Genomic DNA, 57,671 nt, shown 5'->3' on the forward strand with positions numbered 1-57,671 from the left:
GTCGTTGCTCGTCCCCTCCGGGGCCGGGGTTTTTGCTTGGTGCTTCGCATCCGTTGTTGCCCGTCCACTACGTGGCCGTTACTGCCCTGGACGGCATCCCCCGACTCGCGGTCGGGAGCCGTTGTCCCGGCGGCGGCCCCCGGCGACCGGTGGCCATGGCGCGTTTCGCAGCCCATCCCGGCTCCCGCTCTCTCCTCGGGCCCGAAAACGGATCCCGACGAGACTCCCAAGGCTTGAGACGAAGCCTGACCTGCGGTTTTACCCGGCGCTCGGGTCTGCGCGGGCCGGCGAGTGCGGGTTTCGTGCTTCCCGGGCCGAAACCGAGGCACGACAAGGCAGAAAACGCCGCGCACCCCGCTGGAAACCGAGCACCGGACACACACCCCGCCCAAGACCCCGAGCCTGCGGTCGACATGTACACCGCAACACCCGCCGCCCAACCTCAGCGACCCCGGAACGCCTGCGCAGCGGCCGAACCAACCCCCCGACGCCCAATGCACAACGGCCCCCGACCGCGAGTCGGGGGATGCCGACCAGGGTGGTAACGGCCACGTAGTGGACGGGCAACAACGGATGCGGAGCACCAAGCAAAGACCCCGGCCCCGGAGGGGACGTGCAACGACGAGGCGGTGGCAGCCGTCACGACCCGGCCCCGCCGAACGGACCCGGGACCAACCGCACACCAGCCCAACACCACGACGCCAAGCGGCCAACCGCCCCCCAACCACGAGCCAGCCAAGCCGACCCGGGCAGCAATGGCCACGCACCGGATCGACAGCACGGATGCGGAGGAGGACCGGGGGTTGGGTTCGGGGCCGGATTGCGGTGGGGCTGTTGTGGGTTGTGGTCGGGTGTGACCTGGGGTTATGCCCGATGCTTGATGCCCGGGGCGGCTGGAGCGGGTTCGGTGCTTGAGGCGGATGCGGGGACGGGCGGGCGGGGGCGTTGGTGGTGGCGGCGGGTGGAGGTTGACGCTTTATTGGACTGTTGATTACAAAACCTGTTAGCCTGCTCGGCATGGCTCGACCGCGGAAGTTTGATGAGGAGCAGGCGGTGCAGGCGGCGCTGGAGGCGTTCTGGGCTGCCGGCTATGAGGCCACCTCGACGCAGGATTTGTGTGATGCGACCGGGCTTGGTCGTAGCAGTATCTACAACACCTTCAGTAGCAAGCATGATCTGTTCCTGCGTGCGTTGCGTCGCTATATCGAGCACATGACGGGCATTCAGGTTGCGAATCTGGAGAGTGATCGGCCGGTTCGGGAGAAGATTCGCGAGCTGTTGTGGGTGATCGTGGCCGATGAGGCCGGCGAGACCGAGGGGCCTCGTGGGTGCCTCGTGGTGAATACGGCGATCGAACTCGCGGGGCGGGATGCGGAAGTGGCCGAACTGCTCAGGCGGGACTACGTGCGCCGGCATGCCGCGATCAAGGCCGCGATCGACGCGGGCCGTATGGATGGCGACATCGACCGGGACAAGGATGCGGCGGCGCTTGCGCATGCCGTCATCGGGTCGGTGTCCGCCATCCGCCTTGCCTCGCGCAGTGGGGTCGACCGTGCCGGGTTGGAAGCGATCGCCAATACGACGTTGGCGGCGTTGTAACGCGCGAGCGTACGTAGGCTCGCGGGCTCGCGGGCTCGTAGGCCGTAGGCCCGTACGTCCGACGGCCCGACCGCCCGACGCCGCGACCGTCCAACCGCCCGAAGCGGCAAAGCCCACCCGGCCCACCCGGCCCCGATGACGCATGTCCTCATTCTGAACTGAACATTACAAAACGTTGGAGTACCACCATGCCCCTGGCCGTCTACATTCTCGGACTCGGCATATTTGCCCAAGGCACCTCGGAGTTCATGCTCTCCGGGCTGCTCGAGACGATGGCCGCCGATCTCGGCGTGTCCATCCCCGATGCCGGGCTGATGATCTCGGCCTTCGCCGTCGGCATGGTCGTCGGTGCGCCGTTGCTCGCCGTGGCGACGTTGCAATGGCCTCGGCGTACCGCGCTGGTCGCGTTCCAGGCCGTGTTCATCCTCGGCCACGTGGTCGGCGCGCTCGCGCCCGGCTACTGGGTCGTCCTGGCCACCCGCTTCGTCAGCGCCGTCGCCTACGCCGGCTTCTGGGCCGTCGCCGCCGTCACCGCGCTCAGCCTGGTCGCGCCGAATGCCAAGGCCAAGGCGATGGCCGTGGTCGCCGGCGGGCTGTCCCTGGCCACCGTCGTCGGCCTCCCGCTGGGCACCATGATCGGCAACTGGGCCGGTTGGCGGGCCGCGTTCTGGGCGGTCGCGCTGCTCACCGCGCTGAGCACCGTCGCGGTGTACGCGGTCCTGCCCGGCGGCCACGCCACCCACGAGGCGCCGCGTTCGGTCCGCTCCGAGCTGCGTTCGATGCGCCGGCCCCGGCTGTGGGTCGCCTACGCCACCACCGCGTGCAGCTTCGGCGCCGTGGTCGCGGTGTTCAGCTACCTCGGCACGATGTTGACCAACACCACCGGCATCGGCGAGGCATGGGTGCCGCTGGTGCTGGCCTGGTACGGGGTGGGCGCGGTGCTCGGCATCACCCTCGGCGGCCGGGTCGCCGACGAGCACCCGTTCGGCACGCTGTACGCGAGCGTCGGCACCATCGTCGGCGTCTGCGTCCTGCTCGCGCTCACCGCCGAGAACGTTCCGGTCACCCTCGCCCTGATCTTCCTCCTCGGCGCGGCCGGCTTCGCGGCCAACCCGGCGGTGAACGCCCGGGTGTTCGCCATCGCCGGCGATGCGCCCACCCTCGCGGGGGCGACCAATACGGCGTCGTTCAACATCGGCATCACCATCGGCCCGCTGCTCGGCGGCCGGGTGATCGCGGCCGGCTTCGACTACGCGGCGGTGGCCTGGGTCGGCGCGGGGTTGGGGCTGGCGGGGTTGGCGAGCGCGTGGGTCGACTCGCGGATGCGCAGCTCCGCCGACGTCGAGACCGGCGCTCCGAGCGTTGCCGCCGAGCCGGTGAAGGTGGCTGCCTGACATCGGCCGGAACGACGCGGCGCGGCCGGAACGACCCGCCCCACGTCGCGACGTAACCGCCCCGTCGCATCCCGCGACGGGGCGGTTCCGGTGTGCCTGACGGTCCCTCAGGTTCCTTGATTCTCCGGGCTCGTGGGGCTGCCGGTCGGGTTGTCGCCAGGGCTAATCTGATGGCCTGCTCCCGAGGGTCCCTTTTCGGTCGAACGGGTAGAAAACACCCGTCTAGGACAGGACGGTTCGTCATGGCCACGATCGACCCCGCAAGACCCGCCTCGCCCGAACCGCCGCTGCGTCGCGCAGCCGGCGAGAAGGGCCTCAAGACCGGCGCGCTCGGGCTGGCCTCCAGCGTCGTGATCGGCCTCGCCTCCACCGCACCCGCGTACAGCCTTGCCGCCACGCTCGGGATCATCGTGGCGGGCGTCGGCCTGCAATCGCCGATCGTGATGGTCCTGGCCTTCATCCCGATGTTCCTGATCGCGTACGGCTACAAGGAACTCAACGAGGACAACCCGGACTGCGGCACCACGTTCACGTGGGGCACACGGACGTTCGGCCCGATGACCGGCTGGATGGGCGGCTGGGCGATCATCGTGGCGGACGTCATCGTGATGGCCAACCTCGCGCAGATCGCCGGCCAGTACGGCTTCCAGTTGATCGGCGCGTACGGCCTGGCCGAGGACACGTTCTGGACCACGTTCGCCGGTGTCGTGTGGATCGTCCTGATGACCTGGATCTGCTACGTCGGCATCGAACTGTCCGCCAACCTGCAGAAGGTACTGCTCACCATCGAGGTCGTGGTCCTGGTCGCGCTCGGCCTGACCGCGCTGTGGAAGGTCTACCTCGGCAGTGCCCCGGACGGCTCGGCACATGTCGCCTGGTCGTGGTTCAACCCGTTCGAGATCGGCTCGGTCGACGCGCTGACCAAGGGCGTCCTGGCCGCGGTGTTCATCTACTGGGGGTGGGATACGGCGGTCGCGATCAACGAGGAGACGGCGGACGCGGAACACACCCCCGGGCGGGCCGCGGTGATTTCCACCGTGTTGTTGTTGGTGATCTACGTATTGATCGGCACCTCGGCGTTGTCCTTCGCCGGGGCCGGGGACACGGGTGGTGGGCTGGCCAATTCGGACCACTCCGGGGATGTGCTGTCCGGGCTCGGCGACACCGTCTTCGGTACCGCCGGATTCGGTTGGTTCATGGCCAAGTTGCTGGTGTTCATGGTGCTCACCTCCTCGGCCGCGTCCACGCAGACGACGATCCTGCCGACCGCGCGTACCGCGCTGTCGATGGCCGCGCACCGGGCCATCCCGGAGAAGTTCGCCCGCGTACACAGCCGCAACCTGGTGCCGACCTGGGCCACGGTCGGGATGGGCATCGCGTCGGTGGTGTTCTACGTGGTGATCACCCGGGTCAGCAAGAACGTGTTGAGCGACTCGATCGGCTCGATCGGCTTGGCCATCGCGTTCTATTACGGCATCACCGGGTTCGCCTGTGTCTGGTACTACCGGCGGGTGCTGACGCGTAGTCGGCGTGACCTGATCACCAAGGGCATCATGCCGGGCCTGGGTGGGGTGTTGCTGACGTACTTCTTCTTCGAGGCGTGCAAGGTCTATGCCGCCAAGGACTACGGGAGCACCTACTGGACCGTGCCGTTCCCGCCGCATTGGGAGCTGGGTGGGGTGTTCCTGACCGGGATCGGCGCGTTGTTGGCCGGTGCGGTGTTGATGCTCGGGTATCGGGTCGCGCGGCCGAGCTTCTTCCGGGGCGAGACGTTGCCGCGTGCGGTGGCCGCGCGGGAGCCGGAGCCGGCGCCGACGGAGGTTTGACCCGACGGAGATTCGATCCGACGGAGATTCGACCCGGTGGGGAGGGGTGGGTGGGCCTGCGGGAAGCGGGCCCACCCTCGGGGCGGGGTCAGCGTTCGCGGAACTGCTCCAGTACGCGCCGGTCGCGCTTGGTCGGGCGGCCCGTGCCGCGGTCGCGTCGGGCGACCACCACGACCTCCTCGCGCGGGGGCGGCGGGGGGCTGTTGTCGATCAGGCATTCGGCGGCGACCGGTGGGCCGACTCGTTTGCGGACGATCCGTTTGACCACGACGATCCGCTCGTGGCCGTCCTGGCGCAGCCGTACCTCGTCGCCGACCTTGATCGACTGGGCCGGTTTGACCTTGTCCCCGTTCACCCGCACGTGTCCGGCCTTGCATGCTGCGGCGGCCAGCGAGCGGGTCTTGGTCAGCCGTACGGACCAGATCCAGCTGTCGACCCGGACCGTCGTCCCCTCGTCTGTGGTTGCCATGCACCGACTCTAGAACGGGAGCAGGGCTCTCAGGCGAGAGCAGCGCTCTGGGAGGGGAGCGGGACTCCGGGGCGAGAGCAGTGCTCCGAGGCGAGAGCGGGACTTCGGGAGGAGAGCGGGACTTCGGGAGGAGAGCGGGACTTCGGGAGGAGAGCGGGACTTCGGGACGAGAGCGGGACTCCGGGAGGAGAGCGGGACTCCGAGACGAGAGCGGGACTCCGAGACGAGAGCAGTGCTCCGAGACGAGACCGGGGGACGCTAGAACGAGAGTTCGGCGTCGAGGGACTTCGGGTTTGTGGCCGCGGCCAGTAGGCGGGTTCGGATTGCGGTGGTGGCGCGGGTGTAGGCGCTTTGGTCGTCGTGCAGCATGCTGATGCCGTTGGCGGTTTCCAGGAACGCGATCAGTTCGAAGACCAGTTGGGCCGCGTCCAAGTCCTCGATCGCCTCGCCGGCGGCCTTCGCGGCTTCGGCTTCGGTGACCAGGAGTGCGCGCCAGTCCTGCCACGCGCGGGCCAAGGCGTCGCGGATGCGGCCCGGGCGGGCGTCGAATTCGGCGGCGGCGTTGAAGAAGAAGCAGCCGCCGGGGAAGACCCGGTCGCGGGAGTACTCGAGCCAGCCCTCGGTCAGCCGCCACAGCCGGACCAGTCCCGTCGGCGCGGTCCGCGCGGGTGTCACCACGCGCTCGACGTAGATGTCGATCGCCGCGCCGACCGCGGCGAGTTGGAGTTCCTCCTTCGAGCCGAAGTGGGCGAACACCCCGCTCTTGCTGATCTCCAGGTCGCCGGCCAGGCGGCCGATGGACAGTCCTTCGAGGCCCTCCACCGAGGCGATGTCGGCGGCTCGGCGGACGATCGCCTGCCGGGTTCGATCGCCCTTGCGGACCCGGCCGTCCGTCGGGGACGCGCTCACGGCCATTGCTACCTCCGCCGACTCGGTGCATCGGCCGGTCGGCCGATGGTGGTCGATTATCTCCCGGCCTTGACAGCCCCTTCGTGCCGGATAAATAGTACGACCGGTCGTGCAGTTTATCCAGACTTCGACGAGGAGTGCCGGCAGATGACGTGTGGGATGGGACGGGCGGCATGAGGGCCGGGGCGGCCGGGGCGGCCGGGGAGGCATCCGCGCGGGTGGTGTTGCGGGCGACCGCGGCGGTGTCGCCGCGGGTCGCGGGGGCGCTCGCCTATCGGCTGTTTCGGCGTCCGTTCGGGCGTGGTCGGGTGCGGAGTGGGGAACGTTCGGCACATCTGGCCGCGAGTACGGACACGTTGGAGGTGGCCGGCAAGCGGGTGGTCGTCTATCGGTGGGGTGATGGTGCCGAACCGGTGTTGTTGGCGCATGGCTGGCAGTCTCGGGCGTCGCGATTCGCGCCGTTCGTGGCGGGGTTGCGGGCTCGCGGCATGACGCCGATCGGGTTCGACGCGCCGGGGCACGGGGATTCGGGCGGGACCGGTACGACGGTGTTGGAGTATGCCGAGATCGCCCGGCAACTCCAGGACAGGCATGGGGACTTCCGGGCGGTGCTGGCCCATTCCTTCGGTGTCCTCGGCGCGTTCCAGGCGCTGCGGTCGGGGGTACGGGCGGACCGGGTCGTGGCGGTCGGCGGGGTGTGCGACGTCGAGTATCTGCTGGACCGGTTCAGTGCCGTACTCGGTCTCGACGACCGGGTCAAGGCGCTGCTCCGGGCACGGGCGGACGCGCGGTTGTTGGCACCGGAGACGGACATCTGGCGGCGGTTCTCGGCGTCGTACGACGCCGAGCGGCTGCGGGTGCCGATCCTGGTCGTGCACGACGAGGACGACGACACGGTGGCGATCGAGCAGGGGCGTCGGCTCGCGGCGGCCCATCCGGGCCGGGCCGAGCTGTTCGCCACCCGGGGGCTCGGGCACCACCGGGTACTCGGTGACGCCGCCGTGGTCGCGGAGGTGCTGCGCTTCCTGGATGCGGCGGCGCCCGTCGTACCGATCCCGACCGTACCGATCCCGACCGTGCGGCCGTGACGCCCTCCGCTACCACGACATCGGCGCACGCCACGGATAGCCGACCGGCGTCCGGGTCGACGCCGAGTCGTCGACGATGTGGTTGTAGCGCAGTGCGACGTAGTTCGCGGTCGGGAGGCCGGCGAGCAGGGGGCTGTCGAAGCTGGCGGTGCCCTTGGCCATGTCGGCACGTGGGTTGGCCAGTTGGATGTACGTGAAGGTGCCCGCGCCCTTGACCACCCAGCCGGTGAAGATCACCACGTGGCCGTCGTCGGTGTTGTCCAGGGCATCGCCGGGGAGCAGGTCGTCGCGGTCGATTTGGCTGGTGACCGAACGCTGGTCCAGCGAACCGGTGTTGTAGTCGGTGCTCGGGAGATGCCAGGCCATCGCGACCAGTCCGGAGCAGTCGGTGCGGTAGTCGTGCGCGCCATCGACGTCGGACGCCTCGGCCTGTTGGTCGTATTGCACGCCGCGGTCGTACCAGTTCTGGGCCCGGGCCAGTACCTCCGTGCGGGTGATGTCGCCACCCTGACCGGAGGCGGCCTCGGCGGCTGGGGCGGCGAGGGAGAGGAAGGCGAAGGCGAAGGTGATGGTGATGGTGATGGCGGCGGTGGTATGCAGGTGCCATTTTTTGTGAAGCGTGTTCGTTTGGTTCATTCATCCAGGTTTGGTCATTTCGGTGTTCTTGCCGAGGATGACGGTGTTCCTGGCGTGTCGGCCGTGCGGCGGGGCGCCCGGGCCCGGGCACCCCGCCTTCGCCGGCCGCGCTGCGCTGCGCTGCGACCATGGCCGGCTACGGCCGGGCGAATGTGTACGCGCGGGTGATCGTCTGGGTCAGCCCGTTGCCTGCCGCGTCCCGGACCACCGTACGAAGTGCCACCGCGCCGTCGCCGGTGCCGGGGACGTTCGGCGGGACCAGTGCGACGTAGCGGCCCTTGCCGACGGGCAGAGCAGGCACGATGTGCCAGGTCGTACCGCCGTCGAAGGACGCCTCGGCCCCGAACGTACGCACGTCGACCGCCGCCGACCCGGTGCCCTCGACGTTGATCCGCAGTACGAACGGCCGTCCCGCCGACGCGTGTCCGTCCTGGTCGAAGTCGCCGGTGATCCGCGTCGCGAGCAGCCCGTCGGCCGATCGCGCGCAGCCGGGCGCGGCGGTCGGCCGACTCGACGTGAACGTCCACTCGGCACGTACCTCGGTCGAGACTTCGCCGGCCGGGCGGGACGCGGTCAGGCGTACCGCGTACTGCGCCGGGTCGGCGGACATCCCGGGTAGTTGCGGGTAGGTGAGCTCGGTCGTCTCGGACAACTGCCGATCACCGTTGAACAGGGCCAGCCGGCCGGTCCAGTCACCCTCGCGGGCGGACCCCCGGTGCCCGAAGCCGGACGCCGAGAACGGGCGGAACTCGCCCCCGAGGGTGTCCGCGCAGCGGGCCATCTCGGCGAACGGGGCGAGTACCGCGCCGTTCCAGCTCTCGGGGGCGTTGCGGCCGGGGGTGTACGCGGTGGTGGGTTGGGTTTCCAGCGCGGTGCCGTCGTCGGACTGGAGCAGGCCGTCCCAGGCGATTCCCGGGTCGGCGGAGAAGTATTCGGTGCCGGTCTGCGGGAACCGCACCGCGTGGAACCAGCCGGAGAAGTGCCTGCTTCCGTCCAGGGCCGAGAGTCGCGACAGGGCGCCGGTCCCGGTGCGGCCCTGGTGGTGGATGTCCACCCGTACGGCGGCCAGGTCGCCGGCGCGGACCCGGTACGACGGCTCCTGCGGGATGCCCCCCTCGGTGGGCAGCGTCAGGTTGTAGTAGGCCTGATCGGCGCCCAGGAACGCGCGCAGCACCAGCCCGTAGGGCTGCTTCGTCGGCGCCGTCGGCAGTGCGAACAGCGGCGCGTCGGGATCGTAGACCGTGACGTCGGAGTCGACCGGCTGCCCCAGGATCGTCTGGTGCACGGCGAGGTTACGCATCTCGACCCGGGCGGTGGGGTCGTCCACGGCGACCGTCACGGGCTTGGCCTCGCGGGCGTCCAGGGTCAGCGCGGTGTCGGCGGTCACGTCCAGTTCGGGGCGGCCGGCGACTGTCCAGTTCCCCGTCCGCGAACCGGTCGGGGTGTAGATCATCGCGGTCAGCGAGTAGTGGCCCCTGGGCAGGCGGATCGTCCGGACGTCGCCGTGTCGGGTGGGCTGGTACGACTTGCCGGTGGCCGGGTCGATGAGCGCGACTCCGCCGCCGGCGAGTGGATCGCCGTTGCGGTCGCGGAGGTTCAGGGTCAGGTCGTACATCTCGGGTTCGGCGTAGGTGCCGACCGGGACGCGGATCGGGGAGGCGGTCGGATCGGTGGAGCCGGTCGCGACCAGGACGCCGCCCCGGATGCCCGTGGTGCCGGCCGGGGCCGGGAAGGACAGCGTGGTGGTTGCGCTGCCGTGCGCCGGGATGGTGAGCCGATCGGTGTCGAGGGCGGCCACGCCGGCCACATCGCCGGTCAGGCGCAGGTCGAGGGTGATCGGGTCGGCGCCGTCGTTGCGGTAGGTCACGGCCTTGGTCACCGGTTGGGTGTGTCCCCAGCGTGCGTACAGGTTGACCGTGGCCTCGGACGCGAACACCGTGCGGGTGATCGCCCGGGCCACGTCCACCCGGCCGGCGCCCTGGGCGAAGACGTTCGGGTCGGCGGTCGGCGCGGCCGATTGCACCAGTGCGGCCCGGAGTCGGTCCGCGCGCCAGTCCGGGTGTTGCTGGGCGAGCAGCGCGGCGGCGCCGGCGACATGCGGGGTGGCCATCGAGGTGCCGCTCTTGGCCAGGTACCGCTGGTCGGCGGGCAGTTCGGGCGCGGTGCCGGCGGCGCGGGCGGCGGTGATCGCCACGCCCGGGGCGGTCAGTTCCGGCTTGACCGCGTTGTCTCCGAGGCGCGGGCCCTGGCTGGAGAAGTCGGCGAGCTTGTCGTCGTGGTCCACCGCGCCGACCGTGAGCGCGGCGTCGGCGGCTCCCGGGTTGCTCACCTTTGCGCCCCGCCGGCCGTCGTTGCCCGCGGCGACCACGAACAGCGCGCCGGTGGAGGCGGTGAGGTTGTTCAGCGCGAGTGAGGTCGGGTCGAGGCCGTCGCCGGGGCCGCTGCTCAGGCTCATGCCGACCACCCGGGCGCCGTGTTCGGTCGCCCATTGCATGCCGGCGATGACGGTCGACTCACTGCCGTGGCCGGTGTCGTCGAGCACCTTGCCGACCAGGAGCCGGGTATCGGGGGCGACGCCCTTGAAGCGGCCCCCGGACGCGCTGCCGTTGCCGGTGACGATCGAGGCGACGTGTGTGCCGTGGCCGCTGCCGTCCGTGGCCCCGGCGGGGTTGCCGGTGAAGTCGGCGGCCAACTCGACGGCGACGGTCAGGTCCGGGTGGGTCGCGTCGATGCCCGTGTCCAGGACGGCGGTTCGCACGCCCTGGCCGGTGTAGCCCGCCTGCCACGCGGCGGGCGCACCGATCTGCGGGACGCTCCGGTCAAGGGTTGCCTCGACCTGCCCGTCCAGCCAGATCCGGGTGACCCCGGGCGCGAGCGAACGGGACTGCCGGGCGCCGGAGGTGACGGTCTGCCAGAACTCCCCGGCGCCGGCCTTGGGCGCGCCGACCGCCCGGGCCCCGATGCTGGACAGGGCAACTCCGGGCGATGCGGCCAGGGTTGCCGGCCCGCCCGAGGACTGGACGATCAGCGGCAGGGTCGGGCGGGAACGGTCGTCGTAGTGCGCCGCGATCAGGCCGGTGACGTCGAACAGGCGGCGATCCAGGAGCCCTTGGTCGAGTAACGCGAGGGCGTCGGCGGGGACCACGGTGATGGTGCCGTTCGGCCGCGAGCGGGCGAAGGACATACGTTCGCGGCCCGGGCCGGGCTTGACGGAGACCGCCTCGCCGCCGCCGGGGAGGCGGTCCACTCGGACCTGATCGCCGGTCAGCAGGGTGACGGTGTCCGCCGATTCCCCCGCGGTACCGGCGGGAGCGGCGGCGCAGGTGGGTGGCTCGGTGGGGGGTTGGTTCGGGGGTTGGCCGGCTGCCGCGGCGGTGCTGCCGGTCATGGCCAAGGCGAGTCCGAGGGCGAGGGTGAGGGACCCGAATCGAGCCCCCGACCCTCGTCGTCGAGGTCGGCTGTACTGGGACATGGTGTCCTTCCCGGCCGCCGGCGGGCAAGGCGAATCGCCCGCCGGCGGACCGATGGTGGAGTGAGGTGAAGCGGGGGATCCCGGACGGCTGCCGCCGGGCGCGGCGGGCTACTTGCTGCCGCCGCCGATTCCGACGTTGTGGAGGACATCGGTTTCCCGGCCCTGCGCGTCGTAGAAGCTCAGGGTGCCGCCGCCGCCGTAACCGGCGCCGCTCGGGACCGGGACGACGTAGAACGACCTGCCGTTCGGGCCGGCGTTCTCGACGGGTGTCACCGAGATATCCGGCTTGTCGGTGTCGAACTGCGCGACCACCTTCTTGATCTCGGGGGGCACCTCCCCGAAGCTGAGCGTGCCCAAGTGCCCGACGTCGGGCTGATACAGCGCAGTGTCGCCGACGGCGGCCGAGCTGAATCGGGGACCCTGCTCACGCGGCGGATCACACCACTGGCCGGCCCGGTTGTCGAGGTGCCCATCGAGCAGCACCTCGATTGCCTCGCATCCCGAGGGCCGCATGGTCGCCGCCACGGAGGCCGGGATGCGCTCCGGCACGTGCACCAATTCCCAGCGATGCCCGCTGAGCTCCCCCGAGACGATCTGACCCGACTTGGCCGACTTGGCTGGGGTGGGCGGGGAAGTGGGAGGGGAGGACGGGGTGGAGATGGGAGTTGTGGACGTGGTCGACGGCAACACCGGCGTTCGGTTCGCCGGCCCGCTCGCCCGGTTGCTCGATCCGGACAGGGACGTTGCGGTCAGTGCCGACACCACGATCACGGCGGCCACCGATGCGCCGATCAGGGCCGTGCGCCGGCGGCGGGCCCGCCGCCCGTGCTCCTCGATTCGTTCGATGGGGGCGATGGTCGAGGGCAACTCCTCGACCATGGCGGCCAGTTCGGCTTTCAGGCCGGCCACCTGGTCAGGCCCGGTCATCTGCGTACTCCTCGTCGCGAAGGTGGATCCCGGCCAGTCCCGGATGCGCTCGTAGTCTCTTCAGGCCCTTGGCGGCCTGGCTCTTGACGGTGCCGAGCGAGCAGCCGAGTGTCCGGGCCACCTCGAGTTCGGACAGATCGTCCCAATAGCGCAGCACGACGACCGCGCGCTGCCGGGCGGGCAGGTCGGCGAGGGCGGTCCGCAACATCTGCCGCTCGTCGACCCGGAGATAGGGATCCAGGTCCGGGTGCTGCGGTGGCTCGGCGCCCAGTTGTTCGGCGACCAGATGCTCGGCCACTCGGCGTTTGCGAAAGCGTTCGGTGTTGGTGTTCACCAACACGCGGCGCACGTAGGCGTCCGGGTTGTCGGCGCGTTGTACGCGCCGCCAATTCACGTACGCCTTGGTCAACGTGCTCTGCGCGACGTCCTCCGCGATGCCGTGATCACCGGTCAGCAAATAGGCGGTTCGGACCAGTCCCGACCATCGGGACTCGACGAACGTCCGGAAATCAGCGACCTCTTCGGGTTTCACTTCGGCACCTCCGAACACACAGACAGCAGGATTCACGGTGGAAGTTGCCTGCGGTTCGGGTCTTTTTTCGGCCGGGTGCCTACGTGCGCGGTGCGCTCGGTCGCGTGGCGCCGCGCGGGTGGCGGCCAGGGGCGGCCGTCGACCGCCGTGCGCCGGATCCGCCCGGTCGCCGGGTGTCGGCGCACGGGTCGATCAGGCCGGTCGGGTCGATCAGGCCGGTCGGGTCGATCAGGCGGGGAAGTCGAACGTGTAGCCCTGCTGCACCAGCCACGGCAACAACTGCTTGAGCGCGGCCAGGGTTTGCGCGCGGTCGCCGCCGGCGTCGTGCATCAGGATCACCCCGCCGGGCTTGAGCTCCTTCTCGGCGGTGGCCAGGATCTTGTCCGCGCCGGGCCGCTGCCAGTCGCGGGTGTCGTCGGACCAGTCGAGCGACTTCATCCCGTAGCCGGCCGCCATCGCGCGCACCTGCGGGGACCAGTCGCCGCCGGGCGCGCGGAACCACTCGACTTTGGTGCCGGGGCCGGCCGCCGCGACGATCTGCTCATGGGCGGTGGTGATCTCGTACTTGATCCGGGACAGCGGGCGCTTGGCGATGCCCTCGTCGTGGGTGACCGTGTGGTCGCACAGCCGGTGGCCGTCCGCGACCACTTCCTTGACCAGCTTCGGATTGGCCTTCGCGTTCGGGCCGATCATGCAGAATGTGGCCTTCGCGTGATACTGCTTCAGCAGCGCGAGCACCTGCGGCGTCCACTGCGCACTCGGTCCGTCGTCGAAGGTCAGCGCGACCGTACGACCACCGGTGGCGGTCCTGCGCACGAGTGCGTCCGGGACCTGCGCCGGCGGCACGGAAGCCTTCGGATCGGCCGCCGTCGGCACGTCGGAGGGTGTCGGGCCGACCTCCGCGCTGCCCTCGCGGCCACCCGGTTTCGCCTGGTCTCCCGAGTCCGACGAGCACGCGGCGCTGCCCAGGGCAAGTACGCCGGCCACGGCGAGAACGGTCAGGCTACGCAGGTTGCGGCGGGTTGCGGGGCTCGTCACCGATGGACTCCAAGCACTGTTCGAGAGCGAAGACACACTCCCGAACACGTCGCAGAGCGACCGAGGGGTTCCCGCCACCGGCCCACTTTGCGCCGTCTTTGTGCGTTGCGGACCCGCCGTAGACACGCAATCTTCCGCCGCCGGGTAGTGCGGGCCGCGCGCACACCGACCGGGGTGACGGTGTGCGTGCGGTGCTCGCCAGTGCGCGGCACTGGGTCTTGAGCGGGCGCCGGCGGGCCCGATCGGCGGGTCAGGCCCGGTCGAGCGCGCTGAGCGTGTCGGCCAGGTCCGGCGTGCCGCCGGCCGGGCGGTTGTACGGGAGCTTGGCCAGGACGGCGGCCATCCCGCACGTGTTGCTGACCGCGGAGTAGATCAGCCCTGAGCCGATCGCCACGGAGAGCAGCCGGGCCTTGGGCGCGCGGCGGCCGAGGGCCAGGCCGAGCACCACCAGCGACCCGGCGGCGAGCCGGACCTGACGTTCCATCGGCCACACGTTGCGGGCGCCGGCCGGGCCGTCGAGCTCGTGGCCCTCGGCGACCCACGCGGAGGTCCCGCCGCTCAGGTGCGCGGCCTCGATGCCGGCCGCGGTCAGCTCGGCCCGGGCCCGCTCGGAGCGGGCGCCGGACGCGCAGACGATCAGCAGCTCGGGACGACTCTCCCGCTTGAGCGTGGGCACCGCCTCGTGCAGCCGGTCCAGCGGGACGTTGTACGCGCCGGGGATGTGGCCGGTCGCGTACTCGGCGGGCGTACGCACGTCGAGCACCAGGAAGTCGGTCAGCCGGGCGCGGACCTGCGCGGGAGCCAGGGCGGTCATGGTGGTGAGGCCTTTCGGCGGGCCCGGTGTCGAGCTCGGGGAGCGGTGCCGGTTCGCGGCGATGCTCCCCGGTCACGGCGCCGGGCGGGGCGATGAGGAGGACTACCTACCGGTAACGGTGGGATCGGGCACCGTGTTCCGGGTGCGATCGAGCAGTTCGGCGAGCAATGGGGCCACCTGATCCAGTTCGATCAGGAACCCGTCGTGCCCGTACGGCGATTCCACCACACGCAGCGGACCCGCCCCCGGTATCCCGTCGGCCAGGGTCTGCTGCTGGCTCGGCGGGTAGAGCCGGTCGCTGTCCACGGCCGCGACCACGGTCGGCGCGGTGATCCGGGCCAGCGCGGCGGCCACCCCGCCTCGGCCGCGGCCCACGTCGTGCGTGTTCATCGCCTCGGTCAGGGCCACGTAGCTGCCCGCGTCGAAGCGCGCGGCCAGTTTGGCGGCGTGGTGGTCCAGGTAGGACTCGACCGCGAACCGCCCGTCCGGGCCCTCGCCCGGCTGCCGGTCCCGGCCGAAGCGGGTGGCCAGTTCGTTCTCGCTGCGGTACGTCACGTGCGCGATCCGCCGGGCCAGGCCGAGCCCGCGCCAGGGCCCGGCCTCGGCCGGTCGCTCGTGGTAGTCGCCGCCGGCCCAGCCCGGATCGACCCGGATCGCGTGCAACTGGGCCGAGCACCACGCGATCTGCTCGGCACTCGCCGCCGCCGTGGTGGCGATCAGGAACAACGCGCCGACCCGGTCGGGATGCGCCACCGCCCACTCCACGGCCCGCATCCCGCCCATCGACCCGCCCACCACCGCCGCCCAGCGCCCGATCCCGAGCGCGTCCGCGGCGGCCACCTCGGCGGCCACCTGATCGCGAATCGTCAACCGGGGAAAGCGACTTCCCCACGCCCGACCGCCGGGCCCGGGCGAGCCGGGACCGGTGGTGCCCCGGCAACCGCCGAGCGCGTTCGGGGCGACCACGAACCAGCGGTCGGTGTCCAGCGTGCGACCCGGCCCGATCAGGCCGTCCCACCAGCCCGCGGTGGGAAACCCGGGACCGGCCGGACCGGCGACGTGGCTGTCCCCGGTCAGCGCGTGCAGGACCAGGACCGCGTTGGAGCGGTCCGGCGCGAGCCGACCCCACGTCTCGTAGCCGACCCGGACCTCGGGCAGCAACTCCCCGGACTCGGTCCACAGCGGTTCGGGCAGGGTCAACGAGCGGGGTCCCGCCGGGGCGGGGGAGTCGGATGGGGAGCCGGGTGGGGAGTCGGCTGGGGTGGAGGTGGCGGGAGTGAGATACGTGTCGTGCGACATGGCGAGCGTTCCGTCCGAAGTTGCGGTTGTCCGTTGTGCCGGGCGCGGCGCTAGCCGGCGCGGGCGGCGCGGAAGCCGGCCGTCAGGTCGGCCCGCAGGTCGGCCAGGCCCTCGATGCCGACGGAGAGCCGGACCAGGCCCGGGGTGACCCCGGTGGCCAGCCGCTCCGCGTCGGAGAGCTGGGCATGCGTGGTACTGGCCGGGTGGATCACCAGGCTGCGCACGTCGCCGATGTTGGCCAGGTGGCTGAACAGGGTCAGCCCGTCGACGAAGCGCCGACCCGCCTCGATCCCGCCCTTCAGCTCGAAGGCCACGATCGCCCCGGCGCCACGCGGCAGGTAGTGCTTGGCCGTGTCGTACCAGCGACTGTCCGGGAGACCCGCGTAGTGCACGGTCTCCACCTCGTCCCGGCCCTGCAACCACGTGGCCAGGGCGCTCGCGTTGGCCACGTGCCGCTCGACGCGCAGGGACAACGTCTCCAGGCCCTGGAGGATCAGGAAACTGGTCAGCGGCGCGATCGAGGCGCCCACGTCGCGCAGGAGTTGTACGCGCAGCTTCGCGGCGTACGCGCCCGGGCCCAGATCCGGCCAGTAGCGCAGGCCGTGGTAGCTCGCGTCCGGCTCGCTGAAGCCGGGGAACCGCTCGGCGTGCGCGCCGAAGTCGAAGGTGCCGCCGTCCACCACGATCCCGCCGATCGCGGTGCCGTGGCCGCCGAGGAACTTGGTCGCCGAGTGCACCACGACATCCGCGCCGTGCTCCAACGGGCGCAGCAGATAGGGCGTCGGCACGGTGTTGTCCACGACCAGCGGCACACCCGCGCCGTGCGCGAGGTCGGCCACCGCCGCCACGTCCAGCACATTGCCGCGCGGGTTGCCCAGGGTCTCGGCGAACAGCAGCTTCGTCTGCGGGCGGATCGCCGCGCGCCACGCGTCCGGGTCGTCCGGGTCGTCCACGAAGGTGACCTCGATGCCGAGCTTGGGCAGCGTCCAGTGGAACAGGTTGTAGGTGCCGCCGTAGAGCGACGAACTCGACACGATGTGGTCGCCGGCCCCCGCGAGATTGAGCACCGCCAGGGTGGTCGCGGCCTGCCCGGACGCGGTCGCCACCGCCGCCACGCCGCCTTCGAGCGCGGCCACGCGCTGCTCCAGGGCGTCCGTGGTGGGGTTGTGGATCCGGGTGTAGATGTGGCCTTCCTCGGACAGGTCGAACAGCCCGGCGGCGTGGTCGGTGTCCCGGAAGACGAACGACGTGGTCTGGTAGATCGGCACCGCCCGGGCCCCGGTGGTCGGGTCGGGCGCGGCGCCGGCGTGGATCTGCCGGGTCTCGAACGACCACGCGGCCGGGTCGTCGGCCGGCCCGGCGTCGATCGTGGACGGTGCGTCGATTGCGTCGGTCGCGTCGATTGCGTCGAGCGTCATCGGGAAACTCCTTGCGGGGTAAGGGAGTCGAGGAAGCAGGGGAGGAGCGGGCGGGTCGGCCGGCTGGGCGGGGCCGGTGTGGGAAGGCACGCCGAACCGACCGCGCGGGATCAACCGACGGACGACCCGAACCGGTCCGGGACGGCACGAACCGATGCCGGGCAGGCGGGGGAAGCGGAAGCAGGTCGCGGGGAGTCGGCGGGCCGAGGCCCGGACTCACACTCCGCGAGAACCGAGGGGACCGGCGGACCGGTCGCGGCGGTTCAGTAGGTCATTCGACACGCCATGCTGGTCACGCGCACGAGATCCACGTGGCGACGACTGACGAGCATGGGGCAGGGCATGCGAGGGAGTCTAGGCGCCTCGTCCGAGTTCGCGCCACGGGGTAGGGGCCAGGGCCAGGGGCTGGTGCCGCGCCGGGCACCGGTGGGCGGCGGCGGAGCCGGCGGGCGACCGCTTCCGGTGTGAACCACCCGAACCGACCCGGCACGCACCGTTCGCCGGATGTCACCCAAAGTCCGCTGGACCGATACGGCTTCCTCGTGCTTTCATCACCGCCATGACTTCGCGTCAGGTCGCTTCTGTGCTGCTCGACCCCTTCTGGGTGGGTCGACGAGCCGACCACTTCGACCAGATCTGTCGCTGAACCCTGCCCTCGTCCGGCCGCCCGTTCGGCCGACGAGTCGAGTGTGTCCCCGCCCCGCGTGACCTCCGAAGGTCCGCCGCGCGCCCGCTCGATCCCCCGCGTCTCCCGTATGCGATCTCGCCCCACCCGCCGTAGGACCGCTCCGCCCGCTCACCCGGCGCGGCGCGGCCGAGGCTGTACCGAGGACCCAGTCATGGCCATCACCGCACCGCCCACCACCCTCCCCGTGATCGACATCTCCCGATTCCGCGATCCCGCCGCGGACCGGGCCGGCTTCCTGGCCGAACTCCGCTACGCCGCCCGCGAGATCGGCTTCTTCTACGTGGTCGGCCACGGCGTCGACCCGGAGCTGCGGGCCCGTACGCTGGAGGTCTCCAAGCGCTTCTTCGCGCTGCCCGAGGCGGACCGGCTCGCGGTCGAGAACGTCAACTCGCCGCAGTTCCGGGGCTACACCCGGACCGGCACCGAGTACACCCGGGGCGGCCCCGACTGGCGTGAACAACTCGACATCGGCCCCGAACGTGCGGCGCTGACGCTGGGCCCGGACGACCCGGCCTACCTGCGCCTGATCGGCCCCAACCAGTGGCCGGCCGCGCTGCCCGAGCTGCGCGAGACCGTACTGGCCTGGCAGGACGAGGCGTTGCGGGTCAGCCGCGAGGTACTGCGCGCCCTGGCCGCCGCGCTCGGCCAGGACACCGGCTACTTCGACGAGTGGTTCGACGAGGAGGCCGCGGTACACGTCAAGGTCGTGCACTACCCGGGCCGGCCGAGCGCCGACGTGGACCAGGGGGTGGGCGCGCACAAGGATTACGGCTACCTCGCGCTGCTCCAGCAGGACGACATCGGCGGCCTCCAGGTGCAGGCCCGGGACGGCTCGTGGATCGACGCGACGCCGCTGCCCGACGCGTTCGTGTTCAACATCGGCGAAATGCTGGAGATCGCCACGCACGGCTACCTGCGCGCCACCCAGCATCGGGTGATCGCCCCGCAACCCGGCGTGGACCGCTACTCGCTGCCGTTCTTCCTCGGCCCGCGCCTGGACGCCGTGGTCGAACCCCTCACCCTGCCCGCCGAGTTGGCCGAGGTCGCCGACGGCGTCACCGAGGACCCGAGCAATCCGCTCAAGCCCGCCTACGGGGAGAACGCGCTGATCGGCTGGCTGCGTTCGCACCCGCGCGTGGTCGAGCGGTGGTGGTCGGACCTGATACCGAAGGAGTCGGCCGAGGGCACCGAGTCCGCCGAGCGCACCGTTTCGGCCGAGGTCGCCGAGCGCACCGAGTCGGCCGAGAGCACCGAACCGGCCGAGAGCACCGAGCCGGCCGAGCAGACGGAGCGCACCGAGCAGACCGAGCAGACCGACGAAGTGCCCCCCGTCACACCGGCCTTCGAGACACTCCAGGTACACGCCGGCGCCCGGCCCGACCCCACCACCGGCGCCCGGGCCGTGCCGATCTACCTCACCAGCAGCTACGTCTTCCGGGATGCGGCGCACGCGGCCGACGCATTCGCGCTCACCGATCTGGAGACGCACGCCTACACCCGCCTGTCCAACCCCACCACCGCGGTGGTCGAGGAGCGGATCGCCGCCCTCGAAGGCGGCACCGCGGCGGTGGCGGTGGGCAGCGGTCAGGCCGCCACCACCCTCGCGCTGCTCAACCTGGCCCGAGCCGGTGACCACCTGGTCGCGGCGGCCTCGCTCTACGGCGGCACCCGCACCCTGCTCGAACACACCTTCGCCGACCTCGGCATCGAGGTGACCTTCGTCGCCGACCCGGACGACCTCGACGCGTGGCGCGCGGCGATCCGCCCGCAGACGAAGGCGCTGTTCGGGGAGAGCGTCGGCAATCCGCGCGGCAACGTGCTCGACCTGGCCGCCGTCGCCGAGATCGCGCACACCGCAGGCGTACCGTTCGTGGTCGACAACACCGTCCCGACGCCCTACCTGCTGCGCCCGCTGGAGCACGGCGCGGACATCGTGGTGCACTCCACCACCAAGTTCCTCGGCGGCCACGGCACCGCGATCGGCGGGATCGTGGTGGACGGCGGCAAATTCGACTTCGGCGCGCATGCCGACCGCTACCCGGGCCTGGTCGCGCCCGATCCCACCTACCACGGGCTGTCCTTCTGGGCGCGGTTCGGTGCCGCGGGCCTCGCCTACGCGTTGCGCCTGCGGGTACGGCTGCTGCGCGACCTGGGCCCGGCGGTGTCGCCGCTGAACAGCTTCCTGCTGCTCCAGGGCCTGGAGACGTTGTCCCTGCGCATCGAGCGGCACACCGCCAACGCCGAGCGGGTCGCCGCGTGGCTGGCCGAGCAGCCCGAGGTGCTGCGGGTGGACCACCCGAGCGTGCCCACCAGCCCGTGGCATCAGGCGGCCAAGCGCTACCTGCCGCGCGGCGCGGGCGCGGTGTTGTCCGTGGACCTGGCCGGCGGCCTGGACGCGGGCCGGCGATTCGTCGAGGGACTGCGGCTGTTCAGCCACCTGGCCAACATCGGCGACGCGCGCAGCCTGGCGATCCACCCCGCGTCCACGACCCACGCCCAACTCGACCCGGGCCAACAGGCGCACGCCGGGGTGACCCCGGGCCTGGTCCGGTTGTCCATCGGCCTGGAGGGCATCGACGACCTGCTCGCCGACCTGCGCCGCGGCCTGACCGCCGCAGCGGGACACGCGGATACCGCAGCCGCTCCGGACACCGCCGACACCACCGCCGACACCACCACGGGGGCCACCCGATGACGACCCGTCAGGCCGTCCACGAAAGCCGACTCCGCGGCGCCCGAGGCGAGTTCCACCTGCGCGTCTGGCCGGTCGCCGGCGAACCCGTCGCGGTCGTGCTGTTCCTCCATGGCCTGGGCGAACACGCGGCCCTGCACGAGCCGTTGGCACACCGCCTGAACGCCGACGGGATCGAGGTGTGGGCCCCGGACCAGATCGGCCACGGGCTCAGCGACGGCACCCGGGTCCTGGTGGAGAGCCTGGACGCACTCGCCGACGACGCCGAACTGATCCTGGCCCGGATCGCCGAGGGCCGCCCCGGCGTACCGCTGATCCTGGCCGGCCACTCGCTCGGCTCGGCGGTCACCCTGCTCCTGGCCGGCACCCGCGCCGCCGCCGCGCCGGCCCGCGCCCTGGTCCTGGCCGGCGCCGGGACCGGCCTGTCGCCGGGCGAGAGCGGGCTGCGCAAGCTGCTGGAGGACAACGGCATCGATCCGATGTCGCTGCGCAAGGACCCCGGCGAGCTGTGCGGAAACGCGGAGTACGCCGAGCGGTTGCGCAACGACCCGCTGGTCTGGGCGGGCGGCCTACGGCCGGAGACGCTGGACGCACTGGAGGCCGGCGGCCGGCGGATCGCCGAGCTGATCACCTCCGGCGCGATCACCCGCCCGGTGTTGTTCGTACACGGCGAGGCCGACGACCTCGCGCCCGCAAGCGCCGTGCTGGCCGCCGCCGAGATCCTGCCCGCCGCCCGGGCCCGGATCTTCCCCGGCGACCTGCACAACGTGCTCGCCGAGAACGACCGCGAGCAAGTACACGACGAGATCGCCGAGTTCGTCCTGGCCGCCGCCCGCGACTGAACCCGGCACGCGGCCGGCGCCCACCCCCGTACCCGCCGGCCGCCCCGAACTCCCGCCCGCCCAGGGTCATCCGGGCGAGGCACCCGCAGCCACCACCACTGTCACCGCAAGGAGATCGATCCACCATGCGCCGCTCCGCGCTCCGCATAGCCGCCGTCCTCGCCCTGGCCGGACCGGTGCTCGCCGCGTGCGGCTCCGGCAGCACCCCGACTCCCGGCGCCACCGGCGCGAACACGCAGGCGCCGGCGCCCGCCGACAGCGCGCTCGACCCGAACGCCACCGCCCGGGTCCGCCTGGTCCTGGAGCCGACCAGCCTCAACCTCACCAGCACCGCCGGCGTGGCCCTGGAGCAACTCCTGCTCGACAACGTCTACCAGGGCCTGCTCAGCGTCGACACCAACGCGGACAACAAGATCGTGCCCGCCCTGGCAAGCGGCTTCGAGACCTCCCCCGACGGCCTCACCTACACCTTCCACCTGGCCCCCGGCGCCACCTTCCACGACGGTTCGCCGGTCACCGCCGAGGACGCGGTCTGGTCGCTGCAGCAGGTCATCGCGCCCGGCTCCAAGCAGCCCAACGCGAAGACCCTGGCCACCATTTCCGGCGTCACCGCACCCGACCCGGCCACCGTGGTGATCACGCTCAAGCAGCGCGACACCAACCTGACCTGGGCGCTGACCCAGCGGGTCGGCGTGGTCTACAAGAAGGGCACCGACTTCGCCAAGCTGGACAACACGGAGAACGGCACCGGCCCGTTCAAGCTGGACGGCTGGCAGCGCGGCTCCGCGATCACCCTGGTGCGCAACGACGCCTACAAGGGCGCCAAGGCCAAGGTGGCCAAGGTGGTGCTCAGTTACATCCCGGACCGCAACGCGGCGAACAACGCGCAGGCCACCGGGCAGACCGACATCGAGACGGCCGCCGAGGCCACCCTGCTCCAGCCGTTCACCGGCAACGACAAGTTCACCGTGCTGCGCGGCACCACCACGGACAAGTACACGCTGGCGATCAACAACGCCAAGGCGCCGCTGAACAACCCGGCCGTCCGGCACGCGATCCGGCGGGCGATCGACAAGGACGCGCTGATCAAGACGCTCGGCGGCGCCGGAGTTCGGCTCGGCGGGCCGATCCCCACCTCCGACCCGGGCTTCCAGGACCTGAGCGCGACCGACCCGCACGACGCCGCCGCGGCGAAGAAGGCACTTGCCGACGCGGGCGTTTCCGACCTCAAGCTCACCCTGAAGATCCCCAACATCTACCCCGCCGCCATCGGCGACGTGCTGGTCTCCAACCTCAAGGAGGCGGGCATCGAACTGACGGTCAAGCAGCAGGAGTTCACCGCCTGGCTGAGCGAGGTCTACACGGCGAAGGACTACGACCTGAGCCTGGTCAACCACGCCGAACCGCACGACATCGGCAACTTCGCCACCCCCGGCTACTACTTCGGCTACGACAACGCCCAGGTGCGCGACTGGTACGCGCAGGCCGTGGCCGCGCCCGACGAGCGCACCCGGACCGACCTGCTCGCCAGGATCGGCCGCCAGGTGACCGAGGACGCCGCCGCCGACTGGCTGTTCCAGGCCCAGACACTGACCGTGATCCGCAAGGGCGTCAGCGGCGCCCCGCAGCACCACACCAGCAGCCGGCTCAACCTCGCCACCATCGGGATCACCAAGTGACACCGCGTCAAAAGCCGCTTGGGCGACCGCCGTTCCGGGGCCCGGCATGACCGTGTTCGTGGTGCGCCGACTCGGCCTGCTCGCGCTGTCCCTGCTCGGCGCGAGCATCGTGACCTTCGCCCTGCTGCGCCTGCTGCCCGGTGATGCCGCCGCCTCGGTCGGCGGCATCACCGCGGACAACGCACAACTGCGGGCGATCCGCCACGAATTGGGCCTGGACCGGCCGCTGCTCGTGCAGTACTGGAACTGGTTGACCGACGTACCCACCGGCAATCTGGGCCATTCGCAGCTCAACGGCTCCTCGGTGACCGGCGAACTCGGTGAGAAGTTGCGGGTCACCGGCCCGCTGGTGCTCGGCGCGCTGGTCTTGGCGCTGGCCTTCGCGGTGCCGCTGGGGATGCTCGCGGCGGTCCGCCGCGAACGCCGCGACGGTACCGCGATCAGCATCGCCAGTCAGCTCGGCATCGCGCTGCCCACGTTGTGGGTGGGCCTGTTGCTGATCCTGCTGTTCGCGGTGCAGACCCCGCTGCTCCCCGCACAGGGCTTCCCGGTGGACGGCTGGGCGGACCCCGGCGAGGCAACCCGCAGCCTGGTCCTGCCGATGCTGACCCTGGCCCTGTCCGAGGGCGCGGTGCTGCTGCGCTTCGTGCGCTCGGCCACGCTGGACGTGCTGCACCGGGACTACCTGCGCACCGCGCGCGCGGCGGGCCGGACCCGGACCGGCGCGCTCCTTCGGCACGGGCTGCGCAACGCGGCCGGGCCGGTGTTGTCCATGCTCGGCGTACAGGTCGCCGCCCTCCTGGTCGGCGCCATCGTGGTGGAGAAGGTATTCACACTGCCCGGTGTCGGCTCGATGCTGGTCGCCGACGTGGGCAACCGGGACCTGGTCAAGGTGCAGGGCGAGGTGATGTTGCTCGTCGCCATCGTGCTGTTCGTCGGGTTCCTGGTGGATGTCGCGCAGCGATTGATCGACCCGCGCCTGGCCGACACGCGCACCCGGGAGGTGTCCGGGTGAATCGGGTAAGTCGGGTGAATTGGGTGAGCCGAACGAGCGGAACGAGCCGGACAAGCGGAACGAACGGAACGAGCGGGATGAAGGCGTGGCCCGGCGGTACCGTCCTGCGCGCGCTGACCCGCGACCGCAACGGCCTGATCGGCGGCACCCTGGTCGCGATCCTGGTCGGCGCGGTGCTGCTCTCGCTGCTCTGGACCCCCTACGACCCCACCAAGGTCGATCCGAACGCGCCCTGGTTGCTGCCGTTCACGGACGGCCACCTGCTCGGCACCGACATGCTCGGGCGCGACCAGTTCAGCCTGATCCTGGTCGGCTCCCGGGAGACGCTGCTGATCGCGCTCGCCTCGGCCGGAATCGCCGCCGCGCTCGGCGTACCGCTGGCGCTCGCGGCGGCGCTCGGCCCCCGGCGGTTCGCGGCCGGTGTGGTGCAACTGATCGACGTGGCCATCGCGTTCCCGGCGCTGCTCACCGCGATGATCCTGGCCGCGGTGTTCGGCGGCTCGGTGTGGACCGCCGCCGGTGCGATCGGCGTCGCGTTCGGCGTACACCTGGCCCGGATCGCGCGCGCCGAGATCGAACGGGTGTCCGGTACGGACTACCTGCTGGCCGCGACCGCGAGCGGATCGAGCACCTGGCGCAATATCCGCCGGCACATCCTGCCGAACATCGCGCCGACGTTGCTCGTTCAGCTCTCGCTGGTGATGGCGGTGGCGTCGCTCACCGAGGCCGCGCTGTCCTACCTCGGCTACGGCAGCCCCGCGCCCGCCGTGTCCTGGGGCCGGATCCTGCACGACCAACAGCCGTACATCTCGGCCCGACCGCTCCTGGTGGTCTGGCCGGGCCTGGCCGTCGCGCTGTCCGTACTCGGCTTCAACATGCTCGGCGACGCGCTGCGGGACGCGACCGACCCGCGCCTGCGGAATCGGGCACCGGAGCCGGCCAAACCCGGGCGTGAGGTATCCACGCCACGCCAACCAAACCCCGCCCCGGTCGACGGCGCGCTGCTCCAACTCACCGACCTCACCATCCGAATCGCCGGCCGCACGGTCGTGGACGGCGTCGACCTGACCCTGACACCGGGCGAACGGCTGGGCCTGATCGGCGAATCCGGTTCCGGCAAGTCGCTCACCGCACTGGCCGTACTCGGCCTGCTGCCCGAGGGCGCGCAAGTCACCGGCAGCATTCGCCTCGACAGCGTCGAACTGCTCGGCCGCTCCGAACGCGAACTCGCGCGAGTACGTGGCAACCGGGTCGCGATGGTGTTCCAGGAACCGCTCACCGCGCTCGACCCGACCATGCGGATCGGCCGCCAGATCGCCGAACCGCTGCGCCTGCACCGGGGCATGACCCGCCGTCAGGCCGACGCGGCGGCGCTCGAACTGGTCGAGCGGGTGGGCCTCCCGGACCCGGCCGAACTGGTCCGCGCCTGGCCGCATCAACTCTCCGGCGGCCAGCGCCAACGGGTGGGCATCGCGATCGCGCTGGCCTGCCGACCGGCGCTGCTGATCGCGGACGAGCCGACCACGGCCCTCGATGTCACCGTGCAGCGGGAAATCCTGGCGCTGCTCGACGAGTTGGCCCGCGAGCAGGGCACCGCACTGCTGTTCATCACGCACGACCTGGCAGTGGTGTCCCAGGTGAGCGAACGAATCGCGGTACTGCGCGGCGGGCAGGTCCTTGAGGACGGCCCACTGGACCGCATCCTGCACCACGCCGAAGTCGACTACACGCGCACCCTGTTGGCCGCCGCCCGAGCCACCGCCTTCGACGCCGAGGCCTTCGCCACCCCACCCATGGAGGCCGCACCGTGACCGCGCCCGCCGTACTGCTGCGCGCCGAGGGACTGACCCGGACGTACCGCCTGCCGCGCCGCTCGTTGTGGACGCCGCCCGGGCACCGGTACGCGCTGCGCGGGGTGGACCTGGAACTGGCCGAGGGCGGCGCACTCGGCGTGGTCGGCGAATCCGGCGCGGGCAAGTCCACGCTGATCCGGCTGCTGCTCGGCCTGGACCGCGCCGACGGGGGAGTGGTCCGCTACCGCGACCGCGAGGTCCGACCCGGGCCCGCGCGTTCGCTGACCTGGTTCCGCCGCGAGGTACAGATCGTCCTCCAGGACCCGATGAGCTCCCTCGACCCACGCTCCCGCGTCCGCGACATCATCGCCGAACCCCTCGAATGCCTGGCCGTACCCGGTGACCACGACGCGAGGGTGGACGAGGTCCTCACCGCAGTGGGCCTGGACCCCGAAACCCGAACCCGCTACCCCCACGAATTCTCCGGCGGCCAACGCCAACGCATCGCCATCGCCCGAGCCCTGGCCCCCAACCCGAAGGTTCTGGTGGCGGATGAGCCGGTAAGCGCCCTCGACGTCTCCGTCCGAGCCCAAATCCTCGCCCTACTCCAAGACCTGACCACCCACCTGGGCCTGTCCCTGATCCTGGTCTCCCACGACCTGGGCGTAGTCCAACACCTATGCGACCAGGTCCTGGTCCTCAAATCAGGCGAGGCAGTCGAATCGGGCCCGACAGCGGAAGTCCTGGGCAACCCTCAACACGAGTACACAAGATCCCTACTGGCAGCAATCCCAAGGCTGCCAACCACCCCCAAGACGAGTGCCAATCCCAAGGCCCCGACGCAGCCCGACAAAACCAGCCCGGCCGGCGTTTGAGGCGGACCCAGCGCAACCAACATCCGAGGTCGGCCGAACACATTCAGCCCGGCCGGCGTTTGAGTCCAACCCAGGGCGACCAACATCCGAGGTCGGCCAAACTCACTCAGCCCGGCCGGCGTTTGAGTCCAACCCAGGGCGACCAACGCCCGAGGTCGGCCGAACACAATCAGCCCGGCCGGCGTTTGAGGCCAAGTAGCCAGGCCGGTGCTTGAGGCCACCTTGGCCGGAGGCCAGGTCAAACCGGCCCGCTCGGGCGCGCTTGAGGCCACCTCGGCCGAAGGCCGGGTCAAACCAGCCCGGCCGGCGTTTGAGGCCAAATAGCCCGGCCGGCGATTGAGGCCAAACCCGCCATACAGGCCCCGTGTACCACACCCACCCCGTGGGTAACAGCCAGTTTCCCGGGCCGGGTGAGCGCGCCCGAGAACCCTCGGGAGGGCCCATGCCGATCGACCCCACCGCCGCCACCACCGCGACCGCCGAAGTCGAAGTCGCCCTCCACGTAAACGGCGAACCCCGACGGCTCCGCCTGGAACCCCGCACCACCCTCCTCGACGCCCTGCGCGACACGCTCGAACTCACCGGCACCAAAAAGGGCTGCGACCTCGGCGCCTGCGGCACCTGCACCGTCCTCGTCGACGGCCGAAGAATCACCTCCTGCCTGACCCTCGCCGTGATGCACCAGGGCCGCGAAGTGACCACGATCGAGGGCCTCGGCGGCAACCCCGAAGGGGCCCTGCACCCCATGCAGCAGGCGTTCGTCGACCACGACGCGTTCCAGTGCGGCTTCTGCACCCCCGGCCAGATCATGGCTGCGGTCGCCCTCCTCGCCGAGGGCCACGCCGGCGACGACGACGAGATCCGCCGCTGGATGAGCGGCAACCTGTGTCGCTGCGCCGCCTACCCGAACATCGTCGCGGCGATCGCCGCCGCGGCCGGACGGTAGGCCCCGATGCGTCCCTTCACCTACACCCGTCCGGCCGAACTCGCCGCCGCCTGGGCCGAACTCGGCCCGGACGCGATGTACATCGCCGGCGGCACCAACCTCGTCGACCTGATGAAGTCCGGCGTGGCCACCCCGGCCCACGTGGTCGACATCGGCCGCCTCCCGCTCACCGGGATCGAGGTCGACCCGAGCACGGACACCCTCCGGATCGGCGCCCTCGTACCCAACAGCGACCTCGCCGCGCACCCGGTCGTGCGCGAGCGGCTCCCGGTGCTCGCCGAGGCCCTCCTGTCCGGCGCCTCCCCGCAACTGCGCAACCTGGCCACCCTCGGCGGCAACCTGATGCAGCGCACCCGGTGCGGCTACTTCCGCGACCTCGCGATGCCGTGCAACAAGCGCCGACCGGGCACCGGCTGTGCGGCGACGGACGGCGACCACCACCGGCACGCGGTCCTGGGCACCAGTGAACACTGCCTGGCCACCCACCCGTCCGACCTCGCGCCGGCCCTGCTCGCGCTCGATGCCGTGGTCCGGATCGACGGCCCAGCGGGTCCTCGTACCGAGCCGATCGAAGCGTTCCACCTCCCGCCCGGCGCCACCCCCGAGCGGGAGACCACGCTCGCCCACGGCGAGTTGATCACCGGCGTCGACGTACCGCTGACCGCGCTCGGCGCCCATTCGCACTACCTCAAGGTGTCCGAACGCGCGTCGTTCGCATTCGCGTTGTGCTCGGCGGCGGTCGCCCTCGACGTACACGAAGGGACCGTACGGGCCGCCCGGATCGTGCTCGGCGGCGTCGCCACCACGCCGTGGCGGGCGTACGCGGCCGAGGCGGCGCTGCTCGGCGGGCCACCCGGCACCGCCGCGTTCGCCCGCGCCGGCGAGGCCGCGACCGAGGGCGCCCGGCCGCTTCGGGACAACGTGTACAAGGTCGAGCTGATCCGCCGGGTCGTCGCCCGCGCCCTGACCACCCTCGAAGGAGACCGCGGATGAGCCCGGATACCCCGAGGATCAGCCTGATCGGCGCGCCGAGGCCACGCGTGGACGGCCCGGCCAAGGTCACCGGCACCGCCGAGTACACCGGCGACGTCGCACTGCCCGACCTGGCCCACGCCGTACTCCTGCAAAGCACCATCGCCAAGGGCCGGATCACCGGGATGGACATCGCCGCCGCGGAGACCGCGCCGGGCGTACTCGCGGTCTTCACCAGCGATGGATCGCTGGGCATCGGTCGAGTCGCGTCCTACTACTCGGCGGACAACGGGCCGATGGGCGATGGCCGTACCCCGCTGGCCGATCCGGTGATCCGCCACCATGGCCAGCACATCGCGATGGTGGTGGCGCGGACCCGCGAGGAGGCGGTGGCCGGGGCCGAGCTGATCCGGGTCGGCTACCACGAGGAGGCGCCGCTGGTCCGGATCGAGGACGCCATTCCGCAGACCCCGCCCGGCCGCGAGGACGTGGTCCGGGGTGACCTGGCCACCGGCCTCGCGGTGGCCGAGGTAACGGTGGAGGCGTACTACGAGACGCCGCCGCAACACATGAACCCGATGGAACCGGGCGTCACCACCGCGCGCTGGAGCGGCGATCGGCTCACGGTCTACGACTCGACGCAGTGGGTGGGGGCCGTCCGTACCGCGCTGGCCACGGCGTTCGGCCTGCCGGTCGAGCACGTCCGGGTGTTGTCCGGGTTCGTCGGCGGCGGCTTCGGCAGCAAGGGCACGGTATGGCCACACGTCCTGCTCGCCGCGGCGGCGGCGCGCCGAATCGGCCGGCCGGTGCGCCTCGCGCTCACCCGGCCGCAGATGTTCACCTCCTGCGGTACCCGGCCCGGCACCCGGCAGCGGATCGTGCTCGGCGCGCGGCGGGACGGCCGGCTGACCGCGATCGGGCACGACGGCACCACGTCGACGTCCCCCGGGGAGAACGTGGTCGAGTCGACCGGCGGGATCACCGCGACGCTGTACGCGTGCCCGAACGTCCTGATCCGGCAGCGGATCGTGCGCCTGGACATGCAGCCGCCGACCTTCCAGCGCGCCCCCGGGCGGGCGCCGGGCTCGTTCGCCCTGGAATCCGCGCTCGACGAACTCGCCCACCAACTTCGGCTGGACCCGGTCGAGTTGCGGCTGCGGAACCACGCCGACCACGATCCGGCTTCGGGTCGGCCGTGGTCGAGCAAGCACCTGCGGGACTGCTACCGGCTGGGCGCCGAGCGGTTCGGCTGGGATTCGGGGGACCGTACGCCGGGCACCCGGCGGGACGGCGATTGGCTGATCGGGACCGGGATGGCGTCCGGGACGCACGAGATGGATCCGGGGCCGGCCGCGGCCTACGCCGAACTGCGCGTGGACGGCACGGCGGTGGTCGGCGTCGCGTCGCACGACATCGGTACCGGGACGTACACCGTGTTCGGCCAGATCGCCGCCGACGTGCTCGGTGTGCCGCCGGAGCGGATCTTCGTCCGGCTCGGCGACACCGACCTGCCCGAGGCGCCGCCCTCGATCGCGTCGCAGACGGTGGCCTACGTCGGCCCGGCGATCCGGCGCGCGTGCGAGGCGGTCCGCGACGACCTGCTGGCCGCCGCCGTGGCCGACCCGGAGTCGGTGCTCTATCGGCGGCGGCTCGGCACGATCGAGTTCGATGTTGCGACGTTCACCACCGAACTCGCCCGAATCGGCGAGGCGTCCGTGTCGGCGCTCGGCCACGCACACCCGGACGCCGGATTGCCGTACCGGGTGCACTCGTTCGGGGCGCAGTTCGCCGAGGTGGCGGTGGACGCGCTGACCGGTACGGTCCGGGTCCGGCGCATGGTCGGCGCGTTCGACATCGGCCGGGTGATCAACCCCCGTACCGCGCGCAGCCAACTCCTGAGCGGGATGACCTTCGGCCTGGCCCAGGCGCTGATGGAGGCGACCGCGATCGACCCACGCCGGGGGCACGTGGTCGAGCCACATCTGGCGGGCTACCACCTGCCGGTCAACGCCGACGTCGGCGACCTGGACGTGCTCTTCGTCGGCGTCCCCGACCCACATGTCAGCGACCTCGGCGCACGGGGCGCGGGCGAGATCGGCGTGGTGGGCGCGGCAGCGGCAATCGCCAACGCGGTCTTCCACGCGACGGGGGTGCGGGTGCGGACACTGCCGATCACGCCGGGGCGGGTGGTGACGGGGAGGGTCGGGGGGTAGGTCGGGCGCCTCGGACGCCGGCCAGTGCGTCGAAGTGGCGCTACCCGGAGCTCGCCTCCGAGTGGCTTATGGCCGCGACGAAGGTTCGCATTGTTGCGGCCTTGAAGGGGGCAAGCACTCCGGTCGGACGTTTGGAGTCGTGGAGCCGGACTCCGGCGCGCGAAATGGCCGCTTCGACGCAGTCGTTGGCACCGCCACTGTGCGAACTCTTGCGCCACTCGATCGCTTCTTGGGCGGGCTGCGGGTTGGGTTCGCGCTGCATGTGGTCCCGCACAGTCTGGTCGGCACGCATTGACCGATTCACCGTTTCGTGGACGGTTCGCGAAGTCGCTCCGACAGTTTGGCCGGGCATGCCTTGCTGAGCCAATCGGGCAGTGGCGCGTCGAGTCATCGTGTCCGGAGCGACACCCCTATGCAGGTCGTGCCCAATCGCCCGTGCGGATGCGGGTCGTGAATGTGCCCCACACGTCAGGGGGGAAGGTCAAGACCTGCGCGGCAGGAGCCTTCGAGTCTCGGGCTATGAGCGTGGACGCCAGGGCAGCAACCTCGACGCAGTCTCCGCCCGTTCCGGAATGCTTCGACTTGCGCCAGTTGGCCTGCGGGTAGTCGGGGTGGGGCGTGATCATGCAGAAGGACCTTTCAGGATGCCGAGGAGAAATCGCTCCGTGTCCACTGGGTTGAGCGCGATGGACCGCAACTGTTCGAACAGGCTGGCAAAGCTCGCTACTTGGTGCTTCTTTTCTACGAAAGTGTTGCCCAGGAGACCGTCGGAGTAGACCACATCGGGATCGCCGGCGTCCGGGAAGCTCAACAGAAGGTAGCTGCCCATCTGGCCCTTGTGGGCGCCTGCGGAATAGGGGATGAGGCGGATCGTGATCTGTGGCCGGCGGCTGACGTCGACCAAGTGCTCGATTTGCTTCCGCATCACATCGGGGCCGCCGACCTCGCGCCGCAGAGCAGCTTCGTCAAGGATGACCTCAAGCTGGGGTGGCGAGGCTTGTTCGAGAATGGTCTGGCGCCTCATGCGCAGACGGACACGCCCCTCGATCACGTCTTCGGGTTCATCGGGACAGTGCGCCGTGATTGTTGCTCGGGCGTAGTCCTCGGTCTGCAACATGCCGAGGACGATCATCGAATTGAATGCGCGCAGGTTCGTCGCACTCGACTCGACATCGATCAGCGTGCCCAGGCCGGATGGGATCACTGAAGACTCATCGGCCCACCAGTCGGGCTTCCTTGCCTCCTCGGCCATTTCCAGCACCTGTGTCGTCATCGCGGGGTCGGCGCCGTAAGCCTGCAGGAGCGCGGAGATTTCGAGACGCTTCAGGTCCGCCTTGCCGTTCTCCAGGCGGCTGATCTTGCTGTCGGAGGCTTCGATGACGACGCCGGCGGCCTCGGCCGTCATGCCTGCGTTCGTACGCAAGCGCCTCATCTCTCGACCGAGCCGACGTCGGAGCAGTGTCGGTTCTGGCGTGTGCCCCACGAGTTCTCCCAACGCCTACCGGTGTGTTGCCATCTTGCCGTACCCAGCGCGGATACCTGGGGGTCCACCTCTTCGACACATACGTGAGGCAGGGCAGCGGCCCGATTCTTGCAGAGAAGATTCGAAGTGTGGTTGCGAAGTGAAGTTTCACCGGTAATCTAGAGTCATGGCTCACTCACTGAAAGTGATCTCCATGTAAGTCTGTCCGTGCGGACTTCGGCGCCCCGATCGGCGCCGTCGATGGCGCGTTCGTGACGAAACCCCACCAGTGTTCGCCACTTGACGCTCCACCATGCTGCGGGCCGTGTCGCAAGCATCAATCCGGCAATCACCGAGGAGCCCACCGTGGGCACCGTCAATGACCTCGAACTTCCTTCGCAGCCCGACTCCGTGGCCAAGGCCCGGGCCCATGTGGCCCGTGGTTGCCGGGAGTTCATACCCTTCCTGGACGACGCGGTTGCGGCCGTCAGTGAGCTCGCCGCGAATGCGATCGTGCACGCCGGTCGCTATGGGGGATTCAGCGTGGCCGTCGAGGTCCGTGATGGCCTGCTGTGGATCCGGGTGCGGGATCGGTTCCCGTGCACGTTGCCCGGTGATCCCGACGGGGATCCGCTCGCGGAGTCGGGGCGGGGGCTCGTGATCGCCAAGAGCCTTGCCGACTACTTCGGCTACCGGGTCGATCCCGATGGCAAGACCGTGTGCGTCGCGTTCAAGGTCGACGCGCACCCATAGGCGGCACGGCGGGGGAGTGGCGATTCGATCCATCCCCCGACGGCCTCGAAGTCGGCTGCCTCCCCCGCCCTGCCCTGTTCCATCTCCATCCGATCGTCCGCTTCGCTACGTCACGTCACGTCATGTTGAAGGAGTTGCCCGTCATGCCCCGTATTGCTTCCGCTCCCATACTTCGCGACCGGGTCGACGGCGACCTGCGCCAGGGGATCATCGCCTCGGAGGACATCGCCGGCGGCCCACCTCGAGGCGGTGGGCGATGAAGGGTTGGCACGGCGAACGCTGGTTCCTGCATCGGGAGATCCCCACCGTCCCCGCCGCCCCCGCGACCGCGCGCCCAGGTACGCGCGTCCTCATCCTCGAACCGCGCGAGGGGTCGGCGGCCGACGGCTCGCCCTTGGCGGTGAGTGCGCGAATGCCTTCGCGGCGGGCCGAGAACATGGCGCTGTTCGCGGCCGAAGACCCGCGCGTGAAGGCCGTCGCGCTTGCCCCGCCCGAGGCCGTCGCTCCGCGCACCGGGCCGGCCCTGCTGTTCTCGCGACACCTGCGCGCCATACGAGGGGCCCACGGTCTCGCCGTCCCTGCCGTCACCAGCGCGCTGCCACCGGAGCGGCCGGTACTCACGGTCCGGATCGCCCACTTGGTCACGGTCGCCGCAGCCGACGGCCCGCAGGACACCGTGGTGTGGGAACTGATGCCCACCAACTGCGTGTTGCCCTGGCTCGGCCACCCCCTCCCGAACCAGGCCCGCTTCCTTGAGGATGGTCTGCCACAGTTGATCGAGGCCAAGCGCATGGCGCGCCGCAACAGGTTGATGAACACCGGTCCGGCCGGGCTGCGGGTCAGTCGGCTGCTGCACCTGCGATATCTCGGTGCTCGCGTGATCCTGCGGAACGTCGACCTGTTCCTCGACCTCATCGCCGAGATCGAGAGACTGCCGCCGTCCCGAAGGTGACACGAGCAGGCGCTTCGGCCGGAGAGCGAGAGGGCGAGAGGGCCAACTCGACGAGCAGGCCGGAGTGGCCTTTTGCGGTTCGGCCGACTCGGCCGCCACGGTGCGGGTGCGGTGGCCGGCCGGGCCTGCCGTCCCGCGTCGGGCCAACCCCAGCCCGTCCGGCGTTTGGACACCAGGCCGGAGGCCGCCTCCCTCCCAACCGGGCCGGCATCCGACGTCGGGCCCGGGCCGGGCGGAGCGTCGGGTCGTTGCGGCTAAAACAACAGCAACCCCCGCTGCGTGGAGGTGGCCACCAACGTGAGCGGTGTCGTGGCCGTGCGACACAGCGTCACGGGTAGCGTTCAGGAGCACACCTCCGCCGAGTGGAACGCGTTCATCGAGGGCGCCGAGGCGGGCGAGTTCGACCTGACGGCGTAGTCCGCCGGGCAGCGAAAGGAGCGCCCGCGTGCGCGCATGCCCCGTCTGCGGTGGCGAGACCATGCCGGACCCGGAATGGCCGACCGCGCTGTACTGTCTCGTCTGCGCGAAGGTGACCGGCACACTTCGGCACCGGCACCCGATGATCGAGGTACCGCGCTACAGCGGGGCAACGCGGGCGCTCCGGGAACTGCGCCGACCCACGTGACAGACATCCCATGAGCTGGAGAGTCAAACGGCGAGTGCGTGAACCCAGGGGGACCAGGCACTCCTCTTCCCAACGGCAGCCCGTCGTTCGGCCCGATCGGATGCCCCAATCGCGGCGGATGACGCTCTACTTCGACCCGGTGGCCATCCTCGGCGACGACCGCGATGCCTTTCAGGGCCGTTGGGAAGACCGACTGTGGCTGAACGTCCCCGGGCCCTTCTACGGCGGGGAGACCCGCACCTGCTGGACGGGGCGGCTTGGCCCCGGCATCCGGGGCGCGGGACCGTACCCGCTTCGGGATCGCTGCTCAGGCCCCGGTGTTCGTCCCGCAACCCGGGCCAGCGTGTATCCCCACCTCGATGCGCCCCGCGTCTGCCGGTTCGGGTCCTCGGCGGGGCGGTACGCACGAACGAAGTCCCGGCCACTGTCCCGGACATCGACACCGCGATCGGATGCGGTCGATCACCATCGGGTCCGGACGTTCGCGGCGGTCGTTCTCCACGTAGCCGCGATCCGGGTCGAGGGGAACCCGTCTTTCACCGCGTGGGGCGGTGGGCTAGCGTCGCGCCATGGCGGATATGGCGGAATCCCTCGTGCCGGTGACGACCAAGCAGTCGTGTCCGGCCCGGTCGTCGATGACGCGGGCCCGGCTGATCGTCTTCCTGGTCGTCGCGGCCGTGGCCGCGTTCGCCTTCGGCACCGCTCCGCTCCAGGACCCGACGACTGCGGACGGTTGGATACTCCCGGCTGACATCGCGGCCGGCATGGGCTGTTACGTCCTTTTGCGGGGTGCGAACGTGGCCCGGAAGCCAATGCGTCTGCACGGGCCGAACGACCGCTATCTGAGCGCTCGGACCTGGACGGGGACCAGGACGATCGACCTCGCGAACCTCCGCCGGATCCGCAGCGCACGCTTCTGTCCCAGCGCGTTGGGCACCACCGTGGACCTCATTCTGCGGGACGCGGCCGGTACTCGGGTGACCCTGCGGGACGAAGGCGACCTCGGATTCCTCAGGGACCACGTCATCGCGGGCACGGGGACCTCGGGGATCCGGGTCGCCCGACTGGCGCGTGCCGACCTGGGTCTGGGCTCTGCCCGCCGGTGGCGCACGGGAGCCTATCTGGCATACGGACTGTTCGAGATGCTCATGCCGATGTCGCTCATGACGTTGCCGCTGACGCTCCAGTAGTGCTTGGTCAGGTCGGTGCGTATGTGGGTAAGTCGCGGTGGCAGGTGGGTCAGGCGCCGGTCCATGCCGCGAGCAGGGTCTGTAGTTCGCGGACGACCTGGTAGAGGGTCAGGCCGGCGCCGTTGCTTTTGGGGCTCTGGCCAGTCGTTGGAGGGTGCAGAAGGCGTGCGCGACCGAGACCGAGGGTGACGTGGTGGTGCCAGCCGTTCCAGGTGCAGCCCTCGAAGTGGGCCAGGCCCAGGGCCTGCTTCATCTCGCGGTAGTCGTGCTCGATCCGCCAACGGAGCTTCGCGAGCCGCACCAGCGTGGCGAGCGGCGTGTCCGCCGGCAGGTCGTAGATCCAGAACTGCACCGGCTGGGCCTCCTTGGCGGGCCATTCCGCCGGCAACCAACAATCGGGCAACTCCGGTCCCTCGGCGGCGCGTTGGACCTCCCGTCCGGCGGGGCGGAGCCGCAGGGCGACGAAACGCCATCTGGTCGGGGCATTTCTGTGTCTTGGGGGCGATGGAACGCCCCGCCACCCGAGGAACAGCGGGGTGGGTGGCGGGGCTTCGCTTCGGCGGTGGGTCGAGTCAGTCCGCGAGTTCGTACGGGTAACCGATCGTGAGCATGGGAGGAAGGCACACCTCCCCGAACTCGAAGTGACCGGCGGGTGCCAACTCCGCTGCACCCGCTGCCTTTCGTCGTCCTCGCCCCAGGGCACGCACGGCACGATGACCCGCACCGACTGGTGCAACGTGATCATCGATGCCGCCGACCTCGGGGTGTCCCGGATCCAACTCATCGGCGGGGAGCCGACCCTCTACCCGCACTGGGTTGACCTGGTCGAACTCGCCCTTACTCTCGGGCGACAGGTCGAGGTTTACAGCAATCTATACAAGGTGCTGCCCGCCGCGTGGGACGTGTTCGAGCGGCCCGGGGTCTTGCTCGCGACGTCGTACTACAGCGACGACCCCGCCGAACATGACGCGATCACCACGCAGCCCGGCAGCCACGCCCGCACCCGGGCCAACATCGCCGAAGCCGTCCGGCGGGGCATCCCGATTCGCGCGGGCATCGTGAACATTCAGCCAGGGCAACGCGTGGCCGAAGCTCGCGCCGACCTGGTTTCGTTGGGGGTCAAGCACATCCAGACCGATCGAGTTCGCGCCGTTGGCCGAGCAGCCAAGGGGACGATGACACCGAGCGTAAACGAACTCTGCGGACGCTGCGGCGACCGGCGGGCGGCAGTACTCCCGAACGGTGACCTGACCCTGTGCGTGCTCTCACGCTTCATGCCGGTGCTCAACGTCCGCAGTCGATCCCTCGGGAACATCCTCGGCGGTAGTGAGTGGCGAGCCGCCGTCGCCCGGATACCGGCCCGCGCGAGTGTCCCGTGTCAGCCCGACGACACGAACGACTGCGACCCGTCCCGCACCGAAGCGTGCGACCCCGCTTACGACTAGGAAGGCCACCAAAGATGTGGGAGAAACATGCCGCCCGACTCGCCGACGAAGTGACCGACCCCGTGTCACGGTGGCACACCCCCGTCGCACGGACGCCCCGGCATCAACTCGTGCCCCGATGGTGGGAACGCACCGAGGTGGGTTGGCGGGTTCGCGACGGAGCGACGGACCCGAACGCATGGATGAGCGCGGCCTACGGTGATACATCGTTGGTGACCAAGGTCGGCCCGGCGCACGCCGATCACGCAGATCCGGATGATCAACCGACTGGTCGGCCGACGTCGTCGGCAACGATGCCCGGATTGGTCGTACAGATGCTTCGACACGGTCGGTTGACCGAGGGGGTCGACCTGTTGGACGTCGGCACGGGGGCGGGCGGACTCACCGCCTACGCCGCTCGCCGACTCGGTGCCGAACATGTGACGAGCGTCGACGTGGACCCGTACCTGGTCGATGCCGCACGCGATCGACTCGCGGCCATGGGACTACAACCGACGTTCGCGACGGTCGACGCTACGGGCCCGCTCCCGGGTACGTACGACCGGATCATCGCGACCGTGTCCGTTCGCCTCCTCCCCGCGTCGTGGCTCGCCGCGCTGCGACCGGGTGGGCGACTGGTGACCACGATCGCGAACACGTCCTTGATCCTGACCGCGTGGAAGGACAGGGGCGGGGGCGCGACCGGCCGCATCGAACGCGACTGGGCCGGGTTCATGACGACCCGGCACGGGGACGACTATCCGCCCGAACTCACCGACCTGTTCACGCTCGCGTGGGAAGCGGACGGGGCCGAGGTCGCCACGGGCCGGTTCCCCGTACTGAACGTCGCCGAGGCATGGGAGATCCGGTCGATGCTGGAACTCGACGTGCCCGGCGTGCAACTCGGCTTCCGGCGGGAAGGGGACACGCGAACCGCTGTGCTCGTTCACACCGATGGCTCGTGGGCGAGAGCGACTGCCGATCGATTCGCGGCTCCGATCGTCCATCAGGGTGGACCCCGCCGGTTGTGGAAGGCACTCGAACGCATCCGGCTACGGCTCAACGCCGAGGGCGCCCTGCCGCTTTACGGCGCACACGTCCGGATCACCCCGGACGGAGTCTGCCACCTGAAACGCGGCGGATGGACCGGCACCATCGATTAACCCGAGCTGCCCCGTCCGTCCGTGACCTCGACGCGGCAGGGCGGGACTTCGGCAGCCCGGGGCCTACTCGGACGCGCCGACCTCGGCGTTCTGACGACGGGCAAGCACGTAGGTCCCACGCTGCGGCACCGTGTGCACATAGCCCACTCTTGTACGGTCCGGCGCTTGAGGACAGCGGGCCGGAGGCCGGCATCCCCCGACCGGACCGCCATCCGAGGCGCCGGACCGTACCCGCCCCGGGACCAATCCTCAGGCCCCCGTGGTGGAGCCCGGGCGGGCGATCATCAGGATCGTGACGATCGCCCAGAGCAGGTTGAACACGCCCGTGGACATGGCGAGGCGGGCGGCGATCCGGTGGGTGGTGGGCTCGGTCGTGGTTGCCGTCGTCGCCGTGGTTGCCGCCGGCGTCCCGAGGCCGGCGAGCAGTGTCTGCTGCCGAGGCAGTACGAGCAGCGCCAGGACCGCGGCGGCCAGCGCGGTCAGCACGATCGACACGATCAGCCACGCGCTGCCCAGCACATGCATCTGCAGCGCGACGCCCAGGCCGAAGACCGGGACCACGACGCCGACCACGGCGTAGATCCGGCAGGTCCGGTGCAATGAGCGGGCGACCGCCGCGGCCCGGGCGTCGTGCGGATCCGCCAGCGCGTGGCGGGCGGCGGGCGGAAACATGCTCGCGGCGACGGTCACGGGCCCGATCGCGATGATCGCGGCGATCACGTGGACGGCGAGGAGGAACTTGGTCACGGCCCGAGGCTAGAGGCGGCGTGGGGGCGGGACGAGTGGCAATAGTGACACCTATGCGCGGATTCTCGCCAGCACCACGCACCATGCTCGAGGGCACCACACGCCATGCTCGCCGACGCCCCGCACCATGCTCGAACGCCGTCCGCCCGCTCACCCCCCCCGGCTGGCGGGAATCCGATGGCCACATACATTGCCGCCATGCATACCGTCGCCATCCTGGCCCTCGACGGCGTCCTCGGGTTCGATCTGACCACCCCGGTCGAGGCATTCGGGCGCACCCGGTTGCCGGACGGGCGGCCCGCCTATCGGGTCAAGGTGTGCGCGCCGGAGCCCGGGGTCGACGTCGACGCGGGCGCATTCACGCTGCGTGCGCCGTGGGGGTTGGCGGCGCTGGCCGAGGCGGACACGATCATGGTGCCCGGGCGGGCCGACCCGACCATGCCCGTGCCGGAACACGTCCTGGCCGAGTTGCGCGCCGCGGCGGCCTCCGGGACCCGGATCGCGTCGATCTGCGTCGGCGCCTTCGTTCTGGCCGCGGCCGGCCTCCTGGACGGCCTACGGGCCACCACGCACTGGCTGGCCACCGCCGAACTGGCCGAGCGATACCCGAAGATCGCGGTCGACCCCGACGTGCTCTACATCGACAACGGCTCCATCCTCACCTCGGCCGGCGCCGCCGCCGGGCTCGACCTGTGCCTGCACATGATCCGCCGCGACCTCGGCTCGGCGGTCGCCGCCGACAGTGCCCGGATGTCCGTGATGCCCCTCGAACGGGCGGGCGGCCAGGCCCAGTTCATCGTGCACGAACCACCCGCCCCGGACGGCGCGAGCCTGGAACCACTGCTGTGCTGGCTGCGCGAACACAGCGAGCGCGAACTCCTCCTCGACGACATCGCCGCCCGAGCCGGCATGAGCGCCCGCAGCCTCAACCGCCACTTCCGCCAGCAAACCGGCACCACCCCGCTGCAATGGCTGTACCGAGTCCGAATCAGCCGCGCCCAACACCTCCTGGAAACCACCACCCACCCGATCGACCGAATCGCCGGCCAAACCGGCTTCGGCTCCCCAACCGCCTTCCGGGACCGCTTCAAACGCATCACGGGCACCACCCCCAACGCCTATCGCCGCGCCTTCCAATCCCGCGTCCGCCCCGGGCCCTCGACGGACCGGTGAACCGGGCCCGGGCGGGGCAGGACAGTCATCGTGGCGCCGGCCGGCCGGGTGTGCCGGAGGCGCGGTCGACGAGGAGAGGTACAGGTGCGCGCGATGACACTCGACGCTTCCCGGGAACCGGACGACGCGTGGTGGAAGTCCGCCGTCGTGTATCAGATCTATCCGCGCAGTTTTGCCGATTCGGATGGGGACGGGGTCGGGGATCTCGCCGGGATCACCGCGCGGCTCGATCATCTTTCCGGGCTCGGGGTGGACGTGTTGTGGCTGTCGCCGGTGTATCCCTCGCCGCAGGACGACAATGGCTACGACATCAGCGACTATCGGGACATCGAACCGCTGTTCGGCACGCTGGCCGACTTCGATCGGCTGCTCGCGGCGGTGCATGAGCGCGGGATGCGGCTGGTGATGGATCTGGTGGTCAATCACACCTCGGACGAGCACCCGTGGTTTCGGGAATCGCGCGAAGGGCCGAACAGCGCCAAGCGGGACTGGTATTGGTGGCGGGCCGGGCAGCCCGACGGTGGTGGGCCGCCGAACAACTGGGGGTCGTTCTTTTCCGGGTCCGCGTGGCAGCTCGACGACGCGAGCGGCGAGTACTACCTGCATCTGTTCTCGGCCAAGCAGCCCGACCTCAACTGGGAGAACCCCGAGGTCCGGCAGGCGGTTTACGCGCTGATGCGGTGGTGGCTCGATCGGGGCGTGGACGGGTTTCGGATGGACGTGATCAACCTGATCTCGAAGGATCCGAGGCTGCCGGACGGTGTGTTGCTCGGCGACGGCGCGTTGCTCGGCGACGGGCCGCACGGGAACGGGCCGTACGGGAACGGGCCGTACGGGAACGGGCCGTACGGGAACGGGCCGTACGCGAACGGGCCGTACGGAGACGGTTCGCCGTACTACGTGAGTGGGCCGCGCGTGCACGAGTATCTCCGGGAGATGCATCGTGAGGTCTTCGCCGGCCGGCCCGAACGGCTGCTCACCGTCGGCGAGATGCCCGGGGTGACATTGGAGCACGCCCGGTTGTTCACCGATCCGGCGCGTGGCGAGGTGGACATGGTCTTCCAATTCGAGCATGTGGGGCTCGACTTCGGGCGGCACAAGTTCGACGTACGGCCGCTGCGGCTGACCGCGCTCAAGGAGTCGCTGGGCCGCTGGCAGGCCGGGCTGGCCGAGGTCGGCTGGAACAGCCTGTACTGGAACAATCACGATCAGCCGCGGATCGTCTCGCGGTTCGGCGACGACGGGCCGGCGTATCGGGCCCGCTCGGCGACCATGCTGGGCACCGTACTGCACCTGCATCGGGGCACGCCCTACGTCTATCAGGGCGAGGAACTGGGCATGACCAACGCGCCGTTCGCCTCGATCGAGGACGTGCACGACATCGAGGCACTCGGCCACTACCGGCAGGCGGTGGGCGCGGGCGAGGACCCGGAACGGGTGCTGACCGGACTGCGCGCGCGGGGGCGGGACAACGCGCGTACGCCGATGCAGTGGGACGCGTCGGCGCACGGCGGGTTCACCACCGGCACGCCGTGGCTCCCGGTCAATCCGAACCACACCACGATCAACGCGGCGGCGGCCGTGGCCGATCCGGACTCCGTATACCACCACTACCGGCGGTTGATCGCCCTGCGGCACAGCGAACCCGCGGTCGTACACGGCGACTTCGCCATGCTGCTTGGCGATGACGAACGCCTGTACGCGTTCACCCGCCGCTATCGGGACACGACGCTGCTGGTGCTGGGCAACTTCACCGGCGCTGCGGTGCCGCTGCCGGTCGAGCTCGCGGGGGCGTGGGCGGGCGTGCCGCTGCTGATCGGCAACGTGGCGGAGGCCGATCCGGCGGTGCTGGCGCCTTGGGAGGCACGCGTGCTGCGCCGGGTCGATCCCGGCGAATAGGGTGATTTTGTTGTGGATCGGTGAGTGTTGTGGATTTCAGGGCGGATACTTGGGGCCTACCTAAGGGATCTCCCATGATTCGCAGGAACCGCATGACGCTCGGGATTCTTGGCTCATCGCTCAAGGAGAACGAGCACCGACTGCCGGTCCACCCACTGCACGTCGAGCGCATCGCGCCGGATGTGCGCGAATATCTGTTCCTCGAAGAGGGGTACGGCGAGCGCTTCGGCGTCGCCGACGCGGAACTGATTCGCCATGTGGCCGGGCTGTTGCCGCGTAAACGATTGCTCGCGGAGAGCGACGTGGTGTTGTTGCCGAAGCCCACCCACGAGGATGTGGCCGCGCTGCGCGACGGTCAGGTCTTGTGGGGCTGGCCGCACTGTGTGCAGGACCCGACGATGACTCAGCTCGGCATCGATCGCAAGCTGACGATGATTGCCTGGGAGGAGATGAACCACTGGACCGCGGCGGGCGCGTTCAGTGTTCATGTGTTCCACAAGAACAACGAACTGGCGGGCTACTGCTCGGTGTTGCACGCACTCGCGCTGGGCGGCGCAACCGGGAGCTACGGCCGCCGGATGCGGGCCGCGGTGCTCAGTTTCGGGGCTACGGCGCGCGGCGCGGTGATAGCCCTGGAGGCGATGGGCGTGTCGGATGTGACGGTGTTGACCGCGCGGGACGCGGTCGCGGTGGCCTCGCCGATGCCCTCCGTGGTGATGGGTCACTTCCAGTTCGGCGAGGACGACCCGTCGCGGTTGGACGCACTCACCGAGGATGGGCCGGTGCCGCTCGGTACCCACCTTGCCGGCTACGACATCGTGGTGAACTGCATCCGGCAGGACACTGACGCGCCCTTGACGTTCGTGCTGAACCGGGATCTGCCGGAATATCGGCCGGGTTCGTTCTTCATCGACGTCTCCTGCGACGACGGCATGGGCTTCGAATGGGCCCGACCGACGACCTTCGAGGAGCCGGCGTTCACCGTCGGGGACAACTGCCACTACTACGCGGTCGACCACAGCCCGTCCTACCTGTGGGATTCGGCGACCTGGGAGATCAGCGAGGCGCTGATCCCCTATCTCGGCACGGTGATGGACGGTCCGGCGGCATGGGACGCGGACCCGACGATCGCGAAGGCGATCGAGATCCGGGACGGGGTGGTGCGGAACCCGAAGATCCTGAGTTTTCAGGGGCGTTCGGCCGAGTATCCGCACTTGTCGGCGGCGCCGGCGGTGGGTTTGGCGAGCTGAACGAGGCGAGTTTGAATGAGACGAGATTGAACGAGAAACGAGAAAAGCTGAACGAGAAGAGCTGAACGAGACGCTGGACGAGACGGCCCGAAGGCCCTCGCACGTTCCTCGTGCGGGGGCCTTCGGGCTGCCGTGTGTGTGGGTGTGCAAGGGGTGGTGGCCTGCTACTTCTCCGGTCCGGTGCGGCGGTGCGAGCCGCCGGTCTGTGGTTGGTGGGCGGGGTCGGCGGTCCAGGTGGTGCCGGCCTCGTCGGTGGCCGGCGGCTCGTGTTGGCGGCGATCGGCGCGGGCCTCGGCCGGTACCGCACGCTCGCGGGCGGCCGTGTCGACGACGGCGCGACGATTGTGGTTGCGGCGGGCTCGGTTCAGCCGGGCCTTGCCGCCCATCATCAGCAGGCCGAGGCTGAAAATCAGGCCCAGGGCCAGGCCCGAACAGAAGATCGCCAGCGAATTGAGCGTGACCAGATCGGTATTGAAGATGCCGACCGTGTATTCGGGTCCGCCCGACGTGTTGTAGGCGATCAGCAGAGCCGCGAACGCTGCGGCGCCTGCGGCGAGCAGCAGTCCCAGAAGGAACATGACGTCATCCCTTGTGTCGAGAGGGCGATGATCTTTCCCCCCTCCCCGCAGACGGCGCATACCCGACCTTCGTTCGCTCACACGAGCGAACAGGTCACGTGGTGGGAGCGGTTCGCCGGGCGGGTCGTAGGGTCGATCCGCCACGCTCGCCGCCCGGAGGGAATGCTCGTACCATGCGCCTCGCCTTTGCCGGATTCGCGCACAGCCATCCGTTCACCGACGCCGGGGTGGCCGGTGAGCTGGGCGTATCGGAGCTGCACGGGTGGGACGGCGGGGAGCCGGCGCGGTTCGCGGCGGCGACCGGGTCGGTCCTGGTGCACCCGGACACCCGGTCGGAGGACGTGGGCGCGGTACTGGCGTGCGCTACGGAAGCGGCGGCGCCGGCTCGCGGGTGACCGGGGGCGGCGTGGTGGCCTTGCGCAGGACCGGAAGCGAGGCCAGCAGCAGGATCGGCAGGAGCAGGAACGCGGTACGGACCGGCATCAGGTCGGTGGCCAGGCCGAGCAGGAACGGCGCGCCGCCCGCGGCCAGCGTGGTGGCCAGGGCGAGGCGGGAGACGGCCAGGTCCGCGCGGCTGCCGGCGGCGCGGATCGCGGCCGCGGTGGCCAGCGGGAACTGCACGGACATGCCCAGCCCGGAGACGAACAGGCCGGCGTAGGCAAGCCACGGCACGGTGGCCGACCAGAACGCGGTGAAGCCGACCAGGTTGACCACCACGGCCCCGGCGTAGAGCCGATCCAGCGGTACGCGCAGGGCGAGCCGACCGCCGACGAGCCGACCCAGGCACAGCCCGGCGACGACGGCGGTCATCGCGGTGGCCGCGGCGCCTTCGGACATGCCGGTACGGTCGCGGAGCAGCGTGGAGGCCCACAGGGACAGCGAGAACTCGACGGCGACGGAGCACACGCTCAGCAACCAGGCCCACCAGTAGGCGGGCGGGAGCGGGCCGGCGGCGGCGGGCTCGCGCCGTTGCCGATGGGGTTCGGGGGCGCCGGCGGGGCTCGCGGGGTCGGGTTGCTGCGGCGGTACGCGGGGCAGGATCGCGGGCTCGGCGGCGTGGCGGGTGATGGCGGGGTTGGCGGCGTTGGCGGGCTCGGTCCGGTTCGGGAGGCCGATTGGGGCCGTGGGTCCGAGTGCGTCGCGGGTGGCGGGCGAGTTCGCCTGGTCGGTCCGGTTCGCGGTGCTGATCGGGGGCGCGGCTGCGAGTGCGTCCCGGCTGCCGGTTGGGTTCGCGGGCTCGGCGGTGTGGTGGGTAGTGGCGGGGTTGCCGGATGCGGTCCGGCTCGCGGGGCCGATTGGGTTCGCGGGCTCGGCAGTGTGGCGGCCGGCGACCGGGTCGGTCGGCTTGGTTTGGGGCGGTATGCCGATCGGGGGCGTGGTTTCGGGGCCCTCTCTGGTGCCGACCGGGCTCGGCCCGGCGCTTGGTTTCGGCGTCCGGATCGGCTCCGGGGCTTGGGCCGGGCCCGGAATGGGGGTTCGGCCGAGGGTGATGGCAAGGGTGGCGAAGAGGACGGGGACCAGGTACATCGCCCAGCGCCAGCCGGGGCCGGACGAGTCCAGCACGCCGATCAGCAGCGGGGCGATCATGCCGACACCGGCGGCCAGGCCGTTCGCCTCGTTCAGGGCACTCGGGCCGGCGGCCGGGCCGTGGTGGTCGGCGAGCGCCGTACCGGCCACGTTGACCACGAGGAAGGCGCCGAATCCGCACAGGAGGGCCGCGCTGAGCGACACCGCCGGCGTACCGGCCGCGCAATACGCCGGTACGCCCACGCTGAGCAGCGCGCAGCCGGCCCACAACGTGCGCCCGCGACCGAAGCGGCGCATCGGGCGATCGCCGAGCAGCGCGATCAACACCCCGGCCGCGGCGTACGCCGTGCTGTGCAGCGCCGCGACCGCGTTGCCCAGGCCCAGGTCGTCGCCGAGCAGCGTGACGGACGGGCCGAAGCAGTAGAGGAAGTAGCCGAAGGCGGCCATGTGCAGGTAGAGCAGCCAGGTCGCACGGTCCCGGACCAGCCCCGGTATCGAGCCGGTGGTCACGTGAAATCGCCCACAGTCGTTTGTCCTCGTCCGCATCGTGTGGGCCCCATCGCGGATGCACCCGCCCCGCCGGGATCGTATGCGACGCCCACGGGCCTGGCGGCGCGGGTGATGGGGGCGGGCCGGGACGGCTCGGGCCGGTGCGCGTGCGGAGCCGGCCTCCGGCCTGGTGTCCTCAAACGCCGGACGGGCTGGGTTGGCCCGTCCCGACTTGGGCCGACTCGCAGTGCCGACGCGGTCGGGGCGGGGCCGGCCTCCGGCCTGGTGTCCTCAAACGCCGGACGGGCTGGGTTGGCCTGTCCCGACTTGGGCCGACTCGCAGTGCCGACGCGGTCGGGGCGGGGCCGGCCTCCGGCCTGGTGTCCTCAAGCGCCGGACGGGCTGGGGTTGGTCCGTCCCGGTCCGAGCCCGCCTCGGATGTCGACTCCGCCGGGAGGGGGCCGGCCTCCGGCCTGGTGTCCTCAAACGCCGGACGGGCTGGGTTGGCCCGTCCCGACTTGGGCCGACTCGCAGTGCCGACGCGGTCGGGGCGGAGCCGGCCTCCGGCCCGGTGTCCTCAAGCGCCGGACGGGCTGGGGTTGGTCCGTCCCGGTCCGAGGCCGCCTCGGATGTCGACTCCGCCGGGAGGGGGCCGGCCTCCGGCCTGGTGTCCTCAAACGCCGGACGGGCCGGCGTTCCTCAGCCCGGCGCCCCCCGCCAATGGCTTCGGAGCAGTGCCTCCGCCGCGCCGTGCGGGTCGGTCGGGGCTCTGCCGTCGGTGCGGATGTGGTCGAGGCCGAGGAGGGCGGCGCCTACCACCGGTGGGGCCGTGGCTACTCGGAGGATGGCTCTTGGGGCCGAAGCGTGGATCTTCTTATCGACGGCGGCCATCAAGGTCGGGGGTTCCGCGGCCAGGACGCCGCCGCCCAGGACTACGTCGGCCGCTTCGGCCAGGAGGTCCAGGCGGCGGAGGGCGGTTACCGCCATCACCGCGATCTCGCCGGCTTGGCGGTCGACCACCTCCTCGGCCACCGGGTCGCCCGCCTCGGCCACTCGGAAGAGGAGGGGGACGAGTTCGTGGAGGCGTTCGGCCGGGAGTTCGCCCAGGTGTACCGCCTCGGCGACGGCCGTGGCCGAGGTCAGGCCGAAGTGGTCGGCCGTCGCGGCGGCCAGCGCGGTGGACCGGCCCCGGCCGTCCTCGGCGCGGACCGAGGACCACATCACCTCCTCCATCAGGCCGATCCCGCCGCCCCAGTCCCCGGTGATCCGGCCGAGGGCCGGGAAGCGCGCGGTACGCCCGTCCGGCAGCAGGCCCACGCAGTTGATCCCCGCGCCGCACACCACCGCGACCCCGCGCGGCGCACCCGTACCCGAGCGCAGCACCGCGAAGGTGTCATTGCCGACGGTGACCGTGCGGCTCCACCCCCGGTCCTCGAACTCCTTGCGCAGCCGCAGCTCCTCCACCGGCAGGTCGATATTGGCCAGGTAGGCGGCCACGTGCTCCACCGGGCCGACCCCGGCCGCCGACCGCAGTACCTCCTCGACCAGCGCGGCGATCACCTCGACCGCCGCGTCCTGGCCCAGTACGTACGGCGTGTAGCCGGGACCTCGGCTTCGCCCCCACACCCGACCGGCCGCGTCCACCACCGCGACGTCCGTCTTCGAGTTGCCCGCGTCGATCGCGAGCACCGCCGGGACGGGCGCGATCACCGCGCCCACGGGAGGTGCTCCTTGCCCGCGGCAAGCAGCCGATCGGTGAGCGCCTCGGCGATGTCGTACTGCCCGACCAGGGGGTGTGCCAACAACGCCGTGAACACCCGATCCCGGCCACCGCGCAGCGCGGCGTCCAGGGCCAACTCCTCGTAGGCCGCGACATGCGCGATCAGCCCGGCCTGCAACGCCCCGACCGGCGCCACCGGCAACGGCGTCGCGCCGCTCGCCTCGATCCGGGACTGCACCTCGATCACCGCGTCGTCCGGGAGGAACGGCAGCGTGCCCCGGTTGCGTACGTTGGCCACCTGGACCGGGTCGACGCCGTGGCCGCCGGTGCCGAGCAGCGCGGCGACCAGCGATACGGCCGCCTCCGAGTAGTACGCCCCGCCGCGCTGCTCCAGCAGTGCCGGCTTGGTGTCCAGGGTCGGATCCGCGTACAGCGCGAGCAGTTCGTGCTCGATCGCGGCCACCGCCTGGGCCCGGGACTCGGTGTGCCGCTGCTCGGAGACCACCGCGTCGTGCGCGTAGAAGTAGCGCAGGTAGTAGGAGGGGACGGTGCCCTGACGGTACATCAGGTCCACCGGCAACTCGATGTCCGCGGCGATCGCCGCCCCGTGCTCGGCAAGCAGGCGCGGCAGCAAGTCCGGGCCCGGCTCGCCCTGTTCGTCCAGGACGTGGACACCGCGCTCCCAGGTCAGGTGGTTGAGCCCGACATGGTCGAGCCGGATCCGATCCGGCGGCAGTTGCATCAGCCCGGCGAAGCGGCGCTGGAAGGTGATCGCCACGTTGCACAACCCCACCGCGCGATGCCCCTCGTCGAGCAGGGCGCGGGTGACGATGCCCACCGGGTTGGTGAAGTCCACGAGCCACGCGTTCGGCGCGGCCCGGCGCACCCGTTCGGCCGCGTCGAGCACCACCGGCACGGTCCGCAGCGCCTTGGCCAGGCCGCCCGCGCCGGTGGTCTCCTGCCCCACGCAGCCGCAGTCCAGCGGCCACGCCTCGTCCTGCGCGCGGGCCTCCTGACCGCCCACCCGGAGCTGGAAGAGCACCGCGTCGGCGTCCTCGACCCCCGCGTCCAGATCGTCGGTGAGCACGACCCGGGCCGGGTGTCCGTACCGGGCCAGGATGCGGCGGACCACCGCGCCGACCGGCTCCAGGCGTTCGAGTACCGGGTCGACCAGGACCAACTCGTCGACCGGCAAGGTTTCGCGCAACCGGCCGAGGCCGTCCGCGAGTTCGGGAGTGTAGGTGGACCCACCGCCCACCACCGCAAGCTTCAACCCTTTACTCCCGTCAATGTCACGCCCTCGATGAACGCCTTCTGGGCGAAGAAGAACACGAGGATCACCGGCGCCATCACCAGGAGGGTGGCGGCCATCATGAGGTTCCAATTGACCTGGTGTGCGCCCTTGAACGACTCCAGGCCGTAGGACAACGTCCACGCGCCCGGATTCTCCGAGGCGTACACCTGTGGTCCGAAATAGTCGTTCCAGCAGTAGAAGAACTGGAACAGCGCGACCGCCGCGATCGCCGGCCGGATCATCGGCAGCACGATCGAGATCAGGATGCGCAACTCGCCGCACCCGTCCACCCGGGCCGCGTCCAGGTATTCGGACGGGATGGTGAGCAGGAACTGGCGAAGCAGGAAGATGGTGAACGCGTCGCCGAAGGCCATCGGGATGATCAGCGGCCACAACGTCCCGGTCAGGTGCATCTGCTTGGCCCAGAAGATGTACATCGGGATGACGATCACCTGCGGCGGCAACATCATCGACGAGATCACCAGCATCAGCGCCACGCCCCGGAAGCGGAACCGGAACTTGGCCAGCGCGTAGGCCACCGGCAGGCTGGAGATCACCGTGAACAGGGTGCCGAGCCCGGCGTACATCAGCGTGTTGCGCCACCACGTGCCGAAGCCCGGGGTCTTCATCACCTTGGTGTAGTTGCCCCACTCCCAGGAGGTGGGCCACAGGTCGCTGGTCAGCGCCTGCTTGTTGCTCATCACCGAGGTCAGGAACAGGAACACGAACGGCAGGGTGAAGAACAGTACGGCGGTGACGGCGAGCGTGTGCACGCCGATCCAGGACAGTACGCGCTTGCGCCGCTGCGGGCGCGGCGGCGTCCGGGCGGGCGCGAGCGGCGGCGCGAGGCCGACCTGCTCGGCCGCGACGGTCTGGGCCATGGATCCCATCCCTTCTGGGCACGGTGGTTCGTCGAACTCGGGGGTCGGGCAAGGGGGTTCGGGTGCGTCAACCGACGACGCGGAACGGCGCTCGGTCCGCGCTTCATCGGCGCTCGCGCTCGGCGCTCAGTCGTCGTCCAGGAGGCCCGAGCGGCGGCGCAGCAGGACGAACGTGAAGGACATCGCGAGGGCGAACAGGATCAGCGAGATCACGCACGCCGCACCGGTGTTGAAGCTGGAGAACCCCTCCTGGTAGACGAGTTGCGGCAGGGTCAGCGTGGTGCCCTGCGGATAACCCGGTTCGAACGGCTGGCCGGAGTTGCCGATGATGCCGCTGGCCACCTTCCCGGCCACCATCGCCTGCGTGTAGTACTGCATCGTCTGGATCACGCCGGTGACCACGGCGAACAGCACGACCGGGGTGATCGCCGGCCAGGTCACGTAGCGAAAGCGCTGCCAGGAGCTCGCGCCGTCCAACTCGGCCGCCTCGTACTGCTCGCGCGGCACGTCCAGCAGCGATGCGGTGAAGATCACCAGCAGGTCGCCGATGCCCCACAGGGCGAGCAGGGTGAGCGCGGGTTTGGACCAGTCCGGGTCGGTGAACCAACCCGGTTGCGGCAGACCGACGTTGCCGAGGAGGTGGTTGACCGGCCCGGTGCCGGGGTTGAGCAGGAAGGCGAAGCCGATCGTGGCGGCCACCGGCGGGGCCAGGTAGGGCAGATAGGACAGCGTGCGGAACAGCCCCGACCCGCGCTTGAGCCGAATCGCCAGCATGCCCAGGCCCAGGCCGAAGATCACCCGCAGGGTGACCATCACCACGACCAGCCACAGCGTGTTGCGCAGCGCCTGCCACAGTTGCGGGTAGTCGTTGAGCACGTAGTCCCAGTTGCGGGTGCCCACCCACACCGGCGGGTTGATCAGGTCGTAGCGGGTGAACGAGTAGTACACGGTCGCGCCGAGCGGATACGCGAAGAAGACCGAGAAGCCGATCAGCCACGGGGACAGGAACGCGAGCGTGCGCAGGTTCCGCCGGCGGCGCTGCCTGCGCAGCGCCGCCGGGACCTTCGCCGCCGCGGGGGCGGTGATGGTCATCGGATCACTTGACCTGGGCCACGTCGGTGTCGATCTGCTTGTCCAGATCGGCCAGTCCCTTGCTCGGGTCGCCGCCCGAGCCGGACTCCCACTTGTACGCGAACTCCTGGAAGGTCACCTGGTACTTGCCGCCGTTGGGGCTGGCGGGCGTGGTGTTGCTGGCGGGGTGCTTGAAGGCGTCGAGGAACGGCTTGAAGTGCTCGTCGCCCGCCAACGGGGAGGCGGCCAGCGCGGCGTTCGTGGTGGGCACGTTGTGGATCGCCTGCGAGAAGCTGTTCAGCGCGTCCGTGTCGGTGGTGACGAACTTGACGAACTCCCAGGCCGCGCGCTGGTGGTGGCTGGACTTGGCGATCCCGATGGTGGTCCCGGTGAGGTAGCTGCGGCCGTACTTGTCGAGCTGGTCGTCCGGGACCGGGAACGGCGCGGTGCCGTAGTTCAGGTTGGGCGCGTTCTCCTTGATCATCGCGGTGCGCCACTCACCGTCCATGGTCATCGCGATCTTGCCGCTCATGAACGGGTTCTCCGCGGAGAACTCCTGGCCGAACGTGGTGCGGAACTTCTCCAGCTTGTCGAACCCGCCCTGGCTCTCGATGAATTGCTTCTGCCAGGCGAGGAACTTCGGCACCGTCGGGTCCTTGGCCAGGTTCGACTTGCCGTCGGGGGTCTGGTAGGTCGGACCGAACTGGGCGAGCGCGTGCGCCGGGGTGAACTCGTAGGCGTGGAAGGTGGGTACGAAGCCGGCCACCTTGAACGTGCCGTCGCCGTTGAACTGGTTGAGCTTCTTGGCGGTCTCGGTCAGCTCGGTGAGCGTCTTCGGGGGTCCTTGGATGCCCGCTGCGGCGAACATGTCCTTGTTGTAGTAGAGCCCGTAGGAGTCGGCGAGCAGCGGCAACGCACAGCGCTTGCCCTGGAATTGGGTGTAGTCCAGGACCGCCTTGGGGAAGGTGGCGACCGGGTCGATGCCGGACTGGGCCAGCCAGGGGGCCAGGTCGGTCCAGGAGCCGGAGGTACAGAACTGGCCGACGTTGTCCGTGGTGAACGAGGAGACCACGTCCGGGCCCTTGCCGGAGCGGATGCCCTGGGTGATCTTGTCGTCGGTCACGTTGTCGGTGATCTTGACGGTGATGTTGGGGTGTGTGGCGTTGAACTTGGCGACCAGGTCGCGGACCGCCTTGGTCTCGCTCTCGGCGCTCCAGCCGTGCCAGAAGCTGATGGTGACCTTCTTGTCGGGCGCCTCGGCGGCGCCGGTGCCGGACCCCGAGCCGCCGTCGTCGCCGGCGCACGCGGAGGCCATCAGGGCGAGCGTGGCGGCGCACGCGAGGGTCGTGATGGAACGACGGAGCCGTGGGAGTCTGTGCACTGGATCCTCCTCCGGAGATGGCGGCGGCGCGGCCGGGACGTACTGCGCCGAAGGCGTTGCGGTGTAACGGCGGAGCGGCTACCTCGAACTGCGGGGCGGTGCGGGGGACATGCTGCGATGCGCGGACTTCGGGTGCGGTGGGCCGATGGCGCTGGTGGTACGCGTGGGGGACCGACGGGCTGCGGCGGGGGCGAGCGTCGGTGGTGGGGTGGTGATGCGGCGGTGCGTCAGGTCGTGGTGAACACGACGTCGCGGGCTACGTCGAGGGCCGCGTGTACGGCGCCGGCGAGGACGGGGTTGGCGGGTACGTCGCCGAGTACGACGCGTGGACGCGGGATCGCGAGGCGGTGCAACTCGTCGACCACGCGGGAGCGAAGTGCCTCGCCGCCGGCCATCGGGATGGCCCCGGACAGGACCACGAGTCCCGGATCGAGCACCGAGACGATCACCGCGATGCCCACCGCGAGCCGGTTGGCCAACTCGTCCAGGAAGGCGCCGCCGCGTGATTCGGCCGCCCGGACCGCCCGGGCCACCGCCTGCGGCGCGGTCCGACTGCCCACCCCGTAGGCACGGGCCAGGGACAACACCGCCGGAGCGCCCGCGAGTTGCTGGAAGCCGCCGGTGTTGCGGCGGCTGACGTCGTGCGGCAACGGCGCGCCGGGCATCGGCATGTAGCCGACCTCGCCCGCACCACCGGTGGCCCCGCGATGCAGTCGACCGCCGAGCACGATCGCGCAGCCGATCCCCTCGTCGACCCACAACAACACGAAGTCGCCGCCGTCGCGGGCCGATCCGTCGCGCTGTTCGGCGAGCGCGGCGAGGTTGACGTCGTTTTCGACGTCCACGGTCAGACCGAGTTCCTCGCGGACCAGGTCCAGCACCCCGGGGGAGTGCCAGCCCGCGAGGTGGCGGCCGTAGCGGAACTGCTCGGTGGTCGGGTCGAATGCGCCCGGGATGCCGATCACCACGTGCGCCAGATCGGCCAGGTCGAGTCCGGCGGGCTTTGCGGCGGCCCGGACCGCCTCCCGGATCCGGCCCGGCGTATCGGCCGCTTCCCGGCGCGGGGTGGGCAGTTCGTGCTCGCCCACGACACGCCCGGTCAGGTCGGCGATGGCCACCCGGATCCGGGCGGGCGTGACGTCCAGGCCCGCGACGTGGCCCGCCGCCGGGTTGATCTCGTACAGCTGGGCACCGGGCCCTCGGCCGCCCTCGGTGGTGCCGACCCCGACGACCAGGCCGGCCGCCTCCAGGCGGGAGAGCAGCTGGGAGGCGGTCGGCTTCGACAAACCGGTCATCGAGCCGATCTGGCCTCGGGACAGCCGCCCGTGCCGCAAGAGGAGTTCGAGCGCGGCCCGGTCGTTGATGGCCCGCAAAAGGCTCGGCCGCCCGGCCTGCTCCCGCCCGGACGCTCCCGCGCCGCGCTCGGTGCTCCCGGCCATGTGCGGTCTCCCTTTCGCCACTGTTAGGAAACCTTCCTAAGAGTTGTAGAGGAAATTAGGCCCGCTCTCTCGGCACTGTCAAGGGTGTCCGGCAAGGTCTTTCCCCTTGTCCGGCAAGGGAATCGGTGGTGAAGCCCGGACGCGGGCAGCCGACGGGCAGCCGACGGGCGGTCGACGGGCAGCCGACGGGCGGTCGGCGGGCGGTCGGCGGGCGGTCGGCGGGCGGTCGACGGTCGGCCGGCGCGGCGATCGGCGGGTCCGGAACGGACTGCTGCCCGGCGGGCCGGGTTCGGCCTACCGGGCAGCAGAGTGGCTACCTAACGGGTCGGTTCGGGTCAGCAGGGGCCGAGGTCGACCCAGACGCCCCATTGGCCGGTGGTTCCGGGGGTTTCGCCCTGGGTCCACCACTTGGCGCGGTAGGTGTGGCCCTGGTAGGAGACCACGCTGCCGTTGGTGTAGATCGCGTTCTCGTCCCACGCGGGTGCGGTGCAGTTGCCCGGACCGCCGCCGCCGACGGTCAGCGTGTACTGCGCGCTGTGGGTGGTGCTACCGGAGCCGGTCACCGTCACGGTGTACGTACCGGCCGTCGCCGTCGAACTCGCCGACAACTTCAGCGTGGAACTGGCACCCGACTGCACGGTGCCCGGGGTGAACTGCGCGGTGACGCCGCTGGGCAGACCCGAGGCGGCCAGGGTGACCGTCTGCGCCGTGCCGCTGGTGGTCGCGGTGTTCACCGTGGTGCTCACATTGCCCCCGGGCGAAACCGTGCCCGAGGTCGGGTTGAGGGCGAGGGAGAAGTCGGGGTTGCCCGGACCCCCGCCGCCCACGGTCAGCGTGTACTGCGCGGTGTGCGTGGTGCTGCCGGTCGCGGTCACCGTCACCGTGGAGGTGCCCGCCGCCGCCGTCGAACTCGCCGACAACTTCAGCGTCGAGCTCGCGCCCGACTGGACGCTGCCCGGGGTGAACTGCGCGGTGACACCGTTCGGCAGGCCGGAGGCGGCCAGGGTGACCGTCTGCGCCGAGCCGCTGGTGGTCGTGGTGTTCACCGTGGTGCTGACGTTGCCGCCGGGCGAGACGGTGCCCGAGGTCGGGTTGAGGCTGATCGAGAAGTCGGGGTTGCCCGGACCGCCGGTGCAGGTCGGGTCACCGGACTGGGCCGGCAGGCTGACCGCGTCCCAGGCCGCCTTGGTCTTCTTGAACAGGTCACAGGTCGGGTCGAGCGCCTTGGCCGAGCTCAGGGTGGCGGTGCGGTAGCGCTTGTACGACATCCCGCTGGTCTTGAGCAACATCGCGCCGTAGAAGACCTTGCCGGCCTGCTGGACACCGGCCCCGGTGAGGGTGGTGTTGTTGCAGGTCGGGCTGCTGGGCTGGCCGTTGGAGGGGCTGGTGCCCTCGGCGAGCAGGTAGAACCAGTGGTTGAGCGGCCCGGCCGCCTTGTGCACCTCGGTGCTGGGGATGGAGGAGCTGTAGCAGTCCGGGTCGCCGTTGGTGGACGGCTTGTACATGTAGCGGATCGGGCCGTTGCCGACCAGGTTGACCATCTCGCCGACGGTGAAGTTCGGCGTGTTGTACGGCGCGGGCTCGTTGGTGTACCACTCGGTCAGCGCGCCGAAGATGTCGCCGGTGCCCTCGCCGAGTCCGGCCTCGCTGCTGGTGCCGCCGGGGGTGAACTGGTCGATGCCGTGCCCGAATTCGTGGCCCACGACGTCCATCGCGGCAATCCACTGGTTGGCCTGGTTGTGGCCGATCGAGATGGACGAGCCGTCCCAGTAGGCGTTGACGTCGTTCAGGCCGACCTTGACCGGCCAGCTCCCGCCGTTGCCGTCGTGGCCGTTGCGGCCGAGCCAGTCGCGCAGCATGTTCCACTCGTGCTGGGCCGCCCACAACGCGTCGACACAACCGGTCTCCCGGGTGGCGGCCTGGCCGTCGCCCCACGAGTCGCTGGACTTGCTGAAGACCTGACCGGTGTCGTAGTCGGAGCAGCTCAGGCCGGGCCGGGTCGGGTCGCTCAGCTCGTACGAACCACCCGCGTTGGTGGTGTCGATGTTGAGCGGGTTCGGGCCGTTCCACTCACTGGTACCGCTGCCGGCCTTGACGTCGTCGTAGGTGTCGAGGACCTTGCCGGTGCTCGCGTCGACGAAGACGTGCAGCCTGCTCGGCGCGGTCGTGGTCCGACCGGCGACCACCGTCTCCCAGGCCAGCGCGCTGTTGCCGTCCTTGACCCGGACGACCAGGCGGTGCGACTCCACCTTGTTCACCAGGGCGAGTTGGGCCTTGGACGTGCTCTCGGCGTCGCCTGCCGCGATGCTCGGTTGGGTGGTGACGGCTATTCGTGCGTCGGTGGCGTTCTGGGTCGCGCGGATCCGGCCCTTGCCGTCGGCCAGCACGACCGCGTCGCCGCCGACGACCGGGATGCCGCGGTAGGTGCGCTCGTAGGCGACGGAGAACAGGTCGTTGACCCAGGGGGTGACGAGCTGGCGTTGGTACTGCTCGTCGGACCCCTTGGCCAGGTTGTCCAGGCCGCTGTTGACCGCCCGGTCGGCGGCGGATATCGCGATTGCCTGGTGGTCGGTGGAGGGCGGGGAGGAATCGGCGCCGGCGCCGGCGGAGGAGGGGCCGGCCGCGCTGATCGCCAATCCGGCGAGCATGGCCAGGACGGTCCCGGCCGTGGTCGTTCTGCGGTTCATCGAGGCTCCTTGGGTGGGGGCATACCTCGACCACGTCGCCGGTCCGCGCCGCGTACGCCTTGTGGGCGATGCGGGCGACCGTGCGGACCGGGTTCGTGCCCGAGCGAGCGAAACACTCACACGGGTTCGGGGCCCGGTGAAGTGGGCCGCAAAAACCGGCGAATTCTGGCAAACGCGGGTTGGCGAGCGGGATCGGTGGCGAAACGGTTCGGCTCGTTGGCGACCTGTCTGCGGCCTTATCGGTGGCTTGTCTGCGGTTTGTCGTGGCCGGCTCGCGGCCGGCCTGCGGCCGGCCGTCGGCGCGGATCCGGATGATTAGCGACGAAATATCGGGCAACTCTCAAGATCCGGCAAACCGTCCGGAATCAGGACGCCGTACGGAGTACATCGATCCGTACGGAGGCGCGCCGATCCGCACGGCGCGCACCGATCGGCAGGAGGCGGGCGTTGGCCGGCACCACATCGGCGACAGGGCGTTCGAGTGGGGGTGCCTACTCGGAGAATCTCGGCCACGTCATCTTCATCACGGCCGCCGCCGCGATGGGCGGTTTCCTCTTCGGTTACGACAGTTCGGTGATCAACGGCGCGGTGGAGGGCATTCGGGGCAAGTTCACCCCCGGGTCGAGTCTGCTCGCGCAGGTGGTCGCCGCCGCACTGGTCGGTTGTGCGATCGGGGCCGCGGTGGCCGGGCGGATCGCGGACCGGATCGGCCGGATCCGGGTGATGCAGATCGCCGCCGTGTTGTTCGCGGTCAGCGCGGTCGGCTCGGCGTTGCCGTTCGCGCTGTGGGACCTGGCGATGTGGCGCGTGTTCGGCGGGACGGCGATCGG

Annotated in this window: 47 protein-coding genes and 4 pseudogenes (1 of these 51 running past the window's edge); 26 read left to right on the forward strand and 25 right to left on the reverse strand. The window is 70.7% G+C overall.

Annotation, left to right across the window (positions count from 1 at the left end):
- The first annotated feature begins 1,017 nt into the window (after positions 1-1,017).
- From ABIA38_RS36205 to ABIA38_RS36215, 3 genes are all read left to right on the forward strand, one after another.
- On the forward strand, positions 1,018-1,599 hold the full coding sequence (locus ABIA38_RS36205) for a TetR/AcrR family transcriptional regulator (RefSeq protein ID WP_424643203.1): 582 nt from the start codon (positions 1,018-1,020) through the stop codon (positions 1,597-1,599).
- 188 nt (positions 1,600-1,787) lie between these two features.
- On the forward strand, positions 1,788-2,993 hold the full coding sequence (locus ABIA38_RS36210) for a Cmx/CmrA family chloramphenicol efflux MFS transporter (protein WP_424643204.1): 1,206 nt from the start codon (positions 1,788-1,790) through the stop codon (positions 2,991-2,993).
- Between the two features lie 242 nt (positions 2,994-3,235).
- Positions 3,236-4,819: an APC family permease gene (locus ABIA38_RS36215; protein ID WP_424643205.1), complete on the forward strand. Its 1,584-nt coding sequence runs from the start codon at positions 3,236-3,238 to the stop codon at positions 4,817-4,819.
- 88 nt (positions 4,820-4,907) lie between these two features.
- Here the strand turns inward: ABIA38_RS36215 and ABIA38_RS36220 are convergent, their stop codons facing one another.
- Both ABIA38_RS36220 and ABIA38_RS36225 read right to left on the reverse strand, forming a co-directional pair.
- The gene (locus ABIA38_RS36220) at positions 4,908-5,288 is read right to left on the reverse strand and encodes an RNA-binding S4 domain-containing protein (protein ID WP_424643206.1); all 381 of its coding nucleotides are present in this window, start codon (positions 5,286-5,288) and stop codon (positions 4,908-4,910) included.
- Positions 5,289-5,546: 258 nt separating this feature from the next.
- On the reverse strand, positions 5,547-6,197 hold the full coding sequence (locus tag ABIA38_RS36225; RefSeq protein ID WP_424643207.1) for a TetR/AcrR family transcriptional regulator: 651 nt from the start codon (positions 6,195-6,197) through the stop codon (positions 5,547-5,549).
- Between the two features lie 173 nt (positions 6,198-6,370).
- On the opposite strand from ABIA38_RS36225, the gene ABIA38_RS36230 reads away from it, so the two are divergent.
- Positions 6,371-7,285, forward strand: a complete 915-nt coding sequence (locus ABIA38_RS36230; RefSeq protein ID WP_424643208.1) for an alpha/beta fold hydrolase — start codon at positions 6,371-6,373, stop codon at positions 7,283-7,285.
- Between the two features lie 9 nt (positions 7,286-7,294).
- Here ABIA38_RS36230 and ABIA38_RS36235 read toward each other — a convergent pair whose 3' ends face one another.
- From ABIA38_RS36235 to ABIA38_RS36275, 9 genes are all read right to left on the reverse strand, one after another.
- The gene (locus ABIA38_RS36235) at positions 7,295-7,921 is read right to left on the reverse strand and encodes a hypothetical protein (RefSeq protein WP_424643209.1); all 627 of its coding nucleotides are present in this window, start codon (positions 7,919-7,921) and stop codon (positions 7,295-7,297) included.
- Between the two features lie 136 nt (positions 7,922-8,057).
- Positions 8,058-11,309: a S8 family serine peptidase gene (locus ABIA38_RS36240; RefSeq protein WP_424643210.1), complete on the reverse strand. Its 3,252-nt coding sequence runs from the start codon at positions 11,307-11,309 to the stop codon at positions 8,058-8,060.
- Positions 11,310-11,501: 192 nt separating this feature from the next.
- Entirely contained in the window at positions 11,502-12,320 is an 819-nt protein-coding gene (locus ABIA38_RS36245; protein WP_424643211.1) for a hypothetical protein, read from the reverse strand.
- Positions 12,307-12,852, reverse strand: coding sequence for a SigE family RNA polymerase sigma factor (locus tag ABIA38_RS36250; protein WP_424643212.1), 546 nt, complete (start codon positions 12,850-12,852; stop codon positions 12,307-12,309). The genes ABIA38_RS36245 and ABIA38_RS36250 overlap by 14 nt, the downstream gene beginning before the upstream one ends.
- 228 nt (positions 12,853-13,080) lie before the next feature.
- Positions 13,081-13,890 (reverse strand): polysaccharide deacetylase family protein, encoded by an 810-nt coding sequence (locus ABIA38_RS36255; protein ID WP_424643213.1) that lies wholly within the window; start codon positions 13,888-13,890, stop codon positions 13,081-13,083.
- A gap of 250 nt (positions 13,891-14,140) precedes the next feature.
- The gene (locus tag ABIA38_RS36260) at positions 14,141-14,704 is read right to left on the reverse strand and encodes a rhodanese-like domain-containing protein (protein WP_424643214.1); all 564 of its coding nucleotides are present in this window, start codon (positions 14,702-14,704) and stop codon (positions 14,141-14,143) included.
- A 102-nt stretch (positions 14,705-14,806) separates the two neighbouring features.
- The gene (gene metX, locus ABIA38_RS36265) at positions 14,807-16,003 is read right to left on the reverse strand and encodes a homoserine O-acetyltransferase MetX (RefSeq protein WP_424643215.1); all 1,197 of its coding nucleotides are present in this window, start codon (positions 16,001-16,003) and stop codon (positions 14,807-14,809) included.
- A 50-nt stretch (positions 16,004-16,053) separates the two neighbouring features.
- On the reverse strand, positions 16,054-17,421 hold the full coding sequence (locus ABIA38_RS36270) for a bifunctional o-acetylhomoserine/o-acetylserine sulfhydrylase (protein ID WP_424643216.1): 1,368 nt from the start codon (positions 17,419-17,421) through the stop codon (positions 16,054-16,056).
- Between the two features lie 263 nt (positions 17,422-17,684).
- Positions 17,685-17,765 carry a putative leader peptide gene (locus ABIA38_RS36275; RefSeq protein ID WP_424643311.1) on the reverse strand — a complete coding sequence of 27 codons (81 nt, stop codon included), beginning with the start codon at positions 17,763-17,765 and terminating at the stop codon, positions 17,685-17,687.
- Between the two features lie 495 nt (positions 17,766-18,260).
- Here ABIA38_RS36275 and ABIA38_RS36280 point away from each other — a divergent pair.
- From ABIA38_RS36280 to ABIA38_RS36325, 10 genes and pseudogenes are all read left to right on the forward strand, one after another.
- Positions 18,261-19,040 (forward strand): annotated as a pseudogene (locus ABIA38_RS36280) (isopenicillin N synthase family dioxygenase); the annotation flags it as partial.
- A gap of 390 nt (positions 19,041-19,430) precedes the next feature.
- Positions 19,431-20,732: pseudogene (locus ABIA38_RS36285) on the forward strand (O-acetylhomoserine aminocarboxypropyltransferase/cysteine synthase family protein); the annotation flags it as partial.
- Positions 20,733-20,800: 68 nt separating this feature from the next.
- Entirely contained in the window at positions 20,801-21,643 is an 843-nt protein-coding gene (locus ABIA38_RS36290; RefSeq protein WP_424643217.1) for an alpha/beta fold hydrolase, read from the forward strand.
- 125 nt (positions 21,644-21,768) lie between these two features.
- On the forward strand, positions 21,769-23,322 hold the full coding sequence (locus tag ABIA38_RS36295; protein ID WP_424643218.1) for an ABC transporter substrate-binding protein: 1,554 nt from the start codon (positions 21,769-21,771) through the stop codon (positions 23,320-23,322).
- Positions 23,323-23,368: 46 nt separating this feature from the next.
- Positions 23,369-24,337: an ABC transporter permease gene (locus tag ABIA38_RS36300; protein ID WP_424643219.1), complete on the forward strand. Its 969-nt coding sequence runs from the start codon at positions 23,369-23,371 to the stop codon at positions 24,335-24,337.
- Positions 24,338-24,414: 77 nt separating this feature from the next.
- A complete protein-coding gene (locus ABIA38_RS36305) occupies positions 24,415-26,148 on the forward strand; it encodes an ATP-binding cassette domain-containing protein (protein ID WP_424643220.1) in 1,734 nt (577 codons plus the stop codon).
- The gene (locus ABIA38_RS36310) at positions 26,145-27,005 is read left to right on the forward strand and encodes an ABC transporter ATP-binding protein (RefSeq protein ID WP_424643221.1); all 861 of its coding nucleotides are present in this window, start codon (positions 26,145-26,147) and stop codon (positions 27,003-27,005) included. Before ABIA38_RS36305 ends, ABIA38_RS36310 begins: the two co-directional genes overlap by 4 nt.
- A 442-nt stretch (positions 27,006-27,447) precedes the next feature.
- Complete coding sequence (locus ABIA38_RS36315) at positions 27,448-27,951, forward strand: (2Fe-2S)-binding protein (RefSeq protein WP_424643222.1); 504 nt, start codon at positions 27,448-27,450, stop codon at positions 27,949-27,951.
- 6 nt (positions 27,952-27,957) lie between these two features.
- Entirely contained in the window at positions 27,958-28,944 is a 987-nt protein-coding gene (locus ABIA38_RS36320; RefSeq protein ID WP_424643223.1) for an FAD binding domain-containing protein, read from the forward strand.
- A complete protein-coding gene (locus ABIA38_RS36325; RefSeq protein ID WP_424643224.1) occupies positions 28,941-31,136 on the forward strand; it encodes a xanthine dehydrogenase family protein molybdopterin-binding subunit in 2,196 nt (731 codons plus the stop codon). Before ABIA38_RS36320 ends, ABIA38_RS36325 begins: the two co-directional genes overlap by 4 nt.
- A 40-nt stretch (positions 31,137-31,176) precedes the next feature.
- Here the strand turns inward: ABIA38_RS36325 and ABIA38_RS36330 are convergent, their stop codons facing one another.
- From ABIA38_RS36330 to ABIA38_RS36340, 3 genes are read right to left on the reverse strand one after another with little or no spacing between them, the layout of a single operon-like run.
- Positions 31,177-31,527: a DUF397 domain-containing protein gene (locus ABIA38_RS36330; protein WP_424643225.1), complete on the reverse strand. Its 351-nt coding sequence runs from the start codon at positions 31,525-31,527 to the stop codon at positions 31,177-31,179.
- A gap of 19 nt (positions 31,528-31,546) precedes the next feature.
- The gene (locus ABIA38_RS36335) at positions 31,547-31,762 is read right to left on the reverse strand and encodes a DUF397 domain-containing protein (protein ID WP_424643226.1); all 216 of its coding nucleotides are present in this window, start codon (positions 31,760-31,762) and stop codon (positions 31,547-31,549) included.
- Positions 31,759-32,619: a helix-turn-helix domain-containing protein gene (locus tag ABIA38_RS36340; protein ID WP_424643227.1), complete on the reverse strand. Its 861-nt coding sequence runs from the start codon at positions 32,617-32,619 to the stop codon at positions 31,759-31,761. Before ABIA38_RS36340 ends, ABIA38_RS36335 begins: the two co-directional genes overlap by 4 nt.
- 345 nt (positions 32,620-32,964) lie before the next feature.
- Between ABIA38_RS36340 and ABIA38_RS36345 the strand changes: the two genes are divergently transcribed.
- The 5 genes and pseudogenes from ABIA38_RS36345 (at position 32,965) to ABIA38_RS36365 (ending at position 36,118) form a co-directional block, all read left to right on the forward strand.
- A complete protein-coding gene (locus tag ABIA38_RS36345) occupies positions 32,965-33,351 on the forward strand; it encodes an ATP-binding protein (RefSeq protein WP_424643228.1) in 387 nt (128 codons plus the stop codon).
- Between the two features lie 256 nt (positions 33,352-33,607).
- Positions 33,608-34,303: a hypothetical protein gene (locus ABIA38_RS36350; RefSeq protein ID WP_424643229.1), complete on the forward strand. Its 696-nt coding sequence runs from the start codon at positions 33,608-33,610 to the stop codon at positions 34,301-34,303.
- Positions 34,304-34,579: 276 nt separating this feature from the next.
- Positions 34,580-34,720, forward strand: a pseudogene (locus ABIA38_RS36355) (DUF397 domain-containing protein); the annotation flags it as partial.
- Between the two features lie 28 nt (positions 34,721-34,748).
- Complete coding sequence (locus ABIA38_RS36360) at positions 34,749-34,928, forward strand: hypothetical protein (RefSeq protein WP_424643230.1); 180 nt, start codon at positions 34,749-34,751, stop codon at positions 34,926-34,928.
- Between the two features lie 569 nt (positions 34,929-35,497).
- Positions 35,498-36,118, forward strand: a complete 621-nt coding sequence (locus ABIA38_RS36365) for a hypothetical protein (protein WP_424643231.1) — start codon at positions 35,498-35,500, stop codon at positions 36,116-36,118.
- 108 nt (positions 36,119-36,226) lie between these two features.
- Here the strand turns inward: ABIA38_RS36365 and ABIA38_RS36370 are convergent.
- A pseudogene (locus tag ABIA38_RS36370) lies at positions 36,227-36,587 on the reverse strand (transposase); the annotation flags it as partial.
- A 172-nt stretch (positions 36,588-36,759) separates the two neighbouring features.
- Here ABIA38_RS36370 and ABIA38_RS36375 point away from each other — a divergent pair.
- Together ABIA38_RS36375 and ABIA38_RS36380 are read left to right on the forward strand one after the other, a co-directional pair.
- A complete protein-coding gene (locus ABIA38_RS36375) occupies positions 36,760-37,563 on the forward strand; it encodes a radical SAM/SPASM domain-containing protein (RefSeq protein WP_424643232.1) in 804 nt (267 codons plus the stop codon).
- Positions 37,564-37,745: 182 nt separating this feature from the next.
- Positions 37,746-38,705 carry a methyltransferase domain-containing protein gene (locus ABIA38_RS36380; RefSeq protein ID WP_424643233.1) on the forward strand — a complete coding sequence of 320 codons (960 nt, stop codon included), beginning with the start codon at positions 37,746-37,748 and terminating at the stop codon, positions 38,703-38,705.
- A gap of 249 nt (positions 38,706-38,954) precedes the next feature.
- Here ABIA38_RS36380 and ABIA38_RS36385 read toward each other — a convergent pair whose 3' ends face one another.
- The gene (locus tag ABIA38_RS36385) at positions 38,955-39,452 is read right to left on the reverse strand and encodes a DUF2269 family protein (protein WP_424643234.1); all 498 of its coding nucleotides are present in this window, start codon (positions 39,450-39,452) and stop codon (positions 38,955-38,957) included.
- Between the two features lie 198 nt (positions 39,453-39,650).
- On the opposite strand from ABIA38_RS36385, the gene ABIA38_RS36390 reads away from it, so the two are divergent.
- The 3 genes from ABIA38_RS36390 to ABIA38_RS36400 all read left to right on the forward strand — a co-directional run bounded on the left by ABIA38_RS36390 (position 39,651) and on the right by ABIA38_RS36400 (position 43,774).
- Complete coding sequence (locus tag ABIA38_RS36390) at positions 39,651-40,625, forward strand: GlxA family transcriptional regulator (protein ID WP_424643235.1); 975 nt, start codon at positions 39,651-39,653, stop codon at positions 40,623-40,625.
- A 93-nt stretch (positions 40,626-40,718) separates the two neighbouring features.
- Positions 40,719-42,524 carry a glycoside hydrolase family 13 protein gene (locus ABIA38_RS36395; protein ID WP_424643236.1) on the forward strand — a complete coding sequence of 602 codons (1,806 nt, stop codon included), beginning with the start codon at positions 40,719-40,721 and terminating at the stop codon, positions 42,522-42,524.
- 92 nt (positions 42,525-42,616) lie between these two features.
- On the forward strand, positions 42,617-43,774 hold the full coding sequence (locus ABIA38_RS36400; RefSeq protein ID WP_424643312.1) for a N(5)-(carboxyethyl)ornithine synthase: 1,158 nt from the start codon (positions 42,617-42,619) through the stop codon (positions 43,772-43,774).
- A 164-nt stretch (positions 43,775-43,938) separates the two neighbouring features.
- Here ABIA38_RS36400 and ABIA38_RS36405 read toward each other — a convergent pair whose 3' ends face one another.
- Positions 43,939-44,352, reverse strand: coding sequence for a hypothetical protein (locus ABIA38_RS36405; protein WP_424643237.1), 414 nt, complete (start codon positions 44,350-44,352; stop codon positions 43,939-43,941).
- Positions 44,353-44,525: 173 nt separating this feature from the next.
- Between ABIA38_RS36405 and ABIA38_RS36410 the strand changes: the two genes are divergently transcribed.
- Positions 44,526-44,747 (forward strand): hypothetical protein, encoded by a 222-nt coding sequence (locus ABIA38_RS36410; RefSeq protein WP_424643238.1) that lies wholly within the window; start codon positions 44,526-44,528, stop codon positions 44,745-44,747.
- On the opposite strand, the gene ABIA38_RS36415 is transcribed toward ABIA38_RS36410, so the two are convergent.
- The 8 genes from ABIA38_RS36415 to ABIA38_RS36450 form a co-directional block, all read right to left on the reverse strand.
- On the reverse strand, positions 44,716-46,389 hold the full coding sequence (locus ABIA38_RS36415) for an MFS transporter (RefSeq protein WP_424643239.1): 1,674 nt from the start codon (positions 46,387-46,389) through the stop codon (positions 44,716-44,718). The two genes, ABIA38_RS36410 and ABIA38_RS36415, sit on opposite strands and share 32 nt — an antisense overlap.
- 678 nt (positions 46,390-47,067) lie before the next feature.
- Positions 47,068-48,087 (reverse strand): N-acetylglucosamine kinase, encoded by a 1,020-nt coding sequence (locus ABIA38_RS36420; protein WP_424643240.1) that lies wholly within the window; start codon positions 48,085-48,087, stop codon positions 47,068-47,070.
- Positions 48,075-49,361: a 6-phospho-beta-glucosidase gene (locus ABIA38_RS36425; RefSeq protein ID WP_424643241.1), complete on the reverse strand. Its 1,287-nt coding sequence runs from the start codon at positions 49,359-49,361 to the stop codon at positions 48,075-48,077. The genes ABIA38_RS36420 and ABIA38_RS36425 overlap by 13 nt, the downstream gene beginning before the upstream one ends.
- A complete protein-coding gene (locus ABIA38_RS36430) occupies positions 49,358-50,263 on the reverse strand; it encodes a carbohydrate ABC transporter permease (RefSeq protein ID WP_424643242.1) in 906 nt (301 codons plus the stop codon). Before ABIA38_RS36430 ends, ABIA38_RS36425 begins: the two co-directional genes overlap by 4 nt.
- Positions 50,264-50,389: 126 nt before the next feature.
- Positions 50,390-51,355, reverse strand: coding sequence for a carbohydrate ABC transporter permease (locus ABIA38_RS36435; protein WP_424643243.1), 966 nt, complete (start codon positions 51,353-51,355; stop codon positions 50,390-50,392).
- A 4-nt stretch (positions 51,356-51,359) separates the two neighbouring features.
- Positions 51,360-52,649 (reverse strand): ABC transporter substrate-binding protein, encoded by a 1,290-nt coding sequence (locus tag ABIA38_RS36440; protein ID WP_424643313.1) that lies wholly within the window; start codon positions 52,647-52,649, stop codon positions 51,360-51,362.
- 293 nt (positions 52,650-52,942) lie between these two features.
- Positions 52,943-54,154: an ROK family protein gene (locus tag ABIA38_RS36445; protein WP_424643244.1), complete on the reverse strand. Its 1,212-nt coding sequence runs from the start codon at positions 54,152-54,154 to the stop codon at positions 52,943-52,945.
- A 335-nt stretch (positions 54,155-54,489) separates the two neighbouring features.
- Entirely contained in the window at positions 54,490-56,841 is a 2,352-nt protein-coding gene (locus ABIA38_RS36450) for a M4 family metallopeptidase (protein ID WP_424643245.1), read from the reverse strand.
- Positions 56,842-57,288: 447 nt separating this feature from the next.
- Between ABIA38_RS36450 and ABIA38_RS36455 the strand changes: the two genes are divergently transcribed.
- Positions 57,289-57,671, forward strand: partial view of a sugar porter family MFS transporter gene (locus ABIA38_RS36455; protein WP_424643246.1) — the 5' portion only. 1,051 nt of this gene lie beyond the right edge of the window; 383 of the gene's 1,434 nt are visible here — the first part of the coding sequence; the start codon lies at positions 57,289-57,291; its stop codon lies beyond the right edge, outside the window.

The organism is Embleya sp. AB8, from assembly GCF_049739465.1.
Lineage (GTDB): Bacteria > Actinomycetota > Actinomycetes > Streptomycetales > Streptomycetaceae > Embleya.

Bases quoted from the DNA above. Each gene is read 5' to 3' on its own strand.
- ABIA38_RS36335 (WP_424643226.1), bottom strand. From the start codon at position 31,762: ATGATCACGCCCCACCCCGACTACCCGCAGGCCAACTGGCGCAAGTCG.
- ABIA38_RS36440 (WP_424643313.1), bottom strand. From the start codon at position 52,649: ATGGCCTCCGCGTGCGCCGGCGACGACGGCGGCTCGGGGTCCGGCACC.
- ABIA38_RS36305 (WP_424643220.1), top strand. From the start codon at position 24,415: ATGAAGGCGTGGCCCGGCGGTACCGTCCTGCGCGCGCTGACCCGCGAC.
- ABIA38_RS36215 (WP_424643205.1), top strand. From the start codon at position 3,236: ATGGCCACGATCGACCCCGCAAGACCCGCCTCGCCCGAACCGCCGCTG.
- ABIA38_RS36365 (WP_424643231.1), top strand. From the start codon at position 35,498: ATGGCGGATATGGCGGAATCCCTCGTGCCGGTGACGACCAAGCAGTCG.
- ABIA38_RS36380 (WP_424643233.1), top strand. From the start codon at position 37,746: ATGAGCGCGGCCTACGGTGATACATCGTTGGTGACCAAGGTCGGCCCG.
- ABIA38_RS36400 (WP_424643312.1), top strand. From the start codon at position 42,617: ATGACGCTCGGGATTCTTGGCTCATCGCTCAAGGAGAACGAGCACCGA.
- ABIA38_RS36210 (WP_424643204.1), top strand. From the start codon at position 1,788: ATGCCCCTGGCCGTCTACATTCTCGGACTCGGCATATTTGCCCAAGGC.
- ABIA38_RS36295 (WP_424643218.1), top strand. From the start codon at position 21,769: ATGCGCCGCTCCGCGCTCCGCATAGCCGCCGTCCTCGCCCTGGCCGGA.
- ABIA38_RS36390 (WP_424643235.1), top strand. From the start codon at position 39,651: ATGCATACCGTCGCCATCCTGGCCCTCGACGGCGTCCTCGGGTTCGAT.
- ABIA38_RS36275 (WP_424643311.1), bottom strand. From the start codon at position 17,765: ATGCCCTGCCCCATGCTCGTCAGTCGTCGCCACGTGGATCTCGTGCGC.
- ABIA38_RS36300 (WP_424643219.1), top strand. From the start codon at position 23,369: ATGACCGTGTTCGTGGTGCGCCGACTCGGCCTGCTCGCGCTGTCCCTG.
- ABIA38_RS36230 (WP_424643208.1), top strand. From the start codon at position 6,371: ATGAGGGCCGGGGCGGCCGGGGCGGCCGGGGAGGCATCCGCGCGGGTG.
- ABIA38_RS36435 (WP_424643243.1), bottom strand. From the start codon at position 51,355: ATGACCATCACCGCCCCCGCGGCGGCGAAGGTCCCGGCGGCGCTGCGC.
- ABIA38_RS36290 (WP_424643217.1), top strand. From the start codon at position 20,801: ATGACGACCCGTCAGGCCGTCCACGAAAGCCGACTCCGCGGCGCCCGA.
- ABIA38_RS36445 (WP_424643244.1), bottom strand. From the start codon at position 54,154: ATGGCCGGGAGCACCGAGCGCGGCGCGGGAGCGTCCGGGCGGGAGCAG.
- ABIA38_RS36260 (WP_424643214.1), bottom strand. From the start codon at position 14,704: ATGACCGCCCTGGCTCCCGCGCAGGTCCGCGCCCGGCTGACCGACTTC.
- ABIA38_RS36205 (WP_424643203.1), top strand. From the start codon at position 1,018: ATGGCTCGACCGCGGAAGTTTGATGAGGAGCAGGCGGTGCAGGCGGCG.
- ABIA38_RS36395 (WP_424643236.1), top strand. From the start codon at position 40,719: ATGACACTCGACGCTTCCCGGGAACCGGACGACGCGTGGTGGAAGTCC.
- ABIA38_RS36270 (WP_424643216.1), bottom strand. From the start codon at position 17,421: ATGACGCTCGACGCAATCGACGCGACCGACGCAATCGACGCACCGTCC.
- ABIA38_RS36240 (WP_424643210.1), bottom strand. From the start codon at position 11,309: ATGACCGGCAGCACCGCCGCGGCAGCCGGCCAACCCCCGAACCAACCC.
- ABIA38_RS36405 (WP_424643237.1), bottom strand. From the start codon at position 44,352: ATGTTCCTTCTGGGACTGCTGCTCGCCGCAGGCGCCGCAGCGTTCGCG.
- ABIA38_RS36315 (WP_424643222.1), top strand. From the start codon at position 27,448: ATGCCGATCGACCCCACCGCCGCCACCACCGCGACCGCCGAAGTCGAA.
- ABIA38_RS36220 (WP_424643206.1), bottom strand. From the start codon at position 5,288: ATGGCAACCACAGACGAGGGGACGACGGTCCGGGTCGACAGCTGGATC.
- ABIA38_RS36350 (WP_424643229.1), top strand. From the start codon at position 33,608: ATGAAGGGTTGGCACGGCGAACGCTGGTTCCTGCATCGGGAGATCCCC.
- ABIA38_RS36330 (WP_424643225.1), bottom strand. From the start codon at position 31,527: ATGACTCGACGCGCCACTGCCCGATTGGCTCAGCAAGGCATGCCCGGC.
- ABIA38_RS36410 (WP_424643238.1), top strand. From the start codon at position 44,526: ATGCGCCTCGCCTTTGCCGGATTCGCGCACAGCCATCCGTTCACCGAC.
- ABIA38_RS36325 (WP_424643224.1), top strand. From the start codon at position 28,941: ATGAGCCCGGATACCCCGAGGATCAGCCTGATCGGCGCGCCGAGGCCA.
- ABIA38_RS36320 (WP_424643223.1), top strand. From the start codon at position 27,958: ATGCGTCCCTTCACCTACACCCGTCCGGCCGAACTCGCCGCCGCCTGG.
- metX (WP_424643215.1), bottom strand. From the start codon at position 16,003: ATGTCGCACGACACGTATCTCACTCCCGCCACCTCCACCCCAGCCGAC.
- ABIA38_RS36450 (WP_424643245.1), bottom strand. From the start codon at position 56,841: ATGAACCGCAGAACGACCACGGCCGGGACCGTCCTGGCCATGCTCGCC.
- ABIA38_RS36235 (WP_424643209.1), bottom strand. From the start codon at position 7,921: ATGAACCAAACGAACACGCTTCACAAAAAATGGCACCTGCATACCACC.
- ABIA38_RS36245 (WP_424643211.1), bottom strand. From the start codon at position 12,320: ATGACCGGGCCTGACCAGGTGGCCGGCCTGAAAGCCGAACTGGCCGCC.
- ABIA38_RS36430 (WP_424643242.1), bottom strand. From the start codon at position 50,263: ATGGCCCAGACCGTCGCGGCCGAGCAGGTCGGCCTCGCGCCGCCGCTC.